This window comes from Streptomyces sp. NPDC050759, assembly GCF_044456945.1.
In the GTDB taxonomy this organism is placed as follows: domain Bacteria; phylum Actinomycetota; class Actinomycetes; order Streptomycetales; family Streptomycetaceae; genus Streptomyces.
Genome location: NZ_JBITGI010000015.1, coordinates 115,522 through 171,814 on the forward strand (window position 1 = coordinate 115,522; position 56,293 = coordinate 171,814).

Genomic DNA, 56,293 nt, shown 5'->3' on the forward strand with positions numbered 1-56,293 from the left:
AGGTCCTCAAGGCGTTCAACCCCAACATCCAGAACGCCGACGTCGACCTCGACAAGACGTACACGAGGGAGTTCGTCGAGAAGGCCGCGCAGAACGCCGGCTGAGCCTCCTCACGCGCGGGTCGCCCACACGTAACGGTGTTCCGGGCGGCCCGCGTCACCGTACTTGAGGGTGAGCCTGGCCCGCCCCGTACGCTCCAGGAGCTTCAGATAGCGCTGGGCGGTCTGCCGACTCACCCCTGTCCGGTCGGCGATCTCCTGGGCCGACAGCGGCCCTTCGGCGTTCATCAGGGATCTGCGGACGAGTTCCACCGTGGTGGGGGAGTGGCCCTTGGGCAGCTCGGGCTCCCCGGGCGTGGACAGCGCGCCGAAGATGCGGTCGACCTCCGCCTGTTCCGCCTCGCCTCCGCCGTCCAGGGTGCGGCGCAGGTCGGCGTACGCCTCCAGCCTCGCCCTGAGGCCCGCGAAGGCGAACGGTTTGACCAGGTACTGCAGTGCGCCGTGCCGCATCGCCGCCTGTACCGTCGTCACGTCCCGCGCCGCCGTCACCATGATCACGTCGGTCTGGTGGCCGCGTCGGCGCATCTCCTGGACGACCGCCAGACCCGTCTCGTCGGGGAGGTAGTGGTCCATGAGGACCAGGTCCACGTGAGGCAGAGCCTCCAGTTGCCGCAGCGCGTCCGCCGCGCTGTGCGCCTCGCCGGCCACGTGGAAGCCGGGCACCTTCTCGACGTAGGCGGCGTTGACGCGCGCCACGCGGGTGTCGTCGTCCACCACCAGGACCTCGATCATCACGACTCCTCCTCGGTGGCGGTCTGCTGGGCGGCCGGCGCGGTGAGGGCCGGTTGCGGCTCGGCCAGTGCCTCGGGCAGTACGACGGTGAACTCCGCGCCTCCGCCGTCGGCCTCTGCGACGGCCGCGCTGCCGCCCTGGCGCTCGGCGAGCTTACGTACGAGGGAGAGCCCGAGGCCGCGCCCCCGGTGCGCAGGGGGCTCCTTGGTCGACCAGCCCTCGGTGAAGACCAGTTCCCGCTGTTCCACCGGGATTCCGGGCCCGGTGTCCCGCACCCTGAGGACGACGGTACGGCCCTGCGTGCGCAGTTCGACCTCCACGCGCGCGTGGAGGGCGCCGGCGGCGGCGTCCAGGGCGTTGTCCACGAGGTTGCCGACGATCGTGACCAACCCGCTCGGATCGACCAGCCGGTCCGGCAGCCGGGTCCGGTCGGAGACCCACAGGGCGACACCGCGCTCCGCCGCGACAGTCGCCTTGCCCACCAGCAGTGCCGCGAGCAGCGGATCCTCGATCTTCTCGGTGACCTGCTCCGCGGTGGCCCGGTGGTCGCCGACGACCTCTCCGACGAACTCCACGGCGTCGTCGTACATCTCCAGCTCCAGCAGCCCGAGGAGCGTGTGCATCCGGTTGGCGTGCTCGTGGTCCTGCGCGCGCAGGGCGTCGATCAGACCGTGGGTCGAGTCGAGCTCCCGGCCGAGCTGCTCCAGTTCGGTGCGGTCGCGCAGGGTGGCGACGGCACCGCCGTCGTCGGTGGGCATACGGTTGGCGACCAGCACCCGCTGGCCGCGGACGGTGATCAGATCGGTGCCCGTCACCCGTCCGGCCAGGACGTCGGCGGTACGGCCGCCCCCCAGGGCCTCGTCGGGGGGCCGGCCGACGGCCTCGTCCCCGATGCTCAGCAGTCGGCGGGCCTCGTCGTTGAGCAGGCGGATCCGCCCGGTGCGATCCAGGGCGACGACGCCTTCCCGGATGCCGTGCAGCATGGCCTCGCGCTCGGCGAGGAGGGCGGAGATGTCGGAGAAGGCCAGGTCACGAGTCTGCCGCTGGACTCTCCGGGAGATCAGCCAGGCTGCCAGCGCGCCCACGGCGAGGGCCCCGCCGGCGTAGGCGAACAGCCCGGGGATCGCGTGGATCAGCCGGGCACGCACGCTGTCGTAGGCGATGCCGACGGAGACCGCTCCGACGATGTTGTGGTCGCTGTCGTACAGGGGCACCTTGCCGCGGGCAGTGCGGCCCAGGGTGCCACTGTCGATCTGCATGATCTCCTTGCCGGCCAGGGCCTGGCCCGGGTCGGTCGAGACGATCCTGCCGACCTCGCTGCGAGTGGGGTGCGACCAGCGGACGCCCCGCCAGTCCATCACCACGACGTACTCGGCCCCGGTCGCCCTGCGGATCCTCTCGGCCTCCCGCTGGACGGGGCCGGTGGGCAGCGGAGGCGTGTCCGTGACCTGCTCGGCGATCTGCGACTCGGCGGCGGTGGTCTGGGCGATGGCGAGGGCCCGGCGCATCGCCTGGTCGTCGAGCTGGTTGCTCAGAGGCGCGAGGAACAGACCGGTCGCGAGTACCGCGACTCCCGCGGCGATCGCCAGCTGCATCAGGAGCACCTGCGAGAACACCCGGCGGGGCAGCCCGAGGCGCAGGCGGCGGGCGGGGGGAGTGCGGCTCATACCCAAGACGGTACGTGGAGGTACCCGATCCACCGCAGGGGGTGTGACATGGATTTCTTGATCAATGCGTGGACGGGCCCGCTGGTCCGGTCAGCTCGCCCGCGCTGACGATGTCCTCAGCTCGTGCACCGCCACGACGTCCATCCGCGCGGGTGAGCCGAGCGCCGACGCCCCGCAGCTCTCCGGACGGGGCGGCAGGGAGGCGGTCTGGGCCACGAGGACGCTCCAGTGGCGGCCGTCGGCGTGTGCGACGGTCACCTCCCAGTGCGGGGCGGCGCCGTCAGTTCGTACGACTGTCAGCGCCTCGGCCGCGTATTCGCGCACCGCCGTGCGCACGGCCAGCTCGGCCGCCTGGCCGGGACGCTCCCAGGCCGAGCTGCCGCGGCACCCCTCGACCACGATGCGGCCCTCCTGGACGTTGTGGAGGACTTCCTTGACGGCAGGGGCCTCGGCGCGGCCGTAGGCATAGCCGTAGGGCAGAACGAGCAGTGTCGGGGAGAACCGGTGACCACCCAGATGGGTGACCTCCCAGGCGCCCTCGACACCCGAGGCGGCCAGTTCCGCGGCGAGCGGGCGGCCGAGGAGCGCGCAGCAGCGGTCCCGCTTGCCGTTGGTGCAGACGAGCGCGAGGGGATCGCCGGTGTGGTGGCGTCCACCGAGCACGGAGTCGAAGCCGGCGTGCTCGCCCCTGCCGAGCGCGGCGAAGTCCAGGTCGAGCAGGTTCCTCGGATCGCGGGTCGTCGCACTGCGCAGCCACACGTTGCCGGGCACGGTGTGGGCGGCGTACACCTGCCGGGTGGTGGGTTTTCCGCTGTCGGCGTGCCGTCCGGGGCGGCGGATGAGCGCGATGCGCACGCCCGTGTCCTTCGCTGCGGCCTCCAGGGCGCGGCCCAGGGCGGGCTCCAGGTGGCTCGCAGTGAGCGCCTTGGCGCCCCAGGGACCGGACTGTTCCAGCAGCAGCCAGGTCCGCGCGGTGGCCGCGGTTCCGGAAACGGGCTCGTCGAGGTCGTGCGAGACCGTTGAACAGGTACTCACAGAGGTGAGCCTAACCTGACTCGGGGCGCGACGGCTTCCGGCCGTGGTGCTGTCAGGGTTCCGGCAGTGGTTGGGGCGGCTTCGGGCCCACATAAGTGCCGCTCGGACGCATGCGCAGGGGGCGTTCCCCGTACTCCTCCAGTGCGTGGGCGATCCAGCCCGCCGTGCGGGCGACGGCGAAGATCGTCTCGCCTGCCGTGGAGGGCATCCCGGAGGAGGCGGTGAGCACGGCGAGGGCCAGGTCCACGTTGGCGTGCAGGGGGGCGTGGCGGGCGGTGGTGGCCACGATGTCGCGGGCCGCGAGGAGTGCGGGTTCCGCGCGCGGGATTTCCTCCAGGAGGGCGAACAGGGCTCGCGCGCGTGGGTCTTCGCCGGGGTAGAGCCGGTGACCGAGGCCCGGGATCCGGCGACCGGCCCGCAGTTCCTCCGCGATGACGGGGGCGGCGTCACCCCGGTCGAGCACATCGAGCAGCAGCTTGTGGGCGAGCCCGCTGGCTGCGCCGTGCAAGGGGCCCTCCAGGACACCGAGTCCGGCGGAGACGGCCGCGTACGCGTGCGCGTGGGCCGATGCGGCGACGCGTACCGCGAGGGTCGAGGCGGCGAGGTCGTGGTCGACGAGCAGGCCCAGCGCGGTGTCCAGGGCGCGCAGGGACGCCTCGTCGGGCTTGCGTCCGCTGAGGCGCGTCCACAGCCGGTGGGCCAGCGGGCCGTCGTCGTGGCGGCGGTCGCGCAGCACGGGCGGGAGGGCGGCGACGAGTGTCGGGATGAGTGTCCGTGCGGTGCCGAGCACGGCTTCTTCGGAGAGGTCGAAACGCAGTGGATCCGAGACCGCGGCGGCGATCGCCGCCACCCGCAACCGGTCGGTGGGGCCCGTGTGTTCGGGCAGCGCGTCGACCGCGCGGCGGGCCACCTCGACGGCGGCTTCGGGCGCGGTGAAGGTGACTCCGGAGCGTAGACGGCCGGTCCACAGCCATTCCGCGATCTCTTCGTAGGAGTGGCGCGCGGCCAGCTCGGTGGCGTCGACTCCCCGGAAGAAGTAGTGGTCCCGGTCGATGAACGTGATGCGGGTGCGCACGGACAGTTCGCCGCCGGAGCCAGGACTCCCGCCGCCCTCCCGGCGGTTGCGCCGGGAGAGGGTCTCCACCTCCTTGGCGTCGAAGGTGCTGCCCCGGCCGCCGGGAACGCGTCGGCTGCTGAGCTGGCCGCGGCTCACGTAGGCGTAGACGGTCTCGGGCTTCACGCCCAGCAGTTCGGCGGCTTCCTTGGTGCTGAGCCGGCGTTCGGCGGAGCCGGGGAGGGGGTCTTGATCGCGCATAAGAGGTCACCGTATCCCCAACCGGGTGGGTTGATTGGTCTGTATTGATTCAATCAACATTGACACATAATGAGTCAACCATGGACAGTCGAATCAAGTCCAGGGAGGAATCATGTCGGTCAACAGGTCAACCACGTTCGTCGACGTACCGCGAGGACTCGCCGGAGTCGTCGTCACCGACACGGAGGTCGGAGATGTCCGGGGGCGCGAGGGTTTCTATCACTACCGTCAGTACTCGGCTGTCGAACTCGCGCAGACCCGCGGCTTCGAGGATGTCTGGCATCTCCTGGTCCACGGCGAACTGCCGGACGCCGGACAGGCCATGGTCTTCCGTGCCGAGACAGCGGCACTGCGGCGGCTGCCCGACGAGGTGCGGGCGGCGCTGCCGGCGATCGCGGCGGCGAGTGGGCGGTCCGGGCCACTGGCCGGCATGCGTACCGCGCTGTCGCTGCTCGGAGCGGCGAAAGGGTTCCGTCCGGTGTACGACATCGACCCGGACGAGCGGCGACGGGACACCCTCGTGGCCGCTGCGGCCGTGCCGACGCTGCTCACCGCACTGCACCGGCTGGGCAAGGGGCTGGAGCCGGTGGAGCCGCGTGAGGATCTCTCGTACGCGGCGAACTACCTCTACATGTTGACGGGTGCGGAGCCGGAGCCTCAACGGGCGCGGGCAGTCGAGCAGTACTTGATCTCAACCATTGATCACGGCTTCAACGCATCAACCTTCACGGCGCGGGTCATCGCGTCGACGGGAGCGGATGTGGCGGCGTGTCTCGTGGGGGCCGTAGGGGCGTTGTCCGGGCCGTTGCACGGGGGAGCGCCCAGTCGGGCGCTGGACACCCTCGATGCGATCGGCACGCCCGACCGCATCGACTCCTGGATCCGTGAGCGTGTGCTCTCCGGTGAGCGGATCATGGGCTTCGGCCACGCGATCTACCGCACGGAGGATCCGCGTTCCCGGATGCTCCGGGAGGTCGCCCAGCGGTTCGGCGGTCCACGCGTGGACTTCGCCGTCGAGGTGGAACGCCATGTCGAGGCGATCCTGGCCGAGCTCAAGCCGGGGCGGGAGCTGCACACCAACGTCGAGTTCTACGCGGGCGTGGTCATGGAACTGTGCGGGCTGCCCCGCGAGATGTTCACGCCGACGTTCGCGGCGGCGCGGGTGGTGGGGTGGAGCGCCAACATCCTGGAGCAGGCGGCGGACTCGAAGATCATCAGGCCGGTGGCGCGGTACGTCGGTCCGCAGCCCCCCGTGGCGGTACCCGTCATGGCATAACCGCGATCTGCGACACCGAACGCCGTCCCGGCTCGCCCGCGGATGGCCCCGCGCAACCCCCATGGGGACGGGTCAGCGAGCGCTTAAGGCGACACCGCGGGCCGGTGCCGCGGTGTCGTCCGCGTCGTCGTGCCCGGGAATGATCGGCACGGCACCAGCGAGTTTTCCGTACTTCGGCGGCCGCCGCGTCAGGACCAGGCAGCCATCCTCGGCTGGAGGCGGACGCCGCTCGCGCCGCAACGGCTGAACACCATCCCCGTGCCGCACGCCTGCGAAGTCGCGGATACGGCCTCGTGCCGGGGCGGGCTGTCGTCCGGCGCGGGAAGTCGCCCGGAAGGGGACGGGTATCACTCACGCGTGCTTGGGTGGCGCGCCCTGTGGGGGCCGTGGGGGCGCTGTCCGGGCCATCGCACGCCGGTGCGCTCCGTCGCGCGCCGGCCCACCCTGAACGCGATCCACCGCAGGGAGGCCCCCGTTCCCGGATCCTCCGGCAGGACGCCCCGCGTACGGTGCCGGTGATGAGCTGACCAGGGCTCGTGGCATCCCGCGACGGGCGAGCCCGCTCCCGTACGCGCCCCGGTCAAGGCTCTCGCTGAATTTTCACTCACTCGCAGAGTGAGAACTCGCGCATCGTGTGCACCGGAGTCGATATCTTTACCTGGCCCTGGGCCTGGCCGGGGCAGCTCCGGCGAACACCTCGCGCGCGGAGAGCGCACTCCGACGCACTGCCGACGAACCACCGCGGACGACTTCGGAGGGCACATCCATCCCTCTGAGTCACAAGGCGGTACACCTCCGTGAAGATCGTGCGACGTGTCGGGGCCTCTCCTCGAGAGCGCGGCAGTGCCACCGGGCAGACATGCCCCGACATTTTCGAGCTCAGCAGCGGTGACTTCGCCGTGATCGGGCGCGAAGCGACTGCGGAACTCGACCCCGAGCTTCCGTCGGATGCCGCACGAGCCGACTATGAGCGCATTGTGATCATCTCTCGGGAAACCCTCGTCCGTGCCAAACAGGACATCCCCGACGCTTGACGGTTGCGCGACGGCCGTGCCGTCCGAGAGTCATGGGGACTCCTCGGGCGGCTGGCCCACGACCCACCACTCGTCCGTGTCGGAATCCGCGAGCTCCTGGATCAGATCGTCCAACATCAGGCCCAGAGTGAACTCCTCCGAATCCTCGGGCAGGCTCTTCCGGTGATGGCGCGTCGCCTCCCAGTACTCACGGAAGACCTCGTTCTGGCACATCACCCGCAGGTGGCCGTACAACTCCGCGCGGTTCATGGCTCCGATGCGGTGGAAGTACATGGCGTTGATGTAGAGCGCGTTGGCGAAGAGGAACTGGCGCTGTTTCTCGAGCGGGATCTGGGTCTCGTAGGTGTCGAGAACCGCGGCTAGGGCGGGATCGTCCATGGCCTTGCAGATCAGGTCGAAGTGGAGCCGGTGCTGTTGGGCGAGAACGGCCCTCCTGCGGTGGCGGGTACTCCGTGTGCTGATGGAGTCGGTGACGGCCGTCACCGTCGCCTTGGCAGCCGAAACGATCCTCCGTACACCTGCGTTCAGTGTGGCCATGTCAACCCCCGATTCAGGCGGCCGTCCGCCGGTCGTCGGGGTGCGGGTCGACTGATGGGGACCGGCGAGCGGTGGGCGGCGCTTGCCGTCTCCCAGGGTGCCGAGCGGCTCTGATCGGCGGGGGAGGCGGAGAGGAGGCGCACGGAGGGAAGTGAGGGTCGCACGAACCGGCGCCTTCCCCAACGTCTGCCCCGCAAGTGCTGCTAACAATCGTTCACTTCGCGGTGATTATTCCGGCTCGTATCCTGGTCCGGCATTCAAACCTCGTATGTGCGCCGGGCCCGCGATCCGGTGCACGCGGCAGCGCGAAAGAGGTCGCACGTTGAGTCAGCCGAGCGGGAGCCACCGCCAGATCCCGGTCGTCGTCCTTGCCGGATTCCTGGGTTCCGGCAAGACCACCCTCCTCAATCATCTCCTCCACCGCAGCGGCGGCAGCCGTATCGGAGCCATCGTCAACGACTTCGGTGCCATCGAGATCGACGCCATGGCCGTCGCCGGCGCGCTCGGCGACTCCACCGTCTCCCTCGGGAACGGCTGCCTGTGCTGCGCCGTCGACGTCAGCGAGCTCGACCGGTACCTGTCCCGGCTCGCCCGTCCCGACACCGGCATCGATGTGATCGTCGTGGAGGCCAGCGGGCTCGCCGAGCCGCAGGAACTCGTCCGCATGGTGCTTGCCAGCGAACAACCTGACATCGTCTACGGCGGCCTCGTCGAGGTCGTCGACGCCGCAGAGTTCGACGACACCCGCGCCCGGCATCCCGAGATCGACCGGCACCTCGCCCTCGCCGACCTCGTCGTCGTCAACAAGCTCGACCGGGCGGCCGACGCCGAACACGTCCTCGCTCTGGTGCATCGACTTGTCGACCGTGCGGCTGTCGTTCCCGCCACCTACGGTCGCATCGACCCCGCGTTCCTCTTCGACTGCCGGCCCGCTGAGGAGCGCGTCGGACAGCTCTCCTTCGACGACCTGCCTGACGACCACGACCACGGCGACGATCACGCCGGACATCTGCACTCCGGCTACGACAGCCTCTCCTTCGCCTCCGACGAACCCCTCGACCCTCGCCGGCTGATGGCGTTCCTCGACACCAGGCCCGAGGGCCTCTACCGGATCAAGGGGTACGTCGACTTCGGGCCGTACGACGTCCGCAACCGTTACGCCGTCCATGCCGTGGGGCGCTTCCTGCGCTTCTACCCGGAGGCCTGGGCGCCCGGTGACGCCCGCCTCACCCAGCTCGTCCTCATCGGCTCCGGCGTCGACTCTCCCGCCCGGCGCAAGGAGCTGGAGGCGTGCAGGGCAGGCGCGGACGCCCCGCACCCTGACGAGGCCGGCATGTGGGGCGTCCTCCGCTACGTACAGGATCCCGGCGAGCAGGACCCCGACGTACGGGATCCCGACGTCTAGATGATCTATTGGAGGAATCAGTGTCATACCCGCGACTGATCACCCCCGAGGAGAAGCTCGCCGACGCGAAGAAGCAGCTGAGCCTCCCGCGTATCGTCGTGATCTGCGGCTCCACCCGCTTCATGGCCGAGATGACCGAGGCCGATCTGCGGGAGACCAGAGCCGGAAGGATTGTCGTCAAACCGGGCTGTGACATGAAGTCGCCGCACGAACTCTGGTCCGATCCTGTCGAGGCCGAGGCGCTGAAGGTTCGACTCGACGATCTGCACCGGGCGAAGATCCGGCTCGCTGATGAGGTGCTCGTAGTCGGCGACTACATCGGAGACAGCACCCGAGCCGAAATCGGCTACGCCCGGTCGCTGGGCAAGCCCGTGCGGTTCACGCACCCCGAAGTCGACCCTGACGCCTGACCGCCCGCTGCCACCTTGACGACCAGGGTCGGCAGCCCGCCGCCTGACCGTCTCGCGGTGGCTTCGGCTGCCGCCCACCCCCCACCCTGCGGGCATCTCTTGGAATGGATCAGCTAGACCGGCCCCGCCACCACCGACACCGTCTTCGCCAGAGACACGCCCGAGCCGTCGCGGCGCGGGTCGATCTCCGGGAGGTCGGCCGGTGTGCCGTTCTTCTGCGCGGCGCGGGCCGGGACGGCGCCCGCCCAGGCCAGGGACAGGCAGTCCTCGCCCTTCAGGAACCGCTGGCAGCGCACACCGCCCGTGGCGCGGCCCTTGCGCGGGTACTGGTCGAACGGGGTCAGCTTGGCCGTCGTCTGGACCGAGTCGTCGAGCGTGCCGCGTGAGCCCGCGACCGTGAAGACGACCGCGTCCACCGCCGGATCCACCGCGGTGAAGGAGATGACCTTCGCGCCCTCGGTGAGCTTGATGCCCGCCATACCGCCCGCCGCGCGGCCCTGCGGGCGGACCTGCGAGGCCTGATAGCGCAGGAGCTGGGCGTCGTCGGTGATGAACACGAGGTCCTCCTCGCCGGTGCGCAGTTCCACCGCGCCCACGATCCGGTCGCCCTCCTTGAGCGTGATGACCTCCAACTCCCCCTTGTTGGACGGGTAGTCGGGGACCACGCGCTTGACGACGCCCTGTTCGGTGCCGAGCGCCAGACCGGGGGAGGACTCGTCGAGCGTGGTCAGGCAGACCAGCGTCTCGTCGTCCTCCAGCGAGAGGAACTCCGACAGCGGGGCCCCGCCCGCGAGGTTGGGGGCCGCGGCGGTGTCCGGGAGCTGCGGAAGGTCGATGACGTTCAGCCGCAGCAGACGGCCGGACGAGGTCACCGCGCCGATCTCGCCGCGCGCGGTGGCCGGTACCGCCGAGACGATCACGTCGTGCTTGCTTCGCCTGGCGTCGGCGTCCTGCGGGAACGGCTCGCCGTTCGATGTACGGGCCAGCAGGCCCGTCGAGGACAGCAGTACCCGGCACGGGTCGTCCGCCACCTGGAGCGGTACGGCGGTCACGGGGGCCGTCGCTCCGGCCTCCAGCAGGACCGTACGCCGCTCGGTGCCGTACTTCTTGGCGACCGCCGCCAGTTCGGCGGAGACCAGCTTGCGCAGCTCGGCGTCCGACTCCAGGATCCGGGTCAGCTCGGCGATCTCGGCGTTGAGCCTGTCCTTCTCCGACTCCAGCTCGATGCGGTCGAACCGCGTCAGGCGGCGCAGGGGCGTGTCCAGGATGTACTGCGTCTGGATCTCGCTCAGCGAGAAGCGCTCGATCAGGCGCTCCTTCGCCTGCGCGGAGTTGTCGCTGGAGCGGATGATGCGGATGACCTCGTCGATGTCGACCAGGGCGGTGAGCAGGCCCTCGACCAGGTGCAGCCGGTCGCGGCGCTTGGTGCGCCGGAACTCGCTGCGGCGGCGCACCACTTCGAAGCGGTGGTCGAGATAGACCTCGAGGAGTTCCTTGAGGCCGAGCGTGAGGGGCTGGCCGTCCACCAGCGCGACGTTGTTGACGCCGAAGGACTCCTCCATCGGCGTCAGCTTGTAGAGCTGCTCGAGGACCGCCTCCGGCACGAAGCCGTTCTTGATCTCGATGACCAGACGCAGGCCGTGCGCGCGGTCGGTGAGGTCCTTGACGTCGGCGATGCCCTGCAGCTTCTTCGAGCCGACCAGGTCCTTGATCTTGGCGATCACCTTCTCGGGGCCGACCGTGAAGGGCAGCTCGGTGACGACCAGGCCCTTGCGTCGGGCCGTGACCGTCTCCACCGACACCGTCGCGCGGATCTTGAAGGTGCCGCGGCCGGTCTCGTAGGCGTCCCGGATGCCGGAGAGCCCGACGATCCGGCCGCCGGTGGGCAGGTCGGGGCCGGGGACGTGGCGCATCAGGGCGTCCAGGTCCGCGTTCGGGTAGCGGATCAGGTGGCGGGCCGCCGCGATGACCTCGGCGAGGTTGTGCGGCGCCATGTTGGTGGCCATGCCGACCGCGATGCCCGAGGAGCCGTTCACCAGCAGGTTCGGGAAGGCGGCGGGCAGCGCGCCCGGCTCCTGCTCCTGGCCGTCGTAGTTGGGCGCGAAATCGACCGTGTCCTCGTCGATGGACTCCGTCATCAGGCTCGCGGCCTCGGCGGCGCGGCACTCGGTGTACCGCATGGCGGCCGGCGGGTCGTCATTGCCCAGCGAACCGAAGTTGCCGTGGCCGTCGACCAGCGGGACGCTCATCGAGAAGGGCTGGGCCATGCGCACGAGGGCGTCGTAGATCGACGCGTCGCCGTGCGGGTGCAACTTACCCATGACCTCGCCGACCACGCGGGCACACTTCACATAGCCGCGGTCGGGGCGCAGGCCCATCTCGTTCATCTGGTAGACGATGCGCCGGTGCACCGGCTTGAGGCCGTCGCGGGCGTCCGGGAGCGCGCGGGAGTAGATGACCGAGTACGCGTACTCGAGGTACGAGCCCTTCATCTCGTCCACGACGTCGATGTCGAGGATCCGCTCCTCGTACGAGTCGTCGGGCGGCGGGGTCTTCGTGCTGCGGCGGGCCATCGCTGCCGGCTCCTCTTTTCTGGTCGCTCGCCTACGGGTCGCTCACGGCCCTTTGGCTCACTCTTGCTGAAGCGTGAACGGGATCTGACGCGGACCATTGTGGACCGCGGCACTGACAGTCCGGGCCAGGACCCGGCTGAGGCGCCCGGCCCGGCGCCGGTGCAGCGCCTCCCTCACGATTGCCCGCAGGCTACGCGATCCGCTGTGGGCGTACGCGCTCCGGGAACTTCGCCGAGGGTCCGCACGCTTGCATACAGTGGCAGGACCGGCAGGACAACCGCGGTTTTCCACGACCGCGACCGCGATCGAAGGGACGTACATGCCCATGGGTCACACGGCCACAGACCAGGCAGGCACCGGGGGCCTGACAGCGACCGAGCACCGCCTGGCCAACGGCCTGCGCGTGGTGCTCTCCGAGGACCACCTGACCCCGGTCGCGGCGGTGTGCCTCTGGTACGACGTCGGCTCACGCCACGAGGTCAAGGGACGTACCGGCCTGGCTCACCTTTTCGAGCACTTGATGTTCCAGGGCTCGAAGCAGGTGCAGGGCAACGGACACTTCGAGCTCGTCCAGGGTGCGGGAGGCTCGCTCAACGGCACCACCAGCTTCGAGCGGACCAACTACTTCGAGACCATGCCCACCCACCAGCTGGAGCTCGCCCTCTGGCTGGAGGCCGACCGCATGGGCTCCCTGCTCGCCGCCCTCGACGACGAGTCCATGGAGAACCAGCGGGACGTCGTCAAGAACGAGCGGCGGCAGCGCTACGACAACGTCCCCTACGGCACGGCCTTCGAGAAGCTCACCGCCCTCGCCTACCCGGAGGGCCACCCCTACCACCACACCCCGATCGGCTCGATGGCCGACCTGGACGCGGCCACGCTGGAGGACGCCCGCGCGTTCTTCCGCACGTACTACGCGCCGGGCAACGCGGTTCTGTCGGTCGTCGGCGACATCGACCCGGAGCAGACGCTCGCCTGGATCGAGAAGTACTTCGGCTCCATCCCGTCGCACGACGGCAAGCCCGCGCCCCGCGACGGTTCCCTGCCCGAGACGATCGGCGAGCAGCTGCGCGAGGTCGTCGAGGAGGAGGTCCCGGCGCGCGCCCTGATGGCGGCCTACCGGCTGCCGCACGACGGCACACGCGCGTGCGACGCGGCCGACCTCGCCCTCACCGTCCTCGGCGGCGGCGAGTCCTCCCGCCTCTACAACCGGCTCGTACGGCGCGACCGTACGGCCGTCGCGGCCGGCTTCGGCCTGCTGCGCCTGGCCGGTGCGCCCTCCCTGGGCTGGCTCGACGTGAAGACCTCCGGTGACGTCGAGGTACCGGTCATCGAGGCCGCCATCGACGAGGAGCTCGCCCGGTTCGCCGAGGAGGGCCCCACGGCCGAGGAAATGGAGCGCGCCCAGGCCCAGTTGGAGCGCGAGTGGCTGGACCGGCTCGGCACCGTCGCGGGCCGCGCCGACGAACTGTGCCGCTACGCCGTCCTGTTCGGCGACCCCCAGCTCGCCCTGACCGCCGTACAGCGCGTCCTCGAGGTGAGCGCCGAGGAGGTCCAGGCGGTCGCCAAGGCCAAGCTGCGCCCCGACAACCGCGCGGTGCTCGTCTACGAGCCCACCTCCCCGGCCGAGATCGCCCAGAGCGCCGAGGACGCCGAGGGCGCCGAGGACCCGGAGTCCGCGGCCACCGTGGAAGTCACCGACGAGAACGAGGAGGCGGCCAAGTGACCGAGCTCGCCGCGATGGAATTCCACCCGCAGCCGCAGGCGGGCGAGCCCAAGGTCTGGGCCTTCCCCGCCCCCGAGCGCGGGACGCTCGACAACGGCCTCACCCTCCTGCGCTGCCACCGCCCCGGCCAGCAGGTCGTCGCCGTCGAGGTGCTCCTGGACGCACCCCTGGACGCCGAGCCGGCCGGCCTGGACGGCGTCGCCACGATCATGGCGCGCGCCTTCTCCGAGGGCACGGACAAGCACTCCGCCGAGGAGTTCGCCGCCGAGCTGGAGCGCTGCGGCGCCACCCTCGACGCGCACGCCGACCACCCGGGCGTCCGCCTCAGCCTCGAAGTGCCCGCCTCCCGCCTCGCCAAGGCGCTCGGTCTCCTGGCCGACGCCCTCAGGGCGCCCGCGTTCGCGGACAGCGAGGTCGAGCGGCTCGTCCGCAACCGCCTGGACGAGATCCCGCACGAGCTGGCCAACCCGTCCCGCCGCGCCGCCAAGGAGCTCTCCAGGGAGCTGTTCCCGGCCGACTCGCGCATGTCGCGCCCGCGCCAGGGCACCGAGGAGACGGTCGAGACCATCGACTCCGCGGCCGTGCGCGGCTTCTACGAGAAGCACGTGCGCCCCGCCACCGCGACCGCCGTGGTGGTCGGCGACCTCACCGGCATCGACCTGGACGCCCTGCTCGGCGACACCCTCGGTTCCTGGACCGGCTCCACGGGCCGGCCGCGCCCGGTGCCGCCGGTGACCGCCGACGACACCGGCCGGGTCGTCATCGTGGACCGCCCCGGCGCCGTCCAGACGCAGCTGCTGATCGGCCGCATCGGTCCCGACCGGCACGCACGCGTGTGGCCCGCGCAGGTGCTCGGCACGTACTGCCTCGGTGGCACCCTCACCTCCCGCCTGGACCGCGTCCTGCGCGAGGAGAAGGGCTACACCTACGGGGTGCGCTCGTTCGGGCAGGTCCTCAGGTCCGCCCCGGACGGTTCCGGCGCCGCGATGCTCGCCATCAGCGGCTCCGTCGACACCCCGAACACCGGTCCCGCCCTGGACGACCTGTGGAAGGTGCTGCGCACGCTCGCCGAGGGCGGCCTCACCGACGCCGAGCGCGATGTCGCCGTACAGAACCTCGTCGGGGTCGCGCCGCTCAAGTACGAGACCGCGGCGGCCGTGGCGAGCACGCTGGCCGACCAGGTCGAGCAGCACCTCCCGGACGACTACCAGGCGACCCTGTACCAGCAGCTCGCCGCGACCGGCACCGTCGAGGCCACCGCGGCCGTCGTGAACGCCTTCCCGGTGGACCGGCTGGTGACGGTCCTGGTCGGCGACGCGGCCGCCATCAGGGAGCCCGTCGAGGCCCTCGGCATCGGCGAAGTCAAGGTCGTGACGGCCGAGTAGAGGAACCCGACCTCGGGGGCCCTGGTGACGTAAGCGTCATCAGGGCCCCCTGATGTCCGAATTGGGCAGGAGGTTGCCTGTCTGCCCTGTGGGATGCGCTACAAAAGCCGTGATCCGTTTGGGGATTGAAAGTGGCCCCGCTTAGCGTCCTCTGGGCTGTCCGTCAGGCACTGCGCCGCGTCCGCGGCACCGGACAGTCATCGCCGAGTCCCCGCATGGCGCGAGCCAGGGGAGCCGGGGACCCACACCACACGTCCCTGGGGTGAATCGGACGCCCGCGCGAGCCGCGAGGGAGTCCGTAGGAGACCTTCCTGCTCCGAACCCGTCAGCTAACCCGGTAGGCGAGAAGGAAGGAAAGGACCAGCCACCACATGGCGTTCACCTGCGCCACCGGGAAGCACCGTCGTCCCAGCCGCATGAAGCGCACCACCGCCCGCGCGGCGGGAGTCGCGGCCCTCGCCACGACCGGCGTCATCGGCACCATCGCAGCTCCGGCGTTCGCCGCCGACAACTCCGTCGAGCAGACCGGCCTCATGCCCGTCGTCAGCGCGGGAGACTCCCTCGCCGACCAGCTCGACGCCCAGGCCGAGGCTCAGGCGCAGGCCGCCGCGCAGAAGAAGGCGGCGGCGGAGGCCAAGCGCAAGGCCGAGGCGCGCGCCAAGGAGATACGCGAGGCCAAGGAGCGCGCCGCCCGCGAGGCCGAGCGCAAGCGTCTCAACAGCTTCGTCGTCCCGATCTCCGGCTCCTACATCTCGACCGGCTACAAGACCGGCGGCTCCCTGTGGTCGTCCGGCAGCCACACCGGTGTCGACTTCCACGCCGCGAGCGGCACCTCGGTCCACGCGGTCGGCCGCGGCACCGTCGTGGAGGCCGGCTGGGGCGGGTCGTACGGCAACGAGATCGTGATCAGGATGGCCGACGGCACGTACACCCAGTACGGCCACCTGTCGTCCATCGGCGTCTCGGTCGGCCAGTCGGTCACCCCGGGCCAGCAGATCGGACTGTCCGGCGCGACCGGCAACGTGACCGGGCCGCACCTGCACTTCGAGGCGCGCACCACCGCCGAGTACGGCTCGGACATCGACCCCGTCGCATACCTGCGCGCGCACGGCGTGAACGTCTGACGACCCACCGCGCGATCTCCGCGAGGCCCCGGCTCCCCGAGCCGGGGTTTCGTCGTTTCCGCGGCCCCGTTGTCCAAAAAATATCCCCGGATTCCGGTCCGCCGTCGGAAATTCCCGCTCATTGCAATAGAGTCACTGAACACACGTCAATCGGCGACGTTTCACGGGGATTAAGACGGAGGTCGGACATGCGTATTCCGGCGCACTCGGTATGCACGGCGATCCGGGACGACATCGTCGCCGGTGTCTACGAGCGCGGCAGCCGGCTCACCGAGGAACTGCTCGCCCGCCGCTACGGCGTCTCCCGTGTCCCGGTCCGGGAGGCCCTGCGCACGCTGGAGGCCGAGGGCTTCGTGGTGACGCGGCGGCACGCGGGCGCGTGCGTGGCCGAACCGACCGAGCAGGAGGGCGCCGACCTCCTGGAGATGCGGATGCTCCTCGAGCCGCTCGGCGCCTCCCGGGCCGCCCAGCGCCGCACCGAGGCCCATCTGAAGGTGCTGCGCGGCCTGGTCAGGCTGGGCCAGGAGCGGGCCAGGCGGGGCAACAGCGAGGATCTGCGCTCTCTGGGGGGCTGGTTCCACGAGACGCTCGCCCAGGCCTCCGGCAGCCCCGCGCTGACCTCGATGCTGACCCAGCTGCGGCACAAGATCGCCTGGATGTACGTCGTGGACGCGCCGGCCAACCCCGCGGAGTCCTGGGCCGAGCACGGCGCGATAGTGGACGCGGTGGCGCGCGGGGACGGTGAGCGCGCGCGGGCGATCACGGCGCTGCACACTGAGCGCTCGGGCGCGGAACACCGACTGCGGTTCCCTTCCGGGCCGGACCGCGCGGACCGTGTGAGGACCTCGCAACATCCTGTAAACGTGACAGGTCTGCGGCATTAACACGGGCGCCGTATACAAAGAGAGGCTAATTCGAGGGGGAGTATTTCTGCTGCCCGCAAAAGGGAAATGCGAAGGGCCCGCCCGGTAATTCGGACGAGCCCCTCGATGCTTTTTAAGGCACCTTCCCTCAGACGGTCTCGGGAAGCTCCTCGAGCCCCTCGGCGACCAGCTTCGCGAGGCGGTCGAGGGCCACGTCCGCGCCCTCGGCGTCGGAGGCGAGGACGATCTCCTCGCCGCCCTGCGCACCCAGGCCGAGAACGGCCAGCATGGAGGCCGCGTTGACGGGGTTGCCGTCGGCCTTGGCGATCGTCACCGGGATACCTGCGGCCGTGGCGGCCCGGACGAAGATGGAAGCGGGGCGGGCGTGAAGGCCCTCGGCCCAGCCGACGTTGACGCGGCGCTCAGCCATGTGATGCTGCCCTTCGGTGTTCAGGGTTGTCTAGACCAGTTTCCCACACGTGAAGCGCCCCGGACAGGACCTGAAGTCCTACCGGGGGGAGTGGTCGGACCGCGGCCTCGGCCCGACTTCCGTCCTTGTGCGTTCTCGCGCGTTCTCCACAGACTGCCTCGCGCCGTTGTCGTACGCGAGCCGTACTCTGGGGCCCATGCAGAGCGCGTCGGACCGGCACGAGTACCCCGCCCACTGGGAGGCCGACGTGGTGCTGCGCGACGGCGGCACCGCGCGCATCAGGCCCATCACCGTCGACGACGCCGATCGCCTGGTCAGCTTCTACGAGCAGGTCTCGGACGAGTCGAAGTACTACCGCTTCTTCGCGCCCTACCCTCGCCTGTCCGCCAAGGACGTCCACCGCTTCACTCACCACGACTTTGTGGACCGGGTGGGGCTCGCCGCCACGGTCGGCGGCGAGTTCATCGCCACCGTACGCTACGACCGCATCGGCCCCGAGGGCATGCCCGCCTCCGCCCCCGCCGACGAGGCCGAGGTCGCCTTCCTGGTCCAGGACGCCCACCAGGGGCGCGGCGTGGCCTCCGCCCTCCTCGAACACATCGGGGCCGTCGCGCGCGAGCGCGGCATCCGGCGCTTCGCCGCCGAGGTGCTGCCCGCCAACGTCAAGATGATCAAGGTGTTCACCGACGCCGGGTACACCCAGAAACGCAGCTTCGAGGACGGCGTCGTACGCCTGGAGTTCGACCTGGAGCCCACCGACCGCTCGCTCGCCGTGCAGTACGCGCGCGAGCAGCGCGCCGAGTCGCGGTCCGTGCAGCGGCTGCTCACCCCCGGCTCGGTCGCCGTCGTCGGTGTCGGCCGCACCCCCGGCGGCGTGGGCCGCAGCGTGCTCGGCAACATCCGGGACTACGGGTTCAACGGCCGCCTGTACGCCGTGAACAAGGCCTTCCCCGACGAGCAGAAGGAGCTCGACGGCATCCCCGCGCACCGCTCGGTGCGCGACATCGACGGCCCCGTCGACCTCGCGGTGGTCGCCGTGCCGGCCGAGCACGTCCCCGAGGTCGTGGCCGAGTGCGGGGCACACGGCGTGCAGGGACTCGTCGTGCTCTCCGCCGGGTACGCCGAGAGCGGCCCCGAGGGGCGCGAGCGCCAGCGTGAACTCGTGCGGCACGCGCGCGCGTACGGCATGCGGATCATCGGCCCGAACGCGTTCGGGATCATCAACACCTCCCCGGCGGTCCGGCTGAACGCCTCGCTGGCCCCCGAGGCGCCCCGCCCCGGCCGGATCGGCCTGTTCGCCCAGTCCGGTGCCATCGGCATCGCCCTGCTCTCCCGGCTGCACCGGCGCGGTGCCGGCGTCACCGGCGTGACCGGCGTCTCCACCTTCGTCTCCTCCGGCAACCGCGCGGACGTGTCCGGCAACGACGTCCTGCAGTACTGGTACGACGACCCGGACACCGACGTCGTCCTCATGTACCTGGAGTCCATCGGCAACCCCCGCAAGTTCACCCGCCTCGCCAGACGTACGGCGGCCGCGAAGCCGCTGGTCGTGGTGCAGGGCGCGGGCACCGCCCCGCAGGGCCACGCCGTCCGCGCGACGCGCCTGCCGCACACCACGGTCTCCGCGCTGCTGAGGCAGGCCGGCGTGATCCGGGTCGACACCATCACAGAACTGGTGGACACCGGCCTGCTGCTCGCCCGCCAGCCGCTGCCCACCGGCCCCAAGGTGGCGATCCTCGGCAACTCCGAGTCGCTCGGCCTGCTCACCTACGACGCGTGCGTGGCCGAAGGGCTCCGGCCGTCGACCCCGTTGGACCTCACCACAGCGGCCGCACCGGAGGACTTCCACGCGGCCCTCGCGCGCGCGTTGGCGGACGATTCGTACGACGCGGTGATCGTGACGGCCATCCCGGCGGTCGGCGAGGGATCCGCCGGCGACGCCGCGCTCGCCGAGGCGCTCAGGTCCGCGGCGGAGCAGGTCCCCGGCAAGCCGGTCCTCGTGGTCCACGTCGAGCTCGGCGGCCTCGCGGAGGCCCTGTCCGCGGCGACCAGCACCGCGCCCCAGGCCGCCTCGGGCCCGCCGTCGATCCGCGCCGACCACCCCTTCCGCGCCCTGGACCGGCTGCGCGCCATGCCGGCCCCCGCGGAACCGCCCGCCGCCGAGACCCGCGAGCGCCTCATCCCCGCCTACCCCGCCGCCGAGCGCGCGGTGCGGGCCCTCGCCGACGCCGTGCAGTACGCCCAGTGGCGCCGGGAGGCCGCCGAACCCGGCAAGGTGCCCGAGTCCATCGACGCGGCCATCGACGAGAAGGGCGCCGCCGCCCTGATCGACGGCCTGCTCACCCGGGGGCAGGGCCTCACCCTCGGCAGCGAGGAGACCTGCGAGCTGCTCGGCACGTACGGCATCCAGGTCCACCGCGCCCTGCCCGCCACCACCGCCGACGCGGCCGTCCAGGCCGCCGCCACCCTCGGCTACCCGGTCGCCCTCAAGGCCACCGCCCCGCACCTGCGCCACCGCGCCGACCTCGGCGGCGTACGCCTCGATCTCGCGGACGAGGAGCAGTTGCGGCGGGCGTACGCCGAGCTGACCGAGTTGTTCGGCACCCCCGACGAACTGCGGCCCGTGGTGCAGGGGATGGCCCCGCGCGGGGTGGACACGGTGATCCGGGCCGTCATCGACCCCGCCGCCGGCGCCGTGCTGTCCTTCGGACTCGCCGGGGCCGCCTCGCAGCTGCTCGGCGACACCGCGCACCGGCTGATTCCGGTCACCGACCGGGAGGCGGCGACCCTCGTCCGCTCGATCCGGACCGCCCCGCTCCTCTTCGGCTGGCGGGGCTCCACCCCCGTCGACACACCGGCACTGGAGGAACTCCTGCTGCGGGTGTCCCGGCTGGTCGACGACCATCCCGAGGTCGTCGCGGTCACCCTGGAGCCGGTCGTCGTCGCCCCGCGCGGCCTGAGCGTTCTCGGCGCCTCCGTGCGGCTCGCGCCGCCGCCCGCCCGCGACGACCTCGGCCCGCGGACACTTCCCGCGTACTGAGCGGCGGCGAGCGGTGCCTCGCAGTCAGTGCGCCCCCGTAGGATGGACGTCATGGCCAAGACCAGTACGACGACCCAGGGGCTGCGAGCGGCGATCGAGCGCAGCGGCTACTACCCGGCCCTCGTGGCCGAGGCGGTGGAGTCCGCGCTGGGCGGCGAGCCCATCCGGTCGTACCTGGTCCACCAGGAGACGACGTTCGACCAGAACGAGGTGCGGCGGCACGTGACCGTGCTCGTCCTCACCGGCAACCGCTTCATCGTCAGCCACACCGACGAGCAGGCCGCCGACAGCACGTCCCCGACGCCGTACGCCACCACCTCCACGGAGTCCGTGAAGCTCGGCCGGATCTCGTCGGTCGTGGTCAGCCGGGTCGTCGCCAACCCGGAGCAGTACCAGCCGGGCGCCCTGCCCCGCGAGGTCGTGCTGACCATCGGCTGGGGCGCCGTCTCCCGCATCGACCTGGAGCCCGCCGCCTGCGGCGACCCCAACTGCGAGGCGGACCACGGCTACACCGGCAGCTCCACGGCGGACGACCTCAGCCTGCGCGTCAGCGAGGCGGGGGACGGCCCGGACACCGTGCGCCAGGCGCTCGCCTTCGCCCAGTCCATCTCCGAGGCGACCGCGGACGTAGCTCACTAATGGCGCAGCCCGCCGCCTGGGACCACCCGGAACCCCTCGCCCTCGACACCGCGCCCGTCCCCGAGTACGGCACCGGCTCCCTCGCCGACCTGCTGCCCACTCTCGCCGCCGGCATGGCCGTACCGGGCACGACCGCGGCGATCTCCGAGCTCACCCCCGCCGCCCGGAACTGCGTGTTCCTGATCGACGGCCTCGGCTGGGAGCAGCTGAAGGCGCACCCGGACGAGGCGCCGTTCATGACCTCCCTGCTGGCCAGCTCGCGCGGCGGCACCGGCCGCCCCCTGACCGCCGGCTACCCGGCGACCACCGCGACCTCCCTCGCCTCCGTCGGCACCGGCCGGCCGCCGGGAGCCCACGGCCTGCCCGGCTACACCGTGCGCAATCCGGCCACCGGCGAGCTGATGAACCAGCTGCGCTGGCAGCCGTGGACCAAGCCGCAGGTCTGGCAGCCGTACCCCACCGTCTTCCAACTCGCCGACCAGGCCGGCGTGCACGCGGCCCAGGTCACCTCGCCCACCTTCCAGAACACTCCGCTGACCAAGGTCGCGCTCAGCGGCGGCACCTTCCACGGGCGGCTGTCCGGCGAGGACCGCATGGACCTCGCGGCCGAGCAACTCGCCGTCGGCGACCGCTCGTTGGTCTACACGTACTACTCCGAGGTCGACGGCGCGGGCCACCGCTTCGGCGTCGACTCCGACACCTGGCGCGGCCAGTTGATGTACGTCGACCGCCTGGTCCAGCGTCTCGCGGAGCAACTGCCCCCGAACAGCGCGCTGTACGTCACCGCCGACCACGGCATGATCGACATCCCCTTCGACGAACAGCACCGCATCGACTTCGACGAGGACTGGGAACTGCGCGCGGGGGTCGCCCTGTTGGGCGGCGAGGGCCGCGCCCGCCATGTCTACGCGGTGCCGGGCGCCACGGGTGACGTCCTGACCTGCTGGCGCGAGGTCCTCGGCGAGCAGTTCTGGGTCGCTTCCCGCGACGAGGCGATCGCCGCGGGCTGGTTCGGGCCGCCGGACCAGTGCGACGAGCGCGTGTACGACCGCATCGGCGACGTGGTCGCCGCTGCCCGCGACGACGTGCTCCTCATCGCCTCCGAGCGGGAGCCGAAGGAGTCGTCCATGGTCGGGAACCACGGTTCGATGACCCCCGCCGAGCAGCTTGTCCCGCTGCTCGAAGTACGCTCCTGAGACCGACCCGGCCGTATCCACCGCAGAAACCGAAAGGTGCTCGACCTCCCATGCCCGAGCTGGTGTTCTTCTCCGGAACCATGGACTGCGGGAAGTCCACGCTGGCTCTGCAGATCGAGCACAACCGTTCGGCGCGCGGCCTGACGGGCATCATCTTCACCCGCGACGACCGGGCCGGCGAGGGGAAGCTGTCCTCGCGGCTCGGTCTGGTCACGGACGCGGTCGAGGTCGAGGACGGCCAGGACCTCTACGCCTACCTCGTCGACCACCTCTCCCAGGGCGGCCGCGCGGACTACGTGATCGCGGACGAGGCGCAGTTCCTCACGCCGGAGCAGATCGACCAACTGGCCCGCGTGGTGGACGACCTGGACCTCGACGTCTACGCCTTCGGCATCACCACCGACTTCCGCTCCAAGCTGTTCCCGGGCTCCCAGCGCCTGGTGGAGCTGGCCGACCGGGTCGAGGTCCTCCAGGTGGAGGCCCTGTGCTGGTGCGGCGCCCGGGCCACGCACAACGCCCGTACGGTCAACGGCGAGATGGTCGTCGAGGGTGCCCAGGTCGTCGTCGGGGACGTCAACCAGGCCGACGACATCGGCTACGAGGTCCTGTGCCGCCGGCACCACCGCCGCCGTATGACCGCGGGGACGGCCCATGCGGCCGCGCTGTCCCCGGACGTGCTGCCGGTCCCGTCGGCCGGGGCGCGCTTCTGACCTGACGTCGTCGGGGCCGAACTGCTCACGTCTTGTTTCAGTGCGGGTTCTCGATCAGCGCGAACCGCGCCCCCTCCGGATCCGCCACGGTGGCCACACGGCCGTGCGGGCTGTCGTGCGGTGGGCGCAGGACGTGGCCGCCGAGCTCGGTGAGGAGGCGGGTGGAAGCGGTCGCGTCGGCCACCTCGAAGTAGGTCATCCAGTGCGGCCCGCGGTCGCGGGGAAGGGCGTGGCCGACGCCGTGGAGGCCGGCGACCGGACGGCCGCCGGCGTGGAGGGTGACGTAGTCGAAGTCGGCGGAGACCACCGGCTCCTCCTCGTAGCCGAAGACCGTCTCGTAGAACTTGGCGACGCTCACCGTCTCGAAGGTGAGCAGCTCGTGCCAGGCGGGAGTGCCCGGTACACCCGCGACGGACGTGCCGAGGTGCGCCGCCGCCTGCCACACCCCGAAGACGGCGCCGGCAGGGTCGGAGCCGATCACCAGCCGCCCGGCGTCCCCGGCGTCCAGCGGTCCCACTCCCACCGTGCCGCCGCACAGCCGTACCGTTTCCGCGGTCAGGTCGATGTCCTCCGAGGCGAGGTAGGGCGTCCAGGCCACCGGAAGAGGGCGGTCGGGCGGCAGCTGGCCGATCCCGGCGACCTCCTGGCCGCCCAGGAGGGCCCGGACATAGGGTCCGAGCTGCTGCGGGCCCGGCATGAACTCCCAGCCGAACAGCGATCCGTAGAACTCCTGGGTCGCGGCCATCCCGTGCACCATCAGACTCACCCAGCAGGGCGTACCGGGCGTGTGCCGAGCGGGCGGGGCGGCCGACCCCCTTGCCTCGGTCATCGTCACTCTCTCCTCGGCCCCTCGCGGTGGCCGTGTCGTGTCCGCGGTCCGGACCTCCGTGCCGATGCTCGCACCCCCGCGGTGCCGCGCGCTCCGGGCACGCCGCGAGGCCTCCCGTGACAGGAGGGTGCCTGCCGCGCGGCTGCCTGACCGTTGCCGCGCGATGGCCGAGGGGTGTCGATCGGCTGTACAGCATGTGCCCGGTCCCGTACGCCACGTGATCGGGCCTGTCCGGCGGAGCACAGTAGCCGGACATGGACGACGCGGCCACCCCGTGCGCGAGGATGGTGGCCATGAACGCCATCATCTCCGCATCCGAACTCGCGAGCGACCTGGCGGGCCCGAACCCGCCCGTCCTGCTCGACGTCCGCTGGCAGCTGAGCGTGGCCAAGGCGGCCGGTGAGCCGCCCTTCGACGGCCGGGCCGAGTACGCGGCCGGGCACATCCCGGGCGCGGTCTACGTTGACCTGGACCGGGAGTTGGCCGGCCCGGCCGGCACCGGCGGGCGGCACCCGCTGCCCGACCTCGCCGAGTTCGGCGCCGCGATGCGCCGGGCGGGTGTCTCCTCGGACACGCCGGTGGTCGTCTACGACGGCGGACAGGGCTGGGCGGCCGCCCGCGCGTGGTGGCTGCTGCGCTGGACGGGTCACCCGGACGTGAGAGTCCTCGACGGCGGGTTGACGTCCTGGCAGGGGCCGCTGCAGTCCTCCGTGCCGGGTCCTGCGCTCGCCGAGGGCGACTTCCGGCCGGTGCCCGCGGCGGCCGGTCTCCTCGACGCCGACGCGGCCGCGGCGCTGGCCCGCGCGGGGGTGCTGCTGGACGCGCGCGCGGGGGAGCGGTACCGCGGTGAGGTGGAGCCGATCGACCGCGTCGGCGGCCACATCCCGGGCGCCCGCTCCGCGCCCACCACGGACAACGTCGGCCCGGACGGCCGCTTCCTGCCCGCGGAGGAGCTGAACGCCCGCTTCAAGGCCCTCGGTGCGGGCGACGACACCGAGGTCGGTGTCTACTGCGGTTCCGGCGTCTCCGGTGCCCACGAGGTCCTGGCCCTGGCGGTCGCGGGCATCCCGGCGGCGCTGTACGTCGGTTCCTGGTCGGAGTGGTCCTCGGATCCGGAGCGCCCGGTCGCCGTGGGACCGGATCCCCAGTAGCCCGCCCTGCCCGGACCGCGAGAAAGGGCCGCACTCGGTGAGCGCGGCCCTCTTCCTCGTACGACCGACTAGTCCTGCTTCTTCCTTCGCGTCCCGAACACGATCTCGTCCCAGCTCGGGACGGCCGCTCTGCGGCCCGGACGGACGCCGTCCGCCTCGGCCTGGCGGTCGGTCGCGCCGATGAGGCGGTCGCGGTGGCTGGCCACCGAACGCGGCATGAGAACGTCCGCGTAGGCGGAACCGGCCGAGGCCGCGGGAGCGGGCGGCTCCTCCACCTCGGGCTCCGGATCGGGCGTTTCCTCGGCGGTCGCCGGCTCGGACGGCCGCTCCGGTACGACCATGTCGCCCCGGAAACTCGGTACGGCCTCCAACAGGCTGGTCAGTGAGTCCCGTTCAGCGGCGGTCTCCTCGACGGGCTCGGCCGGGGGCAGGCTCGGCCGGTCGAGGGCGCGGTCCAGCGGACGGTCGCGCGGCAGCCGTGCGATACGCGGCACGAACGGAAAGCTGGGCTCCGGCGCGCCGAGGTCCTCGGACTCGCCGATCAGCGAGCGCGCCTCCTCGTCGACGGCCTGGACGAGCCGCCGGGGCGGGTCGTAGGTCCAGCTCGCCGAGTGGGGTTCGCCCGCGACGCAGTAGACCAGCAGAACCTCCCAGGTGCCGTCGTCACGGCGCCACGAGTCCCACTGGACGGTGTCCTTCTCGGCGCCGCGCAGCAACAGCCGCTCCTGGACGGCCTCGCCGAGCTGCGGTCCGGCGTTCTCGCCGGGCCGACGGACCGGAGTCTTGCGGGCTCGTTCGGCCATGAAGGCGCGCTCGGCGAGCACGGGGCCCTCGAAGCGCCGTACACGGTCTACGGGGATACCTGCGAGCTGGGCTACCTCTTCCGCGGTGGCACCCGCGCGTATACGCGCCTGGATGTCGCGGGGACGGAGATGGCTTTCGACCTCGATCTCGATCTGCCCGAGGCGCGGACGGTCGCCGCGCACCGCTGCGCGCAGCCGCTCGTCGATCGGAAGCGTGTACTCCGTTGAGTCGGCAGCCTTCAGCACCAGCCGTGTGCCGTCATTGGAGACGGCCACGACACGCAGTTCGGGCATGGGGACCTCCCGGGTGGTGCCTGCCGACGTCACGTGCGTCGCTGCTTCCGCTAGTCGAGTGTGACCTGCCCGGGTGCAGCCTGCCACAACCTTGCCGAGTTGCCCGGCGTGTCGGGCACGGGCCCTGGATCGCCGTTATGGCACGGTTACTTATTCGCAACGCTGAGTGACCAACTCCGTCACCCTGTGCAACTAGCCCCCTTCCAGCGCCCCTTGAAGGTCACGGACGCCCTGGCGGGAGACCGTACCCAGGGCTCGCAACAGTACTCCATTTGGGCCACGTGCGTGGATTGGCGCGCCACTCAACTTCGTTCAAGAAACAGCGTCCGGCCGTCCGTTGAGCGGTTGTCGGGATCTTGGACGTGGCGTACTTCACGGAATCGCCAGAAACGGAACTATTGGCTTCCCGCGCGCGTCCCCCGACCGCCCCGCTACGCCCCCAACACCCGCCGCACGTAGTCGTTCTGGAAGCGACGGTCGGGGTCGAGCCGGTCCCGGAGCGCGGTGAACTCGCCGAAGCGCGGGTAGACGCCGGCGAAGTACTCCGCGTCGCGCGTGTGCACCTTGCCCCAGTGCGGGCGCCCCTCGTGCGCCGTGAAGATCCGCTCGGCGGCCGTGAAGTACGCCTGGTACGGCGTCCCCTTGACCATGTGGACCGCGATGTACGCGCTGTCGCGGCCCGAGGCGGTGGACAGGGTGATGTCGTCGGCGGGCGCGGTGCGCACCTCCACGGGGAAGCTGACCTTCAGCCCGGAGCGCTCGATCATCGTCCTCAGTTCGCGCAGGGTCTCGACGACGGCCTCGCGCGGGACGGCGTACTCCATCTCCACGAAGCGCACCCGGCGGGGCGATGTGAAGACCTTGTACGGGATGTCGGTGTAGGTCCGCGCGGACAGCGCCTTGCTGGAGATCCGCGCGATCGAGGGGATCGTGCCCGGCACCGCGCGGCCGACCCACTGGGCCACCTGGAACACGCCGTTGGAGAGGAACTCGTCCTCGATCCAGCCCTGGAGCTGCGGCACCGGCTTCTCGGGGCCCGCGCTGCGGTTGTTGCGCTTGGTGTTGGTGCTGCCGGTGTGCGGGAACCAGTAGAACTCGAAGTGCTCGTTCTCGGCCCAGAGTTCGTCGAACGCGCTGGTGACCTTGTCGAAGCTCATGGGCTCCTCGCGGGCCGTGAGCAGGAAGAGCGGCTCGACGGCGAACGTGATCGCGGTGACGACGCCGAGCGCGCCCAGGCCGATCCGGGCGGCCGCGAAGACCTCGGGATTCTCCTTCTCGGAGCAGCTGAGGACCGAGCCGTCGGCCGTGACCAGCTCAAGTCCCCTGATCTGGGCGGCGATCGAACCGGACTCGCGGCCCGTGCCGTGCGTGCCGGTACTGGTGGCCCCGGAGACCGTCTGCTCCATGATGTCGCCCATGTTGGTGAGCGACAGGCCCTCGCGCGCGAGAGCCATGTTGAGCCTCTTGAGCGGCGTACCGGCCTCCACCGTGACGGTCATGGCGTCCCGGTCGATGTTGCGGATGCCGGTCAAGAGTTGAGGGCGGATCAACACACCGTCGGTCGCGGCGATCGACGTGAAGGAGTGCCCGGTGCCGACGGCCTTCACCGTGAGACCGTCCTCGCCGGCCTTCCGCACGGCAGCCGCCAGCTCGTCGACCGAGGCGGGCGTGACCTCCCGGGCGGGACGCGCGGCCACATTGCCGCCCCAGTTACGCCACGTGCCGTTCTTCGCGCTCGCTGCCGTGCTCAACGCTGCCTCCCCGACGTGGAGCCGGCCTGCTGAGCCGGCGGTACCCCAGGAAACCGACCGCGACCGCGACGGCCCCGGACACCGCCGGAACCCCGTACCCGGCGCGCGCACCGGCCGCGTCGATCACCCAGCCGGCCACGGAGGAGCCGAGCGCGACCCCGACCGCGAGCCCGGTACTGATCCAGGTCATCCCCTCGGTCAGTTGCGCGCGTGGTACGTGCTGCTCGATCAGGGACATCGTCGTGATCATCGTGGGAGCGATGGACAGGCCCGAAACGAACAACGCCACGGCCAGAAACGGCAAGTTTCCGACCAGTAGGAGGGGGATCATACTCACGGCCATGGCGCATATGCCCAGCAGCCAGCGAGGTTCGGGCCGTCCCCCGAAGTGCAGCAGCCCGAACACCAGGCCCGCGACGCAGGACCCCGCCGCGTAGAGGGCGAGCACGAGGCTCGCGGCCCCCTTGTGGCCCTGCTCGTCGGCGAAGGCCACGGTGACCACGTCCACCGCTCCGAAGATCGCCCCGGTCGCCACGAAGGTGGCCACCAGGACCTGCAGGCCCGGCGCGCGCAGTGCCGTACGGCCGCCGTCGTGCTCGCGCGGGTGCGGCGCCGGTTCGGTGGCCCGCTGCGCGGTCAGCCAGAAGACACCGACCGCCAGGAAGCAGGCGGCGAGCAGCGGACCCGCCTCCGGGAACCAGGCCGTGGACAGCCCGATGGAGATGATCGGTCCGAAGATGAAGCAGACCTCGTCGACGACGGACTCGAAGGAGTACGCGGTGTGCAGCTGCGGGGTGCCGCGGTACAGGGCCGCCCACCGCGCGCGGATCATCGCGCCGAGGCTCGGCACCGAGCCGATGCCGACGGCGCACACGAACAGCACCCAGTCCGGCCAGCGGAAGTGCGCGGCGAGCAGCATCCCGGTGGACGCCACCAGCGCGACGAGCGTCGCCGGGCGCAGCACCCGCCGCTGGCCGTGCAGGTCCACCAGCCGGGAGACCTGCGGGCCGATCGCCGCCGCGGCCAGCGCGATGGTGGCCGACAGCATGCCCGCGAGGCCGTACCTGCCGGTGAGCTGGGAGATCATCGTGACCACGCCGATGCCCATCATCGACAGCGGCATCCGGCCGACGAAGCCCGCGGCGGCGAAACCCTTGGAGCCGGGGGCGGCGAACAGGGCGCGGTAGGGGCTGGGCACAGGGGTTCTCCGGTCGGCCGGTGAGCAGCGGCTCGGGCACGGTAAGGCGCGAATACGCCTCATACAGCTTACGAGTGAGGTGACCCTAACGCACCCGGTCGGACGGTTCGGGAACCCGGGTGGTCACCCCGCCGTTTCCCGGCTGTCAGCACCGGATGACAGGATCGACCCATGCGAGACGCGCTCGATGCCACCCCCTACGACGCCCTGCTCCTGCTCTCGTTCGGAGGCCCCGAGGGCCCCGACGACGTGGTCCCGTTCCTGGAGAACGTGACACGTGGGCGTGGCATCCCCAAGGAACGCCTGAAGGAAGTCGGCCGGCACTACTTCCTGTTCGGCGGGGTCAGCCCCATCAACGACCAGAACCGCGCCCTGCTGGACGCCCTGCGCAAGGACTTCGCGGACCACGGCCTGGGCCTGCCGATCTACTGGGGCAACCGCAACTGGGCGCCCTACCTCACCGACGCCCTGCGCGAGATGATCGCCGACGGCCACCGCCGCATCCTGGTCCTCGCCACCAGTGCCTACGCCTCCTACTCGGGCTGCCGCCAGTACCGCGAGAACCTCGCCGAGTCGCTGGCGGCCCTTGAGGCCGAAGGCCTGGAGCTGCCGAAGGTCGACAAGCTGCGGCACTACTTCAACCACCCCGGTTTCGTGGAGCCCATGGTCGACGGGGTGATCGAGTCCCTCGCCGAGCTCCCCGAGGACGTCCGCGACGGCGCCCACATCGCCTTCTCGACCCACTCGATCCCGAACGCGTCCGCGGACACCTCCGGCCCGGTCGAGGGCCATGGCGAGGGCGGAGCATACGTCGCGCAGCACCTGGAGGTCGCCCGGCTGGTCGCGGACGCCGTCCGTGAGCGCACCGGCGTCGACCACCCCTGGCAGCTCGTCTACCAGTCGCGCTCCGGCGCCCCGCACATCCCGTGGCTGGAGCCCGACATCTGCGACCACCTGGAGGAACGCCACGGATCCGGCGTCCCGGCCGTGGTGATCGCCCCCATCGGCTTCGTCTCCGACCACATGGAAGTCCTCTACGACCTCGACACGGAGGCGAAGGCCAAGGCCGAGGAGCTGGGCCTGCCGATGCGCCGCTCGGCGACCGTCGGCGACGACCCGCGGTTCGCCGCCGCGATCCGCGACCTGGTCCTGGAGCGGGCCGCCGTGGAGCGCGGCCAGGAGGTCACTCCCTGCGCCCTCGGCGCGCTCGGGGCCGACCACAACGTCTGCCCGGTCGGCTGCTGCCCGGCCCGTGCCGCCAAGCCCGCAGCCGCGGGCGCCGACAGCCCGTACGCGTGAGGAGCCCCGTGACCGACCCCCTGCACGCGGAACTGCTTCGGCTCGCCCAGGAGGCTGCCCGTCGCGCCGGCGCCCTGCTGAGAGACGGCCGCCCGGCCGACCTCGCGGTCGCCAGGACCAAGTCCAGTCCCATCGACGTGGTGACCGAGATGGACATCGCGGCGGAGAAGCTGATCACGGACCTGATCTCCGAGCACCGCCCGGACGACGGCTTCCTCGGCGAGGAGGGTGCCTCCACCGAGGGCACGAGCGGGATCCGATGGGTGATCGACCCCCTCGACGGTACGGTCAACTACCTTTACGGGCTGCCGACTTGGTCCGTCTCCATCGCGGCCGAGCAGGACGGCGAGACCGTCGTGGGAGTCGTCGCGGCGCCGATGCGCGGCGAGACGTACCACGCGGTCCGGGGCGAGGGCGCCCGGGCCACGGGCGCGTGGGAGGGTGAGCGCAGGCTGACGTGCCGCCCGGCGCCGTCCCTGGACCAGGCCCTGGTGTCGACGGGCTTCAACTACGTCACCAAGGTCCGCACCCACCAGGCCGAGGTGGCCCAGAAGCTGATCCCCCTGCTCCGCGACATCCGCCGTGGCGGCTCGGCGGCGGTCGACCTGTGCGACCTCGCCGCGGGCCGCCTGGACGGCTACTACGAGCGAGGCCTGAACGCGTGGGACTACGGGGCGGGCGACCTCGTCGCCCGGGAAGCGGGCGCCCTGACCGGCGGCCGCCCCGGAGAACGCCCGAACCCCGGCCTCACCGTCGCCGGCACCCCAGGCGTCTTCGAGCCCCTCCAGGAGCTCCTGGAGGGCTTCGGCGCCTGGCACGACTGACGGGCCGACTCCGGACGAACACGAGGTGAACGCGTCCGGACCCCGACGCAGCGGACCCCCGGCGCTGGATTCGCCGGGGGTCCGCTGTCGTGCCGCGAAGCCGATCAGACGCTAGGCGCTGACCTCCACACCGTGTTCGGCGGCGAGGCGGCGCAGGTCGTCGAGCTCTCCCTGCTCCACCTCGACGAGGAAGTCGTCGCCCTCGTTGCGAGCCCGTGTCAGATCGGTCTCGGTCGCCCTTATGCGCTGCAGAAGTCCTGCGGTGAATGCGTCCATGCTGCGCCCCCTCGTCCTGGGTCGTGGGTCGGTGGCACGGGGGTGTGCCGTTCGGAAGGGGCGATCACGTCTCCTGTAGGTGCCCAGCGCTGCCCTGCCGGGCGGCGACGGTGCCGGACACCCACGCCCGCTCTGCGGAAGCGGATCGCGTCGTGCCGCATGGTGGTACGGCACATGCAGAGCGTGATCGCGGGGTGTAAAGCCGTCCTCCCCCCGCTCCTTCCGACGGAAACCTCAACCGCGCGAGAAAATCCCGCATTCCCGCTCTCACACCCGTCTTTCAGCTCCCGCTCACCCGCCTTACAGCCGACTTATGGCCGAAAAGGGCAGGATGGAGGCCAACACTCACCCGGCCCCCTGCCCGTGCGTGCCATAAGCGCGCTACGCGGGTGGACACAGGAAGGACAAGCGACGTGCGCGTACTCGTCGTCGAGGACGAGCAACTGCTCGCCGATGCGGTGGCCACCGGACTGCGCCGGGAGGCCATGGCCGTCGACGTCGTGTACGACGGTGCGGCCGCCCTGGAACGCATCGGAGTCAACGACTACGACGTGGTGGTCCTCGACCGCGACCTCCCCCTGGTCCACGGCGACGACGTCTGCCGCAAGATCGTCGAACTCGGCATGCCCACGCGCGTGCTGATGCTCACGGCGTCCGGCGACGTCAGCGACCGTGTCGAGGGCCTGGAGATCGGCGCCGACGACTATCTGCCCAAGCCCTTCGCGTTCAGCGAGCTGACGGCACGCGTGCGTGCCCTCGGCCGGCGCACCAGCGTGCCGCTGCCGCCCGTTCTGGAGCGCGCCGGCATCAAGCTCGACCCCAACCGCCGCGAGGTCTTCCGCGACGGCAAGGAGGTCCAGCTCGCCCCCAAGGAGTTCGCCGTCCTGGAGGTGCTGATGCGCTCCGAGGGCGCCGTCGTCTCCGCGGAGCAGCTCCTGGAGAAGGCCTGGGACGAGAACACCGACCCCTTCACCAACGTGGTGCGGGTGACCGTCATGACGCTGCGCCGCAAGCTGGGCGAACCCGCAGTGATCGTCACCGTCCCCGGCTCCGGCTACCGGATCTGATAACCCGTGGCCTCGACTCCAGCTCCTCCCCAGGCCCCACCGAAGCCCACCTGGGACCCCAGGCGGCCGGCGCCGCCGCTGCCGTGGCTGCGCCCGACCATCCGCATAAGGCTCACGCTGCTGTACGGCGGCATGTTCCTGATCGCCGGCATCCTGCTGCTGTCGATCATCTACCTGCTCGCCGCGAACGCGTTGAACGTGGGGAGCAACCTGCCCTTCAAGATCGTCTCCGGCGGGGTGACCAGTGACATCTGCAAGCTGTCGGGCAGTGAGCTGCCCGCGGACGAGCTCAACCACGCGCTGAACCAGTGCGTCAACGACCAGCGCCAGCACGCCCTGGACAACCTCCTCAGCCGCTCACTGCTGGCCCTGCTCGGCCTCGCGATCATCGCCTTCGCCTTCGGCTACGCGATGGCGGGACGCGTCCTGTCGCCGCTCGGCCGGATCCTGCGCACCGCGCGCTCGGTGGCGGGCTCGGACCTGTCCCGCCGTATCGAGCTGGACGGCCCGGACGACGAGATCAAGGAGCTGGCCGACACCTTCGACGACATGCTGGAGCGCCTGGAGCGGGCCTTCACGGCCCAGCAGCGCTTCGTCGGCAACGCCTCGCACGAGCTGAGAACCCCGCTGGCGATCAACCGCACGCTCCTGGAAGTGCATCTGTCGGATCCGGGGGCGCCGGTGGAGCTGCAGCAGCTGGGCAAGACGCTGCTGGCCACCAACGAGCGCAGTGAACAGCTCGTGGAGGGTCTGCTGCTGCTCGCCCGCAGCGACAACCAGATCGTCGAGCGCAAGCCCGTGGACCTCGCCGAGGTCGCCGAGCAGGCGGTCGACCAGGTGCACGGCGAGGCGGAGGCCAAGGGCGTGGCGATCCGCGGCGACCGGAGGACGGCGGTCGTCCAGGGCAACGGCGTCCTCCTGGAGCGCATCGCCCTGAACCTCGTGCAGAACGCCGTGCGCTACAACGTGCCCGAGGACGGCTGGGTCGAGGTGACCACGGAGATCCAACACGGCCACGCGGTCCTCACGGTGTCCAACACGGGCCCCGTCGTGCCGGCGTACGAGGTCGACAATCTCTTCGAGCCGTTCAAGCGGCTGCGGGGCGCCGACCGCACCGGCAGCGACAAGGGCGTCGGGCTCGGTCTGTCCATCGTGCGGTCCGTGGCGCGGGCGCACGGCGGGCACATCACCGCTCAGCCACGCGAAGGGGGTGGGCTCGTGATGCGAGTCACCCTTCCGGTCTGAGACCATGGCCCCCGCACTGAGATCGATACACTGGGATGTTCGCTTTGCGCGGAATTTTCTGGGCACCCGAGGGATCACCCCGTGTGTGATCGATCACAAGGGAGATTTTCCGGCCATCCACTCTCCGTGATCATGCACCCTGTCGGAAAGCCGGGAAAATCCGGGTTTTCAGGGGTCCTGATCACGGGAAGTACACGGTGAGACGCCTTTGAAGTGCGGGATTCGGACCGTGTACGGTCCCGATCGCCATCCAACCCGATCACTCAAGAGGAGTCCGGTTGGGTGTCGATTGAGTAACAGACCTTGATGTGAGGCAAAATCTCCGCCTCGGGTCGGGCACAAGTCCGGCCTCTCACGCGTTACGTGCGCTGGAGACACCGCAGACACCCAGAGGGGGAGAGCGACATGGCTACGGATTACGACACCCCACGCAAGACCGACGACGACGTCGACTCGGACAGCCTTGAAGAGCTCAAGGCGCGTAGGAACGACAAGTCGACCTCCGCAGTGGACGTCGACGAGTTCGAGGCCGCCGAAGGCCTGGAACTGCCCGGCGCGGACCTTTCGAACGAAGAGCTGGCCGTCCGGGTACTGCCCAAGCAGCAGGACGAGTTCACCTGCATGAGCTGCTTCCTGGTGCACCACCGCAGCCAGCTGGCCCGGGAGAAGAACGGCCAGCCGATCTGCCGCGACTGCGACTGAGGGCGGGTCGGGCATGACTGGCTCGACCCCTCCTTGGAAGCGCCGCTCCCTCAGGCAGGGAGTGGACCAGGGGCCGTCCGACGGCCCTCACCGCGCGCGTGACGACGAGCGGGGCTCTTCCGAAACGGGAGCCTCGCTCGAACCGGTGGCCGACCGGGTTGACCTCCCGGCGCAGACCGGTACGACCAGGACGCCTGCGCCCGTCGCCAGACGACGGGCGGCGGCGGTCCGGGAAAGGGCCCGGGAAGGGGCCCGCAAGGGCGGCAGCAGGGCCAGGGCGGCCCTGGCGTACCTGACCGACCGGATCATCGAGAACGCCCCGCGTGTCCCCGTACGGGACCTCGCGACCCTCCGCCGCCAGTTCCCCGGCCTCGGCCCCGAGGAACTCGCGGACAAGCTTGTCACGGGCGCCGCGAGCGCCACGGCGACGGTCGGGGCGGGGGTCGGAGCGGCGGCGATGCTTCCCGTGCCGCCGGCGATGCCGACCGAACTGGCCGCCGAGATCACCGGCGTGGCCGCGATCGAGCTGAAGCTGATCGCCGAACTCCACGAGGTCTACGGCGTACGACCGCCCGGGAACCTCAAGGAGCGCAGCACCGCGTATCTGAACTCCTGGTCAGGGGAGCGCGGGATCGATGCGAAGAAGCCGTCGACCGTGAGCGGCGCGCTCAACAGCCAGATGAAGCAGCAGCTTCGGCAGCAGATCATGAAGCGGACGGTCCGCAACCTGCCGAACCTGATGCCGTTCCTGGTCGGCGCGGCCGTCGGGGCGGTCATGAACCGCCGGGACACCAGAAAGCTCGCCGAGCGGATCCGCAAGGATCTGCGCAGGATCCAGGTGCGGTGGGACGAACTGCCCCAGCTCCCGGCCCTCGAGACGCCCGCGAATCCGCTTCAGCTGGAGAAGTAGGACTTCCGTGAGACTCCGGGCTCGGCTCCACCGTCCGGACGGACGGGGTGAAGTCCTGCACGGATGTTCTAGGCGGCGGCCGTCCGGGCGGCCTTCAGCGCCTCGGCCAGCCGCTCCGGTTCCCGCGTCGACAGATACAGATACGGCGTCGGGTCGTCGGGGTCGGTGACCTCCACCTTCAGCGCCCTGGGAATGTAGGAGCGCAGCAGCAGGAAGGCGCGGGTGTCGGCCTTGTGGGTCCGCCAGGCCCGGGCCTCCTCCGGGTCCAGGATCTCCGTCTCGCCCAGCGCCGCCACCGGGATCTTCGCCTCGCCCGCGATGAGGGAGTCACCGACGACGCGGATGCGCAGCGAGCCGTAGGAGCTCGCGAGGATCGCCGCCACGGCGGTGCCGCCGACCAGGCCGCCGAGCAGCGGAAGCGTCCCGAACGGAAGCAGGATCAGCGCGAAGGCGACCCCGACCAGGAAGGAGATCAGCCACCAGGAGCGGGGGGCGGTGAGACGTTCGTCGTACGGGACGGCGGAGGGCTGCATGGAACCAAGCTTGGCACGGTGTCCTGAGACACCCGACGCGCGGGTAAGGTCTGCGCCTGTGAGTGGTACTTCCCCGGCTCTCAAGCCTCCCGCCGACGCGGCGCAACCTGTGCGACACCCGGACGCTCCCGCGCCCGGTGAGCTGCTCGGTGCGCACTACGGCCAGTGTTTCGGCTGTGGCGGCGAGCAGTCCCACGGGCTGCACCTGGAGGCGCGGGCCGGCGAGAGGGTCTCGGTCACCGCCGAGTTCACGGTGCGCCCCGCCCATCAGGGTGCTCCCGGGCTCGCACACGGCGGGGTGCTCGCGACCGCCCTCGACGAGACCCTGGGCTCGCTCAACTGGCTGCTGCGCACCATCGCCGTGACCGGGCGTCTGGAGACCGACTTCGTACGGCCGGTGCCCGTGGGCACGGTGCTGTATTTGGAGGCCGAGGTGACGGCGGTGGCCGGACGGAAGATCTACTCGACCGCGACCGGCCGGATCGGCGGACCCGAGGGGCCCGTGGCGGTCCGTGCCGACGCCCTGTTCGTCGAGGTCAAGGTCGACCACTTCATCGACAACGGCCGCCCGGAGGAGATCCGGGCCGCCATGGACGACCCGGACCAGGTCCGGCGTGCCCGTGCCTTCGAGGTGAACCCGTGAGCCGTGACCCCCTGAACGTGCTGATCCGGCGCGTCGACCCCGACGTACCGCTTCCGGCGTACGCGCACCCCGGTGACGCGGGAGCCGATCTGCGGACCACCGAGAGCCGGGAACTGAAGCCCGGAGAGCGGGCCGTGCTGCCCACCGGGGTGTCTGTGGCGCTGCCGGAGGGGTACGCGGCCTTCGTGCACCCTCGATCCGGTCTCGCCGCCCGCTGCGGTGTCGCTCTCGTGAATGCCCCGGGGACGGTTGATGCCGGGTACCGTGGGGAGATCAAGGTGATCGTGGTGAACCTCGACCCGCACGAGTCAGTGCGGTTCGAGCGCTTCGACCGGATTGCCCAACTCGTCGTCCAGCAGGTCGAGAGGGTCCGCTTCCAGGAGGTGGCGGAGCTTCCCGACTCGGCGCGGGCCGAGGGGGGCTTCGGGTCCACCGGCGGTCACGCCGCCGTGGGCGACGGGGGCGATACAAGCGCTGAGGCCGCCGTGGGCGGCACAACGGGTGGGAATCGATACGCTTCGGTCGTATCCGACCGGGAAGGACAGTGACGTGTTCGGACGTCGCAAGAAGAAGGGTGCCGCCGAGGACGCGGCCGGCGAGGCCGAGCAGGTCGTCGACAGCGTCGACACTGAGGCGGACGACGTAGAGCGCGAGCGCGTACGGCTGGAGCCGGAGCCGCGCCCCGACGGGCCCTGGGACGACACCGAGGTACGTGACCCCGCCGAGGGCCGCGTGGACCTGGGCGGTCTGTTCGTGCCGGGTGTCGACGGCATGGAGCTGCGGGTCGAGGTCGCGGGCGACGCGATCGTCGCGGCCACCGTCGTGCTGCGCGACAGCGCCATCCAGCTGCAGGCCTTCGCCGCTCCCAAGCGCGAGGGCATCTGGGGCGAGGTGCGCGAGGAGATCGGTTCCGGCATCACCCAGCAGGGCGGCATCGTCGACGAGGTCGAGGGTCCGCTGGGCTGGGAGCTGCGGGCCCAGGTGCCGGTGCAGCTGCCGGACGGCACGGGCGGCTTCCAGGTCGTGCGGTTCGTGGGTGTGGACGGTCCGCGCTGGTTCCTGCGCGGGGTGATCTCGGGCCAGGGCGCGGTGCAGCCGCAGGCGGCCGGGCTGCTCGAGCAGATCTTCCGGGACACGGTCGTGGTCCGCGGCGAGGGCCCGATGGCGCCCCGCGACCCGATCGTCCTGAAGCTGCCGAACGACGCTCAGATGGTCCCCGAGGGCGTCCAGCAGCAGGACGAGGGCTCCCGCTTCTCCGGCGGGATGGGCCAGTTGCAGCGCGGACCGGAGATCACCGAGGTCCGCTAGTCGTACGACGTCGAGGGCCGTACCCCGTGAAGGGGTGCGGCCCTTTTCCCTGCGCGGGGCCTTGACGCTGTATTGGTCTGTACCTACGGTCATCCGCCAACGCCTATGTTCATAGGGGCGCTTCACGTTCACATACGAGAACGGAGCCACTATGCGTCATTCCGTACGGCTGATGGTCGTCACCGGGTTCGCCCTGGGTCTCCTCGCACGACCCGCCGGCGCCGCCCCCGCCGCTTTCGTCCATCCCGGAGTCACGGTCTCCCAAGGGCAGTTGGACTTCGCCCGGAGCAAGGTCAACGCAGGCGTCCAGCCCTGGAAGGCCGCCTTCGACGCGATGCTGACGAGCAGGTACGCCGATCTGAACCGGACCCCGAAACCGCGGGCAGTCGTCGAGTGCGGGTCGTACTCCAACCCCAACTACGGCTGCACCGACGAGCGCGAGGACGCGATCGCCGCCTACACCGACGCCCTCGCCTGGTACATCACCCGGGACGAGCGGTACGCCAGGAAGGCCATCCAGCTCATGGACGCCTGGTCGGCGGTGATCACGGATCACACCAACAGCAACGCGCCCCTCCAGACCGGCTGGGCCGGCTCCACGTGGCCCAGGGCGGCCGAGATCATCAAGTACACGTACACCGGGAGTTGGGCGAACTCCGGGCGCTTCGCGACCATGCTCCGCACCGTCTATCTGCCCGAGATCATCAACGGCTCGAACTCCAACGGCAACTGGGAGCTGTCGATGATGGAGGCGGCCGTCGGCATATCGGTGTTCCTGGAGGACAAGACGTCGTACGACAAGGCCATGGCGAAGTTCCGCACCCGTACCGCGGCCTATGTCTACCTCGCCTCCGACGGTGAGCTGCCGAAGACCGTGCCGAGCCAGAACCTCGACACCCGGGACAAGATCGTCGGTTACTGGCAGGGGCAGTCCACCTTCGTCACCGGTCTCACCCAGGAGACCTGCCGGGACTTCACGCACACCGGGTACGGCATCTCCGCGATCTCGCACGTCGCCGAGACGAGCCGTATCCAGGGACAGGACCTGTACGGCACGGATGTGGGCGAGCGGCTGCGGCAGGCGCTGGGGTTCCAGGCCAAGTACGAGCTGGGGACGGCCGTGCCGGGCTGGCTGTGCGGTGGGTCGCTGAAACTCGGGCTCGGGCCCGTGACCGAGGTCGGGTACAACGCGCTGCACACCAGGCTTGGCATGGGCATGACTAACACACAGGCGCTGACCGAGCGGAACCGCCCGGCCGGCAGCAACAACCTCTTCGTGGCCTGGGAGACCCTCACCCACGGGGACAACCCGAGCTGAAACCGTTGAAGGCCGGGCGCCGGACCGTGATACTGGCGCCCGGTTCCACGAGTTCACGGCTCACGGGGTTCACGGGGCTCGCGGGTTTCACGGGGGAGGGCGCAATGACTCAGGTGGTCACGGAGACCATGGTGCGGGTCGAGGACATCCACAGGTCGTTCGGCGAGGGGGCCGCCGCGGTGCACGCACTGCGCGGGGTCTCCTTCGAGGTGCCGCGCGGTGAACTCGTCGCCCTCAAGGGGCGTTCGGGATCCGGGAAGACCACGCTCCTCAACATCGTCGGCGGGCTCGACCGGCCCGACCGGGGGCGGGTCGAGCTCGACGGGGTCGACATCGCCGGGCTGGACGAGGACGGGCTGCTGGCGCTGCGCCGGGACCGTATCGGCTTCGTCTTCCAGTCCTTCGGGCTCATCCCGATCCTCACCGCCGCGGAGAACATCGGCGTCCCGATGCGACTGCGCCGGGTGGACGCACGCGCGCGTGAGGAGCGCGTCGAGCTGCTGCTGGCCCTGGTCGGCCTCGCGGAACACGCGAAGCAGCGCCCCGGTGAGCTCTCCGGCGGCCAACAGCAGCGTGTCGCCATCGCTCGCGCCCTCGCCAACAACCCGTCGCTCCTCGTCGCCGACGAGCCGACCGGCCAACTGGACGCGGAGACCGGCCACGCCGTCATGGAGCTGCTGCGAGCCGTCGTACGCAGCGAGAACGTCACCGCGCTGGTCGCCACCCACGACGCGACCCTGCTGGACCTGGCGGACCGGGTGCTGGAGCTGGGGGACGGGGAGATCGTGGGGCACTGAGCGCGCGCCGTGTCGAGGGAGGGAGTTCGGCACTCCGTGGGGCGTTCGCTGGGGAGCGCCGGCGCGTGTACGGCACCGGCCGCACCGTGGGGACCTGGCCGGCCGCGGTCGGCTCCACGGCGCCGAGCAGATCATGCGGCGTCTCGACGGGGGGCTCCTCTCCTCGTACGACCGTGCGATCGTGCGATCGCGGCCAACCTGGTGCGCGAACCGCTGCCCGGGTGCTTCTCAAGACGGGTGGCGATGACCCGGTCGCCCCACTGGAGGAGGTCTGGTTCGCCCCTCCCGCTCTGGGGGCAAGCTCGTCGCTCTCCCCGCGGCGGGTGTCTCCGACGGCCTGGCTGTTCCCGGACGGTGGGGGGCGGTGACGCAGGCTCCGGTACGGGCCGGGGTTCTGCCTGAGGGGCGCGTCAGAGTTGCGTCAAAGGCGGGCCTCGCGTCGGGCTCGGCTCTCTTCGTGGGGATTGTTGGCCGTAAGGTCGACGCTGCGTAGGCAGTAGTGACCGGAAGACAATGGGCCCATGGGACGCGGCAGGCTTCGGATCTATCTCGGTGCGGCACCGGGCGTCGGCAAGACGTACGCGATGCTGTCCGAGGCGCACCGCAGGGTCGAGCGGGGGACCGACTGTGTCGTGGGCTTCGTGGAGCACCACGCGCGGCCACGCACCGAGGTGATGCTGCACGGCCTCGAAGAGGTCCCGCGCAGGGAGCTGGAGTACCGGGACGCCGTCTTCACCGAGATGGACGTCGACGCCGTACTGCGCCGGGCCCCCGCCGTCGCCCTGGTGGACGAACTCGCCCACACCAACATCCCGGGCTCGCGCAACGCCAAGCGCTGGCAGGACGTCGAGGAACTGCTGGCGGCCGGGATCGACGTGGTCTCGACCGTGAACATCCAGCATCTGGAGTCGCTCGGCGACGTCGTCGAGTCGATCACCGGCGTGCGGCAGCAGGAGACGGTGCCCGACGAGTTCGTACGGCGGGCCGAACAGATCGAGCTTGTCGACATGTCGCCGCAGGCGCTGCGGCGGCGGATGGCGCACGGCAACATCTACCAGCCGGACAAGGTCGACGCGGCCCTGTCGAACTACTTCCGGCCCGGCAACCTCACCGCCCTGCGGGAGCTCGCGCTGCTGTGGGTGGCCGACCGGGTCGACGAGTACCTCAAGCAGTACCGCAGCGAGCACCGGGTCTCGAAGATCTGGGGTTCCCGGGAACGGATCGTGGTCGGGCTGACCGGCGGACCGGAGGGCCGCACGCTGATCCGGCGGGCCGCGCGGCTGGCCGAGAAGGGCGCCGGCGGCGAGGTGCTCGCCGTCTACATAGCCCGCAGCGACGGACTGACCTCCGCCTCGCCCAAGGAACTCGCCGTCCAGAGGACCCTCGTCGAAGACCTTGGAGGAACCTTTCACCATGTAGTGGGCGACGACATACCGGCCGCCCTGCTCGACTTCGCGCGAGGCGTCAACGCCACCCAGATCGTCCTCGGTTCCTCCCGCCGCAAGACCTGGCAGTACGTCTTCGGACCCGGTGTCGGCGCGACCGTGGCCCGGGAGTCCGGGCCCGACCTGGACGTGCACATCGTCACCCACGACGAGGTCGCCAAGGGGCGTGGACTGCCCGTTGCCCGGGGCGCACGGCTCGGACGGGCCCGGATCCTGTGGGGCTGGCTGGTCGGCCTGGCGGGCCCGGCGTTCCTGACGATCTTCCTCACCACCGTCGACCTCGGCCTCGCCAACGACATGCTGCTGTTCCTGGCGGTCGTGGTGGCCGCGGCCCTGCTGGGCGGACTCCTCCCGGCACTCGCCTCGGCCGCGGTCGGCTCGCTGCTGTTGAACTACTTCTACACACCGCCCCTGCACCGCTGGACCATCGCCGACCCGAAGAACATCGTCGCCATCGTGATCTTCGTGGGCGTCGGCATCTCGGTGGCCTCCGTGGTCGACCTCGCCGCCCGCCGCACCCATCAGGCCGCCCGGCTGCGCGCCGAGTCGGAGATCCTGTCCTTCCTCGCCGGGAACGTGCTGCGCGGCGAGACCCGTCTGGAGGAACTCCTGGAACGCGTCCGGGAGACCTTCGGCATGGAGTCGGCGGCCCTGCTGGAACGGGCGAGCGACGTCGAGCCGTGGACCTGCGCGGGCCGGGCGGGACTCGGACCGCCCGTGGAGCGCCCCGAGGACGCCGACGTCGACATGCCGGTGGGGGACCACATGGCGCTCGCGCTCACCGGCCGGGTGCTGCCCGCCGAGGACCGCCGGGTGCTGGCCGCCTTCGCCGCCCAGGCCGCCGTCGCCCTGGACCGTCGCAGGCTTCAGGAGGAGGCCGACCGGGCCCGCACGCTCGCCGAGGGCAATCGCATCCGTACGGCGCTCCTGGCCGCCGTATCGCATGATCTGCGGACGCCCCTGGCCGGCATCAAGGCGGCCGTCTCGTCGCTCAGGTCCGACGACGTGGCGTGGTCCGAGGAGGACCGGGCCGAGCTCCTGGAGGGCATCGAGGAGGGCGCCGACCGGCTCGACCATCTCGTGGGCAACCTGCTCGACATGTCCCGCCTCCAGACCGGCACGGTCACCCCGATCATCCGCGAGATCGACGTCGACGAAGTGGTGCCGATGGCCCTCGGCGGGGTGCCCGACACCAGCGTGGAGCTGGACGTCCCGGAGACCCTGCCGATGGTCGCCGTGGACGCGGGGCTCCTGGAGCGGGCGGTGGCCAACCTGGTCGAGAACGCCGTCAAGTACAGTCCGCCCGGCACTCCCGTCCGGGTGTCCGCCAGCGCCATCGCCGACCGCGTCGAGGTGCGGGTCGTCGACCGCGGCCCCGGCGTCCCGGACGAGGCCAAGGAGCGCATCTTCGCGCCCTTCCAGCGCTACGGCGACGCCCCGCGCGGTGCCGGGGTGGGGCTCGGGCTCGCGGTGGCCCGGGGCTTCGCGGAGGCCATGAACGGCACCCTGAACGCCGAGGACACGCCCGGCGGAGGCCTCACCATGGTGCTGACGCTGCGCGCGGCGGACGCGCACGCGGAGCCCCTACCCTTCGCAGAAGCAGAAGCAGAACCCGAAAGGCAGGCCACATGACCAGAGTGTTGGTCATCGAAGACGAGCCGCAGATCGTGCGCGCCCTCGTGATCAACCTCAAGGCGCGCAAGTACGAGGTCGACGCGGCGCACGACGGCGCCACAGCGCTCCGGCTCGCCGCCGCCCGCCACCCCGACGTGGTCGTCCTCGACCTGGGCCTGCCCGACATGGACGGCGTCGAGGTGATCAAGGGGCTGCGCGGCTGGACCCGGGTGCCGATTCTCGTGCTGTCCGCCCGGCACTCCTCCGACGAGAAGGTCGAGGCGCTGGACGCGGGCGCCGACGACTACGTCACCAAGCCCTTCGGCATGGACGAGCTGCTGGCCCGCCTCCGGGCCGCCGTGCGCCGCGCGGAGCCCACCGGGGGTGACGAGGAGGACGTCCTGGTGGAGACCGACGAGTTCACCGTCGACCTGGCCGCGAAGAAGGTCCAAAAGCACGGCAGAGACGTACGCCTCACCCCCACCGAGTGGCATCTGCTCGAGGTACTGGTCCGCAACGCCGGCCGGCTGGTCGGCCAGAAGCAGCTCCTCCAGGAGGTCTGGGGGCCGTCCTACGGGACGGAGACGAACTACCTGCGCGTCTACATGGCCCAGCTGAGACGAAAGCTGGAGGCGGACCCCTCGCATCCCAAGCACTTCATCACGGAGCCGGGGATGGGATATCGGTTCGAGAGGTGAGCTGCGGGGTCGGCTGGGGGTCTGGGGGTCGTCCCCCGGGGGATGCAGTATCACGGAGCCGGGGATGGGATATCGGTTCGAGAAGTGAGCTGCGGGGCCGGGATACCGGTTCGAACGCCAGTGCTGCGGGTGCAACGCTGTCGGCGCACCCCGGTAGGCTTTCGGATATGAGTGCTGTTCCGCGTTCCGAGAAGCCGGTGGGCCGGTTCCGGCGCATGCTCGACCGGCTCTCCTCGTCGCAGGAGGACCTCGAGTCCGAGGAGCTGCGGGAGGACACCGAGACCGCCGGCTGCACCCGGATAGGCGACTGTCACGACCGCCAGATCGTGACCGTTACTGGTACCTTGCGCACGGTCACCCTGCGGCCACGCGCGGGCGTCCCGGCCCTGGAGGCCGAGCTGTTCGACGGGTCCGCCGCCCTGGACGTGGTGTGGCTAGGCAGGCGCTCCATCGTCGGGATAGAGCCGGGGCGCAAGCTGATCGCCTCCGGGCGGATCTCGATGAGCCGGGGCCGCCGGGTGCTGTTCAATCCGAAATACGAACTCCGACCCGTGGGACGGGAGTAGCCGGTGACGTCTCTCGACAAGCCGACCGAAGACACTCAGACCGATGACGCGCGGGCGGTGACCGAGGCGGCCCTGTTCGAGGCGTTCGGCGGCGTCCGGGGCATGGTCGAGACGGTTCTGCCGGGCCTGCTCTTCGTCACGATCTTCACGATCAACAAGGACCTGCACCTGTCGGCGATCGCCGCGCTCGCGGTGTCGCTGCTGCTGGTCGTGGTCCGCCTGGTGATGCGGGACACCGTCAAGCACGCCTTCAGCGGTGTCTTCGGCGTCGCCTTCGGCGTCGTCTTCGCGATGATGACGGGCAACGCCAAGAACTTTTATCTGCCGGGCATGCTGTACACGCTGGGCCTCGGCCTGGCGTACGTCATCACGACGCTCGCGGGCGTGCCGCTGATGGGGCTCATCCTCGGCCCGGTCTTCAAGGAGAACCTCTCCTGGCGGACCCGCAACCCGGGCCGCAAAACGGCGTACGCCAAGGCCAGTTATGCCTGGGGGGCGATCCTGCTCGCCAAGTGCGCGATCCTCTTCCCGCTGTACTGGTGGGCCGACACCGCGCAGCTCGGCTGGGTCCTGGTCGCCCTCAAGATCCCGCCCTTCCTGCTGGCCGTATGGCTGACCTGGGTCTTCCTCGCGAAGGCGCCGGCTCCGATCGACGTGTTCGCCGAGATGGAGGCGGAGGAGAAGGCCGAGGAGGAGCGCAAGGCGGCGCAGGCCGCGGAGCGTGGGGACACGGAGGCCGCGGCCGGGCGGCACCGGCGCGAGGCGTAGCTCCCGGTACTGCCGGCACTTCTTATACGACGGCGGAGGGCGCCCTCCGCCGTCGTATCCCTCGAAGACCTCAGCCCGTCGCGTCCTCGCGCCGCACCGACAGCAGGTCCTCCAGTTGCTCCTCGCGGGCCTGGGCGGCCACGAAGAGGAGTTCGTCGCCGGCCTCCAGGGAGTCCTCCCGCGACGGGGTGAGGACGCGGGTGCCGCGGATGATGGTGACGAGGGAGGTGTCCTCGGGCCACTCCACGTCGCCGACCGTCGTGCCGGCCAGGGCCGACTCCTCCGGCAGGGTCAGCTCGACCAGGTTCGCGTCACCGTGGCTGAAGCGGAGCAGGCGGACCAGGTCGCCGACGCTGACCGCCTCCTCGACCAGGGCGGACATCAGGCGCGGGGTGGAGACGGCGACGTCCACGCCCCAGGACTCGTTGAACAGCCACTCGTTCTTCGGGTTGTTCACCCGGGCGACGACCCGCGGGACGCCGTACTCCGTCTTCGCCAGCAGGGAGACGACCAGGTTGACCTTGTCGTCGCCGGTCGCGGCGATCACCACGTTGCAGCGCTGGAGCGCGGCCTCGTCCAGGGAGGTGATCTCGCAGGCGTCGGCGAGCAGCCACTCCGCCTGCGGGACGCGCTCGACCGAGATGGCGGTCGGCGCCTTGTCGATGAGAAGGACCTCGTGGCCGTTCTCCAGCAGTTCGCCCGCGATCGAGCGGCCGACCGCACCGGCACCGGCAATGGCGACCCTCATCAGTGACCGCTCTCCTCTTCGGGGCCCTCGGCGAAGGACGCCTCGACCTTCTCGATGTCGTCCGTGCGCATCATCACGTGGACGAGGTCGCCCTCCTGCATCACCGTCTGCGAGGTGGGCAGGATCGCCTCGCCGAGGCGGGTCAGGAACGCCACGCGGACGCCCGTCTCCTCCTGCAGCTTGCTGATCTTGTGGCCGACCCAGGCGGTCGAGGCGTGCACCTCGGCCAGCTGGACCCCACCGGTGGGGTCGCGCCACAGCGGCTCCGCGCCCGACGGCAGCAGCCGGCGCAGCATCTGGTCCGCGGTCCAGCGGACCGTGGCCACCGTCGGGATGCCCAGGCGCTGGTAGACCTCGGCGCGCCGGGGGTCGTAGATCCGGGCCGCGACGTTCTCGATGCCGAACATCTCGCGGGCCACGCGCGCGGCGATGATGTTGGAGTTGTCGCCGCTGGAGACCGCGGCGAAGGCGCCGGCCTCCTCGATGCCCGCCTCGCGCAGGGTGTCCTGATCGAAGCCGACCCCGGTGACCCGGCGACCGCCGAAACCGGAGCCCAGTCGTCGGAAGGCGGTGGGGTCCTGGTCGATCACGGCGACCGTGTGCCCCTGTTGCTCCAGGGTCTGGGCGAGAGCGGAACCCACTCTCCCGCAGCCCATGATGACGATGTGCACGACCGTCCTTCCGGTGTCAATAAGTACTGCTCAGCCACATCAGGGTCTCAGACCGACGCCCAAGCTACACACGGGCGGTAGGACGACGGCACCCCTGTGCACGGTTGCCCCGACTTCGTGTCGGTCAACGGCGGCTGATGCTGCGGACGCTTGCGAGCGTCAGGATTCCCAGGCCGACGAGGGTGGCCGCGGCGCCGATCAGCTCTGCGGTCGTGTGCATGGAACCTCCGGGGACGGTAAGGGGCAGAGTCTTGTCATATAGGCATGCCGCTTCGCTCACCTGCGGAATCCGTAGCCGGAGCGGGTCCGGATTTCACCCGGAGAGCAGATGCGGGGTGCCGGGTGGTTGCTCGCCCGTTCGAACGCTTACGCTTCACTGTTGTGTCCAAACTGACCGACGTGCCCAAGCGGATCCTGATCGGGCGCGCACTGCGCAGTGATCGGCTCGGCGAAACGCTCCTGCCGAAGCGCATCGCCCTCCCCGTCTTCGCCTCCGACCCGCTGTCCTCCGTGGCGTACGCGCCCGGCGAGGTGCTGCTGGTCCTGTCCATCGCGGGCGTGTCGGCCTACCACTTCAGCCCCTGGATCGCCGTTGCGGTCGTCGTGCTGATGTTCACGGTGGTCGCCTCCTACCGGCAGAACGTGCACGCCTACCCGAGCGGCGGCGGCGACTACGAGGTCGCCAACACCAACCTCGGCCCCAAGGCCGGCCTCACGGTCGCCAGCGCCCTGCTCGTCGACTACGTCCTCACGGTCGCCGTCTCCATCGCCTCCGGCATCGAGAACCTCGGCTCCGCGGTCCCCTTCGTCGTCCAGCACAAGGTGCTCTGCGCGATCGCCGTGATCATCCTGCTGACGCTGATGAACCTGCGCGGCATGAAGGAGTCCGGCTCGCTGTTCGCGATTCCGACGTACGTCTTCGTCACGGGCGTCTTCATCATGATCGCGTGGGGTGCGTTCCGCGGTCTGGTCCTCGGCGACACCATGCGGGCACCGACGGCGGACTACCACATCAAGGCCGAGCACCAGGGCCTGGCCGGATTCGCCCTTGTCTTCCTGTTGCTGCGCGCCTTCTCGTCCGGCTGCGCCGCGCTCACCGGCGTCGAGGCCATCTCCAACGGCGTACCGGCCTTCCGCAAGCCCAAGTCGAAGAACGCGGCGACCACGCTCGCGATGATGGGTCTGCTCGCCGTCACCATGTTCTGCGGGATCATCGTGCTGGCCATGGCCACCAAGGTCCGCATGGCCGAGAACCCGGCCGTCGACCTGATCCACAACGGCGTCGCGCTCGGCTCCGACTATGTGCAGAACCCGGTGATCTCCCAGGTCGCCGAGGCGGTCTTCGGCAAGGGCAGCTTCCTGTTCATCGTGCTGGCCGCGGCCACCGCGCTGGTGCTGTTCCTCGCCGCGAACACCGCCTACAACGGCTTCCCGCTGCTCGGCTCGATCCTCGCCCAGGACCGCTACCTCCCGCGCCAGTTGCACACCCGCGGCGACCGCCTCGCCTTCTCCAACGGCATCGTGCTGCTGGCCGGCGCGGCCGGACTCCTGGTGTGGATCTACGGTGCCGACTCGACCCGCCTGATCCAGCTCTACATCGTCGGCGTGTTCGTGTCCTTCACGCTCAGCCAGACCGGCATGGTCCGGCACTGGAACCGCCACCTCGCCACCGAGAAGGACGCCGCGACGCGCAGCCACATGATCCGCTCCCGTGCGATCAACGCCTTCGGCGCCTTCTTCACCGGGCTCGTCCTGGTCGTCGTCCTGGTCACCAAGTTCACCCACGGCGCCTGGGTGGCGCTGCTCGGGATGTGCATCTTCTACGCGACGATGACGGCGATCCGGAAGCACTACGACCGGGTCTCCGAGGAGATCGCGGCGCCCGAGGGCCCGAGCGACGACAGCCTGCGCCCGTCCCGCGTCCACTCCGTCGTCCTGATCTCCAAGATCCACCGCCCGGCGCTGCGGGCGCTGGCGTACGCCAAACTGATGCGCTCGGACTCGCTGGAGGCGTTGAGCGTCAACGTCGACCCGGCCGAGACCAAGGCACTGCGCGCCGAGTGGGAACGGCGCGGGATCGACGTACCGCTGAAGGTCCTGGACTCGCCGTATCGCGAGATCACCCGGCCGATCATCGACTACGTGAAGGGGCTGCGGAAGGAGTCGCCGCGTGACGCGGTGTCCGTGATCATCCCCGAGTACGTGGTCGGTCACTGGTACGAGCATCTGCTGCACAACCAGAGCGCTCTGCGGCTCAAGGGCCGGCTGCTGTTCACGCCGGGGGTCATGGTGACCTCGGTGCCCTATCAGCTCCAGTCCTCGGAGGTGGCGAAGAAACGCGCTCGCAGGCGGCAGGAGTGGAACGCGCCCGGCGCGGTGCGGCGCGGTCCGGCCGAGCAGCGGGCGAAGGAGACGCCGGCGCCGAAGTAGACTGGTGGGCTGTTGTCCTGGTGGGTTGTCGACCCACCGCTTCCCTTGACGTTGTGGAGTCACCCCGCCATGCAGGCAGAACCGAAGAAATCGCTGGTGGGGGTGGAGTTCGAAGTCGAGATCGGCCCCGTCGCGCACGGCGGGCACTGCATCGCCCGCACGGAGGACGGCCAGGTGCTGTTCGTCCGGCACACGCTGCCCGGTGAGCGGGTCGTGGCCCGGGTGACGGAGGGCGAGGAGGGGGCGCGGTTCCTGCGCGCGGACGCGGTGTCGGTACTGGAGCCGTCCAAGGACCGCATCGAGGCGCCCTGCCCCTACGCCGGTCCCGGCCGCTGCGGTGGCTGCGACTGGCAGCACGCCAAGCCCGGCGCCCAGCGGCGTCTCAAGGGCGAGGTCGTCGCCGAGCAACTGAAGCGGCTCGCGGGCCTCACCCCCGAGGAGGCCGGCTGGGACGGCACGGTGATGCCGGCCGAGGGCGACAAGCTGCCGGCGGGCGAGGTGCCTGCCTGGCGCACCCGCGTGCAGTACGCGGTGGACGCCGACGGCAACGCCGGTCTGCGCCGCCACCGTTCGCACGAGGTGGAGCCGATCGAGCACTGCATGATCGCCGCGCCGGGCGTGAGCGAACTGGGCATCGAGGACCGCGACTGGTCCGGGATGGCGTCCGTGGAGGCGATCGCGGCGACCGGCTCCCAGGACCGCATGGTCATCCTGGAGCCCCGCCCGGGCGCCCGCCTGCCGCTGGTCGAGCTGAACAAGCCGGTGTCCGTGATGCGCGTCGAGGAGCACGACGGCGGCATCCACCGCGTCCACGGCCGCGCCTTCGTACGCGAGCGGGCCGACGGCCGCACCCACCGGGTGGGCAGCGGCGGCTTCTGGCAGGTCCACCCGCAGGCTGCCGACACGCTGGTGAAGGCGGTCATGCAGGGCCTGCTGCCGCGCAAGGGCGAGATGGCGCTCGACCTGTACTGCGGGGTGGGGCTGTTCGCGGGGGCATTGGCCGACCGCCTCGGCGACAAGGGCGCGGTCCTCGGCATCGAGTCGGGCAAGCGCGCGGTCGAGGACGCCCGGCACAACCTCGCCGACTTCGACCGGGTGCGGATCGAGCAGGGCAAGGTGGAGGCCGTGCTGCCGCGCACGGGGATCACCGAGGTCGACCTGATCGTGCTGGACCCGCCGCGGGCGGGGGCGGGGCGCAAGACGGTGGAGCACCTGTCGTCCCTGGGCGCACGGCGCATCGCGTACGTCGCCTGCGATCCGGCCGCGCTGGCGCGGGACTTGGGGTACTTCCGGGACGGGGGGTACCGGGTGCGGATGCTGCGGGTGTTCGACCTGTTTCCGATGACGCATCATGTGGAGTGTGTCGCCATCCTTGAGCCGGCGGCCAAGGGCTCCTGACCTGCGGAACCTCGCGATCGGGGCGTTCACCTGCACGGACGCGACGACGCCGCCGAAGCCACCCGCCGGGCAGCACGGCGGGCAGAACATCCGTTCCGCATCCCCGGGCTCACCTCATGATGTTGGAACGGCCGTGCTTGCGGACACTGCCTGCGGAGCGGGCCGGGAATGGTCTGCGCGGTGTTGTCTCGCCGGCGGGACAGGCCCAGCATGAGGAGGGCCCGCGAGGGTGTTCGCGTGCCGCGGCGAAGTGGTGTCGGCCGCCGTTCGGATGTCGAGTGTCGGATCGTTGCACAGGAGAATCATGGCGAACCCAGTTCGGGGATCAGGGAGATGGCCGATGAGTCGCGGCAGAGAGGCGGCGGGCAGGTGACGATCGGCATCGGCGACGGCCTCCCGGCCGTCCGCGGTTATCTCGACGGGCTGATCCGGGCGCGACTGACCAGCCCCTTCAGCCGCGATGTCCCGTTGGTCTCGCTCGGGTTCGACTCGCTCGCGGCCATCGAGCTGTGGAGCCGGCTGCGGACCGACCTCGGTGTGGACGTCCCGGCTGGCGAGCTGCTGGACCTCACCCTGGACGGACTGACGGCGCGGGTGCGGGCGGAAGGTGGGTCTGTCGCCGCGTTCGCTGCCGGACCGGTTGCCCGCGAACCTGCCGGGGCAGACCTCGACGACGCCTCTCCGGAGGCGGCCGCGCAGCTGTTGGCGACCCTCGACGGCCTGGACGACGCGGGGATGGAGCGCCTGGCGGCCGGACTCGGACCCGGATCCGAGACAACACCCGCGGACTGAGCTCGGCCTTCCCGACATGGGCCGTCCATCCCTTGTGCCGGCCGACGACCTGTGCGGTGATCAAGGCTCTATTGGTGAATCTCATGATCGGTGACACGCGTGTGAGGGGAGTCCGCTCTTAATGCCGCCAGTGAACTCGGCTCGCCGGTCTCCCTCCCGATCGGTGTTGTCGTCGACCGCCTCGCCAAGCACCAGCTGATGTGTGGTGCGACATCGGTCGCTTGCTGCCGGCTTCGATCCCGCCGGCCACGCTGCCCGGACTGCACCTCACCTTCGCGCCGCTTCTGATCGGTTGCTGGTGTGCGGGGTTGCGGGTGTTCTTCTCGCCGCTGCGGAGGATGCGGGACCTGGACATGGTCGAGGAGGCCCGGCCGGACGAATCGGCGGGTGCCGGGCCCGAGGCCGAGCCGGCCACCGCCGTAACCTGACCGACCACATACACCGGAGCCTCGATGAGTTCCTCCTCTGTCTTCCTGAGCGGACCGCAGTACGTGCTGGGGGAGATCGCGTCGCACCATTCCGAGACTCCGGATCTGGAGGCGCGGGCCGCTGAACTAGGGGTGCCGTATGCCCCGGAGCTCTGGGGCTGGGGCCATGTGCACCGGAGCCACAAGTCGCTGGAGGACCTGGCGGTCGAGGCGGGCAGGGCGACTCTCCGCGCCGCCGGCGTCGACCCCTCCTCCGTCGACGCACTGGTGCTGTGCTGCACCGGTTTTCCTGGAGGGCCGGACAGCCACGGAAACTTCGTACGGACCATCTCGGAGGGGTTGGGAACACATGAGACCGACTTCCTCGGCATCACGCTCGACCGATGCACGAACCTGCTGGCGGGCCTGCGAGTCGCCGAGGCCTTCGTAGCTGCCGGAATCCATCGGCGGGTCCTGGTCATCACCACCGATCGCGTCACTGTCGAGGCGGAAAGACTGGCCAAGTTCGCCCTGTTCAGCGATGGCGCGGCCGGTGTGCTGGTGTCGGACACCGACGGGGAGTACGAGATCGTCGCAAGTGCCGCAGCGCACGAGATGAAGGACCTGGACTGGTCGAACCAGATCAGTCCGGACCTCTCCCGCCGCGTGAACACGCAGTTGATGAAACGTGCATCGATGGGAATCGACCAGGTCGACATCCTCATGCACACCAATATCTTCGAAGCCATCATCGTCATGAAAGAGCTTCAGGCGGGATTTGCCGCAGCGCAGCTGTATACGGACAACATCGCACGGGTAGGCCACTGCTTCGCCGCTGACCCGATCATCAATCTGACGGACCTCGCAGCAGCCGGTCGCCTTCGCGACAACGGGCACTATCTGCTGGCCGCCTCGGTTCCAGGGGTACGGTACGGGGTTCTGCTGCGCAAGCAAACGCGTTAGCACGCGAACCGGCATTGTCGAAATGGTCGGCGGGGGCGTTGTCTCGCTGGCGAGACAGGCGCCGTTCCCTTCCTTCTTGCCGAATCCCCGCCACCAGGTACTCAACCGACATCGGTGAAGTGAAGCTGCGCCTGGTGATCCCCGATTTCGCGAGGGCGGCGGATCTGGCGGGGCCAAGCCCCGGTCGCGTACGTTTCATCGAGCATCGCCTGATCAAGGTGCGCCGGGGTCGCGGCCGTTTCGACCGATGCTGACCTGCGGATTGTGAAAGGGCGACATGAATTACGCGCTGCTCGGTGGTCTCGACGAGGACATACTGGCGTTGCCGTTCTACGAGGAGCAGCACCGCACGTTGGCCGTGGAGCTCGCCGACTGGTGCGCCGGCCATTCCGGCCTGTGGTCACGTCCTTTGGAGCAGACTCCGGAGAAAACCGGCAGGGAGATTCTGAGCGCGCTCGGCTCCGCCGGATGGCTGGGATTCCTCGATCCCGCGAACGGGTCCGCCGCCGGTGACCACCGCTCGATCTGTCTGGCCAGGGAAATCCTTGCGTACGCCGACGATCTGGCGGACTTCGCCTTCTCCATCCAAGCGCTGTCCGCGACCCCGATCGTCCAATACGGAAACAATGGGCAGCAGTTGGAGTATCTGCCGCGAATGGCGTCGGGCGAGGTGGCGGGATCGTTCGCGATCTCGGAGGAGGAAGCAGGCTCCGACATCTCAGCAGTCGGTCTGACTGCCGACCGAGTGTCCGACGGCTATGTGCTGAACGGCCGAAAGGCCTGGATCGCCAATGCCGGCATCGCGGATGTGCACTGCGTGATCGCGCGAACGGGTGGGGGGCCCGGTGCGCTGGGGCTCACGGCGTTTCTGGTGCCGGCGCGCACGCCTGGAGTCCGGGTGCTGGAGGAGGTGCGGTTGGTCGCTCCGCGCTCGTTCGGACACCTGGCCTTCGAAGACTGCCTGGTCCCCGAATCGAGCGTGCTCGGACGCCCCGGACAGGGTTTCGTGGTCGCGACGGACCTGCTGGAGCGATTCCGGATGACGGTGGGGGCGGCCGCGGTGGGGTTTGCGCGCCGCGCATTCGACTCGGCAGTCCAGCGGGCCCGTGAGCGGCGGATCCACGGCGGCAAACTGATGGACCTTCAGCTTGTGAAGGGTGCGCTCGCCGACATGGAAATAAAGCTGAACTCTTCGGCGATGTTGGTCGCGCGGGCCGCGTGGGAGCTCGACCAGGGGAACCCCGGCTACGCGAAACACTCGAGTATCGCCAAGGTGGCCGCCACCGAGGCCGCACAGGAGATCGTCGACGCTGCCGTCCAGGTCCACGGGGCAGCCGGTCTCGTTGCCGACAGCGTCCCCGAGCGCTTGTACCGGCAGGTCAGGTCCCTGCGTATCTACGAGGGAGCGTCCGAGGTCCAGAAGATGATCATCGCGGACGCGCTGGGACGACGGCCGCACGCGGGCCGATCCCGAGCAGTGTCCGGACGCCGTGCAAGTCGAGTGGAGCGCTGACTTGTCCTCCCCTGTCGTCGCAATGACACGGGCAGATCCGTACCCATACATCCTGGCTCACCCTGGCTGCCGGGTACGGAAAGACATTTGATGCATACACGGGGAGAGCCATGAGTGACGAACAGCACTACGAGTGTGTCGGCATAGGCGTCGGTCCTGCGAACTTGAGTCTTGCGTCCCTGTTGCACGGTTGTCCGGGGCTGCCGAACCTCTTCCTTGAGAAGCGTGAGGTGTTCAGTTGGCATGATGGACAGCAGATCCCCGATGCGACCCTCCAGGTGTCCGTCTTCAAGGATCTGGTGAGTCTGTCGGACCCGACCAGTCCCTTTTCGTTCCTTTCCTACCTGAAGGACAAAGGGCGGATCTACCACTTCATCAATGCTCAGTTCAGCGAGGTGCCGCGGCAGGAGTTCCGCAACTACCTGGAATGGGCGAGCCGGCGCAACCAGAACGTGGTATTCGGCGAGGAGGTCGTCTCCGTCGACTTCGACGGCGTATTCGTCCTGCGTACCAACCGGCGCACCGTCACGGCGAACAACGTGTCCATTGGCATCGGCAGCAATGCCTGGGTGCCGGCGGAAGCCCATGACCACCTCGGCCTCACTCAGTTCCACGTCAGCGAATTCGTGCCTCGCAGCCGCGAGTTGGCGGGGAAGAGAGTCTGCGTGGTCGGCGGAGGCCAGTCGGGCGCCGAGGCGTTCCTCGACCTCATCTCGCGTCCGTCCACTGAGCGACCGCGCCGGGTCTCGTGGGTGTCACGCCGCCGCAACTTCTACCCCATCGACGACTCGCCCTTCACCAACGACTTCTACATGCCCGGCTACTCGGACTACTTCGCCCGGCTGGACCAGGGGACGCGCGAATCGTTCAACCGGGAGCACGTCCTCACCAGTGACGGCATCTCCGAGGGCACACTCCGCGAGATCTACCAGCGCATCTATACCGAGCGGTTCATCCACGGCAACACCGACCTGGTCTCGCTGTACCCGAACCGGAACGTGATCGCGGTCTCCGCCTCCGACAACGCGTGGTCGTTGAAGCTGTCCAACAGCAACCATCCGGCGGTCCTCGGGCAGGTCGACGCCGACGTAGTGGTCTGGGCGACCGGGTTCCGCAGCGCCGCGCCCGACTTCCTCGCGCCGATCGCGGACCGACTCGAGCGTGAGGGCGACGAGTACCGCATCGACAGTGATTTCGCCGTGAAGTGGGACGGCCCTTCGAACCGAAGCATCTTCCTCCAGAACGCGGCTCTGCGACAGCGCGGACTGGCGGACAAGAACCTCAGCCTGCTTGCCTGGCGGAGCCAGCGGATCATCGACCGCGTTCGATGTGTGCGCAGCGACGATACGGTCCCTTCGTTCATCGAATGGTCGGCCAAGCTCAGCCCGGACGAGAGCGTGGGTTGAGCCATGACGCATGTCGACTTCGCAGTCGTCGGTGGCGGAATCATCGGGTGCACGATCGCGCGGGAACTGGTGCTCCGGGCGCCGCACGCTTCCGTGCTGGTGCTCGAACAAGATGCCGTCGGGTCCGGAGCCAGTCGCCGGTCGGCCGGTCTGCACTTCCCTCGTGGCGCGACGGAGCGTGTACGCCGCATGGCCGGCTACAGCCAGGCCTACTACAGGGCCCTGCTCGACGCTGATCCGGCGTTGCCCATTCACCCGGTACCCATGCTGGTGGTGTCCGACCGTGCGACGGTGGACCAGGTGGAGACGGCCTATCTCGACGAGGCCGGCCTGTCCCGCGTGGACGCCTTGCCCGACTGGCTGCCACCACTGTCGGACGAGACGGCGGCCTGGACCGGCGAGGGCTGCCAGTACGCCGATGTCGGGGCGCTGACCCGAGCATTGGCCCGGTCTCTGCGGCCACGGACGAGTTTCAGGGAAGGGGTCTCCGTCGATTCCCTGGACCGGGTCGGGAGCGGCTACGCACTCCGGCTCGGCACAGGAGAACGCGTCACGGCCGACTCGGTCGTGCTCGCCCCCGGCCCGTGGCTGGCCGCACCAGCCTGGCGGGAACGGCTCACCCCCCTGGACGCCAGGGTGAAGAAGGTCGTCGCGCTGCACATCGAACAGCCGCCCGCGGCCGAGGACGGAGTCGTCGTCTTCCACGACGAGGACGCGTTCCTGCTCCCGTTGCACGAGCAGAGGCGTTGGCTCTTCAGCTACACCAGTCA

52 protein-coding genes and 1 riboswitch (2 of these 53 running past the window's edge) are annotated in these 56,293 nt (G+C 70.3%); of the genes, 37 read left to right on the forward strand and 15 right to left on the reverse strand.

The window, feature by feature from the left end:
- Nucleotides 1-104, forward strand: partial view of an ABC transporter substrate-binding protein gene (locus ACIBJB_RS35550; RefSeq protein WP_398936927.1) — the final stretch only. The gene continues 967 nt to the left of window position 1, outside the view; only the last 104 of its 1,071 coding nucleotides appear in the window; the start codon falls outside the window, past its left edge; the stop codon is at nt 102-104.
- A gap of 6 nt (nt 105-110) precedes the next feature.
- Here ACIBJB_RS35550 and ACIBJB_RS35555 read toward each other — a convergent pair whose 3' ends face one another.
- The 4 genes from ACIBJB_RS35555 to ACIBJB_RS35570 all read right to left on the reverse strand — a co-directional run bounded on the left by ACIBJB_RS35555 (nt 111) and on the right by ACIBJB_RS35570 (nt 4,808).
- On the reverse strand, nt 111-791 hold the full coding sequence (locus ACIBJB_RS35555; RefSeq protein ID WP_398936929.1) for a response regulator: 681 nt from the start codon (nt 789-791) through the stop codon (nt 111-113).
- Nucleotides 791-2,458 (reverse strand): ATP-binding protein, encoded by a 1,668-nt coding sequence (locus ACIBJB_RS35560; RefSeq protein ID WP_398936932.1) that lies wholly within the window; start codon nt 2,456-2,458, stop codon nt 791-793. The genes ACIBJB_RS35555 and ACIBJB_RS35560 overlap by 1 nt, the downstream gene beginning before the upstream one ends.
- Nucleotides 2,459-2,548: 90 nt before the next feature.
- Nucleotides 2,549-3,493, reverse strand: coding sequence for a sucrase ferredoxin (locus ACIBJB_RS35565; protein WP_398936934.1), 945 nt, complete (start codon nt 3,491-3,493; stop codon nt 2,549-2,551).
- 52 nt (nt 3,494-3,545) lie between these two features.
- A complete protein-coding gene (locus tag ACIBJB_RS35570; protein WP_398936936.1) occupies nt 3,546-4,808 on the reverse strand; it encodes a citrate synthase in 1,263 nt (420 codons plus the stop codon).
- Between the two features lie 112 nt (nt 4,809-4,920).
- On the opposite strand from ACIBJB_RS35570, the gene ACIBJB_RS35575 reads away from it, so the two are divergent.
- Together ACIBJB_RS35575 and ACIBJB_RS35580 are read left to right on the forward strand one after the other, a co-directional pair.
- Complete coding sequence (locus tag ACIBJB_RS35575) at nt 4,921-6,084, forward strand: citrate synthase/methylcitrate synthase (RefSeq protein WP_398936938.1); 1,164 nt, start codon at nt 4,921-4,923, stop codon at nt 6,082-6,084.
- 797 nt (nt 6,085-6,881) lie between these two features.
- A complete protein-coding gene (locus tag ACIBJB_RS35580; protein WP_266529456.1) occupies nt 6,882-7,118 on the forward strand; it encodes a hypothetical protein in 237 nt (78 codons plus the stop codon).
- A 30-nt stretch (nt 7,119-7,148) separates the two neighbouring features.
- On the opposite strand, the gene ACIBJB_RS35585 is transcribed toward ACIBJB_RS35580, so the two are convergent.
- A complete protein-coding gene (locus ACIBJB_RS35585; protein ID WP_398936941.1) occupies nt 7,149-7,655 on the reverse strand; it encodes a DUF6082 family protein in 507 nt (168 codons plus the stop codon).
- Nucleotides 7,656-7,977: 322 nt separating this feature from the next.
- Here ACIBJB_RS35585 and ACIBJB_RS35590 point away from each other — a divergent pair, with 322 nt between their 5' ends.
- Both ACIBJB_RS35590 and ACIBJB_RS35595 read left to right on the forward strand, forming a co-directional pair.
- The gene (locus tag ACIBJB_RS35590; RefSeq protein ID WP_398936943.1) at nt 7,978-9,060 is read left to right on the forward strand and encodes a CobW family GTP-binding protein; all 1,083 of its coding nucleotides are present in this window, start codon (nt 7,978-7,980) and stop codon (nt 9,058-9,060) included.
- Nucleotides 9,061-9,080: 20 nt separating this feature from the next.
- Entirely contained in the window at nt 9,081-9,470 is a 390-nt protein-coding gene (locus ACIBJB_RS35595) for a hypothetical protein (RefSeq protein ID WP_398936945.1), read from the forward strand.
- A 113-nt stretch (nt 9,471-9,583) separates the two neighbouring features.
- Here ACIBJB_RS35595 and ACIBJB_RS35600 read toward each other — a convergent pair whose 3' ends face one another.
- Nucleotides 9,584-12,043: a DNA topoisomerase (ATP-hydrolyzing) subunit A gene (locus tag ACIBJB_RS35600; protein WP_398936947.1), complete on the reverse strand. Its 2,460-nt coding sequence runs from the start codon at nt 12,041-12,043 to the stop codon at nt 9,584-9,586.
- A gap of 325 nt (nt 12,044-12,368) precedes the next feature.
- On the opposite strand from ACIBJB_RS35600, the gene ACIBJB_RS35605 reads away from it, so the two are divergent.
- The 4 genes from ACIBJB_RS35605 to ACIBJB_RS35620 all read left to right on the forward strand — a co-directional run bounded on the left by ACIBJB_RS35605 (nt 12,369) and on the right by ACIBJB_RS35620 (nt 17,162).
- Nucleotides 12,369-13,769: a M16 family metallopeptidase gene (locus ACIBJB_RS35605; RefSeq protein ID WP_398937095.1), complete on the forward strand. Its 1,401-nt coding sequence runs from the start codon at nt 12,369-12,371 to the stop codon at nt 13,767-13,769.
- On the forward strand, nt 13,766-15,154 hold the full coding sequence (locus ACIBJB_RS35610; RefSeq protein WP_398936949.1) for a M16 family metallopeptidase: 1,389 nt from the start codon (nt 13,766-13,768) through the stop codon (nt 15,152-15,154). The genes ACIBJB_RS35605 and ACIBJB_RS35610 overlap by 4 nt, the downstream gene beginning before the upstream one ends.
- 191 nt (nt 15,155-15,345) lie before the next feature.
- A riboswitch (cyclic di-AMP (ydaO/yuaA leader) is annotated at nt 15,346-15,512 on the forward strand.
- A gap of 13 nt (nt 15,513-15,525) precedes the next feature.
- Nucleotides 15,526-16,278 carry a M23 family metallopeptidase gene (locus tag ACIBJB_RS35615; RefSeq protein WP_398936951.1) on the forward strand — a complete coding sequence of 251 codons (753 nt, stop codon included), beginning with the start codon at nt 15,526-15,528 and terminating at the stop codon, nt 16,276-16,278.
- A gap of 188 nt (nt 16,279-16,466) precedes the next feature.
- On the forward strand, nt 16,467-17,162 hold the full coding sequence (locus ACIBJB_RS35620; RefSeq protein WP_398936953.1) for a GntR family transcriptional regulator: 696 nt from the start codon (nt 16,467-16,469) through the stop codon (nt 17,160-17,162).
- Nucleotides 17,163-17,289: 127 nt separating this feature from the next.
- On the opposite strand, the gene ACIBJB_RS35625 is transcribed toward ACIBJB_RS35620, so the two are convergent.
- Nucleotides 17,290-17,571, reverse strand: coding sequence for an HPr family phosphocarrier protein (locus ACIBJB_RS35625; protein ID WP_069767459.1), 282 nt, complete (start codon nt 17,569-17,571; stop codon nt 17,290-17,292).
- Between the two features lie 196 nt (nt 17,572-17,767).
- Between ACIBJB_RS35625 and ACIBJB_RS35630 the strand changes: the two genes are divergently transcribed.
- The 4 genes from ACIBJB_RS35630 to ACIBJB_RS35645 are packed head-to-tail and all read left to right on the forward strand — an operon-like array spanning nt 17,768 to nt 23,156.
- A complete protein-coding gene (locus tag ACIBJB_RS35630) occupies nt 17,768-20,611 on the forward strand; it encodes a GNAT family N-acetyltransferase (RefSeq protein ID WP_398936956.1) in 2,844 nt (947 codons plus the stop codon).
- Nucleotides 20,612-20,662: 51 nt separating this feature from the next.
- The gene (locus ACIBJB_RS35635) at nt 20,663-21,250 is read left to right on the forward strand and encodes a DUF5998 family protein (protein ID WP_398936958.1); all 588 of its coding nucleotides are present in this window, start codon (nt 20,663-20,665) and stop codon (nt 21,248-21,250) included.
- Nucleotides 21,250-22,446 (forward strand): alkaline phosphatase family protein, encoded by a 1,197-nt coding sequence (locus ACIBJB_RS35640; protein ID WP_398936960.1) that lies wholly within the window; start codon nt 21,250-21,252, stop codon nt 22,444-22,446. Before ACIBJB_RS35635 ends, ACIBJB_RS35640 begins: the two co-directional genes overlap by 1 nt.
- A 50-nt stretch (nt 22,447-22,496) precedes the next feature.
- Complete coding sequence (locus tag ACIBJB_RS35645) at nt 22,497-23,156, forward strand: thymidine kinase (RefSeq protein WP_359377392.1); 660 nt, start codon at nt 22,497-22,499, stop codon at nt 23,154-23,156.
- A 37-nt stretch (nt 23,157-23,193) separates the two neighbouring features.
- Here ACIBJB_RS35645 and ACIBJB_RS35650 read toward each other — a convergent pair whose 3' ends face one another.
- Nucleotides 23,194-23,985, reverse strand: a complete 792-nt coding sequence (locus tag ACIBJB_RS35650) for a VOC family protein (protein ID WP_398936962.1) — start codon at nt 23,983-23,985, stop codon at nt 23,194-23,196.
- Between the two features lie 293 nt (nt 23,986-24,278).
- Here ACIBJB_RS35650 and ACIBJB_RS35655 point away from each other — a divergent pair, with 293 nt between their 5' ends.
- Entirely contained in the window at nt 24,279-25,136 is an 858-nt protein-coding gene (locus ACIBJB_RS35655) for a sulfurtransferase (RefSeq protein WP_398936964.1), read from the forward strand.
- A 68-nt stretch (nt 25,137-25,204) separates the two neighbouring features.
- Here ACIBJB_RS35655 and sepH read toward each other — a convergent pair whose 3' ends face one another.
- The 3 genes from sepH to ACIBJB_RS35670 form a co-directional block, all read right to left on the reverse strand.
- A complete protein-coding gene (gene sepH / locus ACIBJB_RS35660) occupies nt 25,205-26,233 on the reverse strand; it encodes a septation protein SepH (RefSeq protein WP_398936966.1) in 1,029 nt (342 codons plus the stop codon).
- Nucleotides 26,234-26,664: 431 nt separating this feature from the next.
- Complete coding sequence (locus ACIBJB_RS35665; RefSeq protein WP_398936968.1) at nt 26,665-27,984, reverse strand: D-arabinono-1,4-lactone oxidase; 1,320 nt, start codon at nt 27,982-27,984, stop codon at nt 26,665-26,667.
- Nucleotides 27,944-29,182, reverse strand: coding sequence for an MFS transporter (locus ACIBJB_RS35670; RefSeq protein ID WP_398936970.1), 1,239 nt, complete (start codon nt 29,180-29,182; stop codon nt 27,944-27,946). Before ACIBJB_RS35670 ends, ACIBJB_RS35665 begins: the two co-directional genes overlap by 41 nt.
- Before the next feature lie 171 nt (nt 29,183-29,353).
- On the opposite strand from ACIBJB_RS35670, the gene ACIBJB_RS35675 reads away from it, so the two are divergent.
- Both ACIBJB_RS35675 and ACIBJB_RS35680 read left to right on the forward strand, forming a co-directional pair.
- Nucleotides 29,354-30,481: a ferrochelatase gene (locus tag ACIBJB_RS35675; protein ID WP_398936972.1), complete on the forward strand. Its 1,128-nt coding sequence runs from the start codon at nt 29,354-29,356 to the stop codon at nt 30,479-30,481.
- Between the two features lie 8 nt (nt 30,482-30,489).
- The gene (locus tag ACIBJB_RS35680) at nt 30,490-31,305 is read left to right on the forward strand and encodes an inositol monophosphatase family protein (RefSeq protein ID WP_398936974.1); all 816 of its coding nucleotides are present in this window, start codon (nt 30,490-30,492) and stop codon (nt 31,303-31,305) included.
- A gap of 111 nt (nt 31,306-31,416) precedes the next feature.
- On the opposite strand, the gene ACIBJB_RS35685 is transcribed toward ACIBJB_RS35680, so the two are convergent.
- Nucleotides 31,417-31,581, reverse strand: coding sequence for a hypothetical protein (locus tag ACIBJB_RS35685; RefSeq protein WP_020121920.1), 165 nt, complete (start codon nt 31,579-31,581; stop codon nt 31,417-31,419).
- A 413-nt stretch (nt 31,582-31,994) separates the two neighbouring features.
- On the opposite strand from ACIBJB_RS35685, the gene ACIBJB_RS35690 reads away from it, so the two are divergent.
- The 4 genes from ACIBJB_RS35690 (at nt 31,995) to ACIBJB_RS35705 (ending at nt 35,505) form a co-directional block, all read left to right on the forward strand.
- The gene (locus ACIBJB_RS35690) at nt 31,995-32,648 is read left to right on the forward strand and encodes a response regulator transcription factor (protein WP_030605557.1); all 654 of its coding nucleotides are present in this window, start codon (nt 31,995-31,997) and stop codon (nt 32,646-32,648) included.
- 6 nt (nt 32,649-32,654) lie between these two features.
- Nucleotides 32,655-33,893, forward strand: a complete 1,239-nt coding sequence (locus ACIBJB_RS35695; protein WP_398936977.1) for a sensor histidine kinase — start codon at nt 32,655-32,657, stop codon at nt 33,891-33,893.
- Nucleotides 33,894-34,298: 405 nt separating this feature from the next.
- Nucleotides 34,299-34,595: a DUF4193 domain-containing protein gene (locus ACIBJB_RS35700; RefSeq protein WP_005481602.1), complete on the forward strand. Its 297-nt coding sequence runs from the start codon at nt 34,299-34,301 to the stop codon at nt 34,593-34,595.
- Nucleotides 34,596-34,608: 13 nt separating this feature from the next.
- Entirely contained in the window at nt 34,609-35,505 is an 897-nt protein-coding gene (locus ACIBJB_RS35705) for a hypothetical protein (protein ID WP_398936979.1), read from the forward strand.
- Nucleotides 35,506-35,573: 68 nt separating this feature from the next.
- On the opposite strand, the gene ACIBJB_RS35710 is transcribed toward ACIBJB_RS35705, so the two are convergent.
- On the reverse strand, nt 35,574-36,038 hold the full coding sequence (locus ACIBJB_RS35710) for a DUF3093 domain-containing protein (protein WP_398936982.1): 465 nt from the start codon (nt 36,036-36,038) through the stop codon (nt 35,574-35,576).
- 58 nt (nt 36,039-36,096) lie between these two features.
- Between ACIBJB_RS35710 and ACIBJB_RS35715 the strand changes: the two genes are divergently transcribed.
- The 9 genes from ACIBJB_RS35715 to ACIBJB_RS35755 all read left to right on the forward strand — a co-directional run bounded on the left by ACIBJB_RS35715 (nt 36,097) and on the right by ACIBJB_RS35755 (nt 45,195).
- Complete coding sequence (locus ACIBJB_RS35715; protein WP_398936984.1) at nt 36,097-36,681, forward strand: PaaI family thioesterase; 585 nt, start codon at nt 36,097-36,099, stop codon at nt 36,679-36,681.
- Entirely contained in the window at nt 36,678-37,229 is a 552-nt protein-coding gene (dut, locus tag ACIBJB_RS35720; protein ID WP_069761727.1) for a dUTP diphosphatase, read from the forward strand. The genes ACIBJB_RS35715 and dut overlap by 4 nt, the downstream gene beginning before the upstream one ends.
- A 1-nt stretch (nt 37,230) precedes the next feature.
- A complete protein-coding gene (locus ACIBJB_RS35725) occupies nt 37,231-37,989 on the forward strand; it encodes a DUF3710 domain-containing protein (RefSeq protein WP_057611270.1) in 759 nt (252 codons plus the stop codon).
- Between the two features lie 172 nt (nt 37,990-38,161).
- The gene (locus ACIBJB_RS35730) at nt 38,162-39,307 is read left to right on the forward strand and encodes an alginate lyase family protein (protein WP_398937098.1); all 1,146 of its coding nucleotides are present in this window, start codon (nt 38,162-38,164) and stop codon (nt 39,305-39,307) included.
- A gap of 104 nt (nt 39,308-39,411) precedes the next feature.
- The gene (locus tag ACIBJB_RS35735) at nt 39,412-40,104 is read left to right on the forward strand and encodes an ABC transporter ATP-binding protein (RefSeq protein ID WP_062036008.1); all 693 of its coding nucleotides are present in this window, start codon (nt 39,412-39,414) and stop codon (nt 40,102-40,104) included.
- Nucleotides 40,105-40,625: 521 nt separating this feature from the next.
- Nucleotides 40,626-43,181: an ATP-binding protein gene (locus ACIBJB_RS35740; protein WP_398936987.1), complete on the forward strand. Its 2,556-nt coding sequence runs from the start codon at nt 40,626-40,628 to the stop codon at nt 43,179-43,181.
- Nucleotides 43,178-43,861, forward strand: coding sequence for a response regulator (locus ACIBJB_RS35745; RefSeq protein WP_398936988.1), 684 nt, complete (start codon nt 43,178-43,180; stop codon nt 43,859-43,861). Before ACIBJB_RS35740 ends, ACIBJB_RS35745 begins: the two co-directional genes overlap by 4 nt.
- A gap of 167 nt (nt 43,862-44,028) precedes the next feature.
- Entirely contained in the window at nt 44,029-44,427 is a 399-nt protein-coding gene (locus ACIBJB_RS35750; protein WP_037710883.1) for an OB-fold nucleic acid binding domain-containing protein, read from the forward strand.
- A gap of 3 nt (nt 44,428-44,430) precedes the next feature.
- Nucleotides 44,431-45,195: a DUF3159 domain-containing protein gene (locus ACIBJB_RS35755; RefSeq protein ID WP_398936990.1), complete on the forward strand. Its 765-nt coding sequence runs from the start codon at nt 44,431-44,433 to the stop codon at nt 45,193-45,195.
- Nucleotides 45,196-45,265: 70 nt separating this feature from the next.
- Here ACIBJB_RS35755 and ACIBJB_RS35760 read toward each other — a convergent pair whose 3' ends face one another.
- Nucleotides 45,266-45,943: a TrkA family potassium uptake protein gene (locus ACIBJB_RS35760; protein WP_057611264.1), complete on the reverse strand. Its 678-nt coding sequence runs from the start codon at nt 45,941-45,943 to the stop codon at nt 45,266-45,268.
- Nucleotides 45,943-46,614: a potassium channel family protein gene (locus ACIBJB_RS35765; RefSeq protein ID WP_398936992.1), complete on the reverse strand. Its 672-nt coding sequence runs from the start codon at nt 46,612-46,614 to the stop codon at nt 45,943-45,945. Before ACIBJB_RS35765 ends, ACIBJB_RS35760 begins: the two co-directional genes overlap by 1 nt.
- Nucleotides 46,615-46,995: 381 nt before the next feature.
- Between ACIBJB_RS35765 and ACIBJB_RS35770 the strand changes: the two genes are divergently transcribed.
- The 8 genes from ACIBJB_RS35770 to ACIBJB_RS35805 all read left to right on the forward strand — a co-directional run.
- Nucleotides 46,996-49,044: an APC family permease gene (locus ACIBJB_RS35770; RefSeq protein WP_398936994.1), complete on the forward strand. Its 2,049-nt coding sequence runs from the start codon at nt 46,996-46,998 to the stop codon at nt 49,042-49,044.
- 69 nt (nt 49,045-49,113) lie between these two features.
- Complete coding sequence (locus ACIBJB_RS35775) at nt 49,114-50,442, forward strand: class I SAM-dependent RNA methyltransferase (protein ID WP_398936996.1); 1,329 nt, start codon at nt 49,114-49,116, stop codon at nt 50,440-50,442.
- 333 nt (nt 50,443-50,775) lie between these two features.
- Complete coding sequence (locus ACIBJB_RS35780) at nt 50,776-51,234, forward strand: acyl carrier protein (RefSeq protein ID WP_398936998.1); 459 nt, start codon at nt 50,776-50,778, stop codon at nt 51,232-51,234.
- A 221-nt stretch (nt 51,235-51,455) separates the two neighbouring features.
- Entirely contained in the window at nt 51,456-51,662 is a 207-nt protein-coding gene (locus tag ACIBJB_RS35785) for a hypothetical protein (protein WP_398937000.1), read from the forward strand.
- 24 nt (nt 51,663-51,686) lie between these two features.
- Entirely contained in the window at nt 51,687-52,604 is a 918-nt protein-coding gene (locus tag ACIBJB_RS35790) for a 3-oxoacyl-ACP synthase (protein WP_398937002.1), read from the forward strand.
- 277 nt (nt 52,605-52,881) lie between these two features.
- On the forward strand, nt 52,882-54,117 hold the full coding sequence (locus ACIBJB_RS35795) for an acyl-CoA dehydrogenase family protein (protein WP_398937004.1): 1,236 nt from the start codon (nt 52,882-52,884) through the stop codon (nt 54,115-54,117).
- Nucleotides 54,118-54,227: 110 nt separating this feature from the next.
- The gene (locus ACIBJB_RS35800; RefSeq protein WP_398937006.1) at nt 54,228-55,523 is read left to right on the forward strand and encodes a lysine N(6)-hydroxylase/L-ornithine N(5)-oxygenase family protein; all 1,296 of its coding nucleotides are present in this window, start codon (nt 54,228-54,230) and stop codon (nt 55,521-55,523) included.
- Between the two features lie 3 nt (nt 55,524-55,526).
- On the forward strand, nt 55,527-56,293 hold the 5' portion of the coding sequence (locus ACIBJB_RS35805) for an NAD(P)/FAD-dependent oxidoreductase (protein WP_398937008.1). 310 nt of this gene lie beyond the right edge of the window; the window shows 767 of its 1,077 coding nt (coding positions 1-767); it begins with the start codon at nt 55,527-55,529; its stop codon lies off the right edge, out of view.

Bases quoted from the DNA above. Each gene is read 5' to 3' on its own strand.
- ACIBJB_RS35740 (WP_398936987.1), top strand. From the start codon at position 40,626: ATGGGACGCGGCAGGCTTCGGATCTATCTCGGTGCGGCACCGGGCGTC.
- ACIBJB_RS35620 (WP_398936953.1), top strand. From the start codon at position 16,467: ATGCGTATTCCGGCGCACTCGGTATGCACGGCGATCCGGGACGACATC.
- ACIBJB_RS35730 (WP_398937098.1), top strand. From the start codon at position 38,162: ATGGTCGTCACCGGGTTCGCCCTGGGTCTCCTCGCACGACCCGCCGGC.
- ACIBJB_RS35780 (WP_398936998.1), top strand. From the start codon at position 50,776: ATGGCCGATGAGTCGCGGCAGAGAGGCGGCGGGCAGGTGACGATCGGC.
- ACIBJB_RS35570 (WP_398936936.1), bottom strand. From the start codon at position 4,808: ATGCGCGATCAAGACCCCCTCCCCGGCTCCGCCGAACGCCGGCTCAGC.
- ACIBJB_RS35625 (WP_069767459.1), bottom strand. From the start codon at position 17,571: ATGGCTGAGCGCCGCGTCAACGTCGGCTGGGCCGAGGGCCTTCACGCC.
- ACIBJB_RS35775 (WP_398936996.1), top strand. From the start codon at position 49,114: ATGCAGGCAGAACCGAAGAAATCGCTGGTGGGGGTGGAGTTCGAAGTC.
- ACIBJB_RS35795 (WP_398937004.1), top strand. From the start codon at position 52,882: ATGAATTACGCGCTGCTCGGTGGTCTCGACGAGGACATACTGGCGTTG.
- ACIBJB_RS35630 (WP_398936956.1), top strand. From the start codon at position 17,768: ATGCAGAGCGCGTCGGACCGGCACGAGTACCCCGCCCACTGGGAGGCC.
- ACIBJB_RS35635 (WP_398936958.1), top strand. From the start codon at position 20,663: ATGGCCAAGACCAGTACGACGACCCAGGGGCTGCGAGCGGCGATCGAG.
- ACIBJB_RS35655 (WP_398936964.1), top strand. From the start codon at position 24,279: ATGAACGCCATCATCTCCGCATCCGAACTCGCGAGCGACCTGGCGGGC.
- ACIBJB_RS35600 (WP_398936947.1), bottom strand. From the start codon at position 12,043: ATGGCCCGCCGCAGCACGAAGACCCCGCCGCCCGACGACTCGTACGAG.
- ACIBJB_RS35800 (WP_398937006.1), top strand. From the start codon at position 54,228: ATGAGTGACGAACAGCACTACGAGTGTGTCGGCATAGGCGTCGGTCCT.
- ACIBJB_RS35760 (WP_057611264.1), bottom strand. From the start codon at position 45,943: ATGAGGGTCGCCATTGCCGGTGCCGGTGCGGTCGGCCGCTCGATCGCG.
- ACIBJB_RS35560 (WP_398936932.1), bottom strand. From the start codon at position 2,458: ATGAGCCGCACTCCCCCCGCCCGCCGCCTGCGCCTCGGGCTGCCCCGC.
- ACIBJB_RS35640 (WP_398936960.1), top strand. From the start codon at position 21,250: ATGGCGCAGCCCGCCGCCTGGGACCACCCGGAACCCCTCGCCCTCGAC.
- ACIBJB_RS35750 (WP_037710883.1), top strand. From the start codon at position 44,029: ATGAGTGCTGTTCCGCGTTCCGAGAAGCCGGTGGGCCGGTTCCGGCGC.
- ACIBJB_RS35645 (WP_359377392.1), top strand. From the start codon at position 22,497: ATGCCCGAGCTGGTGTTCTTCTCCGGAACCATGGACTGCGGGAAGTCC.
- ACIBJB_RS35745 (WP_398936988.1), top strand. From the start codon at position 43,178: ATGACCAGAGTGTTGGTCATCGAAGACGAGCCGCAGATCGTGCGCGCC.
- ACIBJB_RS35735 (WP_062036008.1), top strand. From the start codon at position 39,412: ATGACTCAGGTGGTCACGGAGACCATGGTGCGGGTCGAGGACATCCAC.
- ACIBJB_RS35555 (WP_398936929.1), bottom strand. From the start codon at position 791: ATGATCGAGGTCCTGGTGGTGGACGACGACACCCGCGTGGCGCGCGTC.
- ACIBJB_RS35575 (WP_398936938.1), top strand. From the start codon at position 4,921: ATGTCGGTCAACAGGTCAACCACGTTCGTCGACGTACCGCGAGGACTC.
- ACIBJB_RS35790 (WP_398937002.1), top strand. From the start codon at position 51,687: ATGAGTTCCTCCTCTGTCTTCCTGAGCGGACCGCAGTACGTGCTGGGG.
- ACIBJB_RS35685 (WP_020121920.1), bottom strand. From the start codon at position 31,581: ATGGACGCATTCACCGCAGGACTTCTGCAGCGCATAAGGGCGACCGAG.
- ACIBJB_RS35710 (WP_398936982.1), bottom strand. From the start codon at position 36,038: ATGCAGCCCTCCGCCGTCCCGTACGACGAACGTCTCACCGCCCCCCGC.
- ACIBJB_RS35700 (WP_005481602.1), top strand. From the start codon at position 34,299: ATGGCTACGGATTACGACACCCCACGCAAGACCGACGACGACGTCGAC.
- ACIBJB_RS35605 (WP_398937095.1), top strand. From the start codon at position 12,369: ATGGGTCACACGGCCACAGACCAGGCAGGCACCGGGGGCCTGACAGCG.
- ACIBJB_RS35650 (WP_398936962.1), bottom strand. From the start codon at position 23,985: ATGACCGAGGCAAGGGGGTCGGCCGCCCCGCCCGCTCGGCACACGCCC.
- ACIBJB_RS35615 (WP_398936951.1), top strand. From the start codon at position 15,526: ATGGCGTTCACCTGCGCCACCGGGAAGCACCGTCGTCCCAGCCGCATG.
- ACIBJB_RS35585 (WP_398936941.1), bottom strand. From the start codon at position 7,655: ATGGCCACACTGAACGCAGGTGTACGGAGGATCGTTTCGGCTGCCAAG.
- sepH (WP_398936966.1), bottom strand. From the start codon at position 26,233: ATGCCCGAACTGCGTGTCGTGGCCGTCTCCAATGACGGCACACGGCTG.
- ACIBJB_RS35675 (WP_398936972.1), top strand. From the start codon at position 29,354: ATGCGAGACGCGCTCGATGCCACCCCCTACGACGCCCTGCTCCTGCTC.
- ACIBJB_RS35705 (WP_398936979.1), top strand. From the start codon at position 34,609: ATGACTGGCTCGACCCCTCCTTGGAAGCGCCGCTCCCTCAGGCAGGGA.